This window comes from Micromonospora sp. NPDC051924, from assembly GCF_055586005.1.
Genome location: NZ_JBVJJA010000052.1, coordinates 1 through 41,670, shown reverse-complemented (window position 1 = coordinate 41,670; position 41,670 = coordinate 1). Strand labels below are relative to the sequence as shown.

General features: G+C 73.6%; 41 protein-coding genes. 18 read left to right on the top strand and 23 right to left on the bottom strand.

Features of this window, described 5'->3' with window-relative positions; translation table 11 throughout:
• Positions 1–325 precede the first annotated feature (325 nt).
• The 3 genes from ACZ6S5_RS29710 (at position 326) to ACZ6S5_RS29700 (ending at position 3,169) form a co-directional block, all read left to right on the top strand.
• Entirely contained in the window at positions 326–1,846 is a 1,521-nt protein-coding gene (locus ACZ6S5_RS29710; protein ID WP_466005534.1) for a vanadium-dependent haloperoxidase, read from the top strand.
• Between the two features lie 260 nt (positions 1,847–2,106).
• Positions 2,107–2,559: a hypothetical protein gene (locus ACZ6S5_RS29705; RefSeq protein ID WP_466005533.1), complete on the top strand. Its 453-nt coding sequence runs from the start codon at positions 2,107–2,109 to the stop codon at positions 2,557–2,559.
• Positions 2,560–2,914: 355 nt separating this feature from the next.
• Positions 2,915–3,169 carry a hypothetical protein gene (locus tag ACZ6S5_RS29700; protein ID WP_466005532.1) on the top strand — a complete coding sequence of 85 codons (255 nt, stop codon included), beginning with the start codon at positions 2,915–2,917 and terminating at the stop codon, positions 3,167–3,169.
• 30 nt (positions 3,170–3,199) lie between these two features.
• Here the strand turns inward: ACZ6S5_RS29700 and ACZ6S5_RS29695 are convergent, their stop codons facing one another.
• Positions 3,200–3,943: a hypothetical protein gene (locus tag ACZ6S5_RS29695; protein ID WP_466005531.1), complete on the bottom strand. Its 744-nt coding sequence runs from the start codon at positions 3,941–3,943 to the stop codon at positions 3,200–3,202.
• A gap of 126 nt (positions 3,944–4,069) precedes the next feature.
• Here ACZ6S5_RS29695 and ACZ6S5_RS29690 point away from each other — a divergent pair, with 126 nt between their 5' ends.
• Positions 4,070–4,774, top strand: coding sequence for a VOC family protein (locus ACZ6S5_RS29690; protein WP_466005530.1), 705 nt, complete (start codon positions 4,070–4,072; stop codon positions 4,772–4,774).
• A gap of 110 nt (positions 4,775–4,884) precedes the next feature.
• On the top strand, positions 4,885–5,880 hold the full coding sequence (locus ACZ6S5_RS29685; RefSeq protein ID WP_466005529.1) for a DUF3800 domain-containing protein: 996 nt from the start codon (positions 4,885–4,887) through the stop codon (positions 5,878–5,880).
• A gap of 91 nt (positions 5,881–5,971) precedes the next feature.
• Here ACZ6S5_RS29685 and ACZ6S5_RS29680 read toward each other — a convergent pair whose 3' ends face one another.
• From ACZ6S5_RS29680 to ACZ6S5_RS29660, 5 genes are all read right to left on the bottom strand, one after another.
• Positions 5,972–9,244: a hypothetical protein gene (locus tag ACZ6S5_RS29680; protein ID WP_466005528.1), complete on the bottom strand. Its 3,273-nt coding sequence runs from the start codon at positions 9,242–9,244 to the stop codon at positions 5,972–5,974.
• Positions 9,245–9,407: 163 nt separating this feature from the next.
• On the bottom strand, positions 9,408–10,592 hold the full coding sequence (locus ACZ6S5_RS29675; protein WP_466005527.1) for an ABC transporter permease: 1,185 nt from the start codon (positions 10,590–10,592) through the stop codon (positions 9,408–9,410).
• Positions 10,589–11,275 (bottom strand): ABC transporter ATP-binding protein, encoded by a 687-nt coding sequence (locus ACZ6S5_RS29670; protein WP_466005526.1) that lies wholly within the window; start codon positions 11,273–11,275, stop codon positions 10,589–10,591. Before ACZ6S5_RS29670 ends, ACZ6S5_RS29675 begins: the two co-directional genes overlap by 4 nt.
• A complete protein-coding gene (locus ACZ6S5_RS29665; protein WP_466005525.1) occupies positions 11,272–12,375 on the bottom strand; it encodes an efflux RND transporter periplasmic adaptor subunit in 1,104 nt (367 codons plus the stop codon). Before ACZ6S5_RS29665 ends, ACZ6S5_RS29670 begins: the two co-directional genes overlap by 4 nt.
• Positions 12,372–12,947, bottom strand: coding sequence for a hypothetical protein (locus ACZ6S5_RS29660; protein ID WP_466005524.1), 576 nt, complete (start codon positions 12,945–12,947; stop codon positions 12,372–12,374). Before ACZ6S5_RS29660 ends, ACZ6S5_RS29665 begins: the two co-directional genes overlap by 4 nt.
• Positions 12,948–13,075: 128 nt before the next feature.
• Between ACZ6S5_RS29660 and ACZ6S5_RS29655 the strand changes: the two genes are divergently transcribed.
• Positions 13,076–14,416, top strand: a complete 1,341-nt coding sequence (locus ACZ6S5_RS29655; protein WP_466005523.1) for a sensor histidine kinase — start codon at positions 13,076–13,078, stop codon at positions 14,414–14,416.
• Complete coding sequence (locus ACZ6S5_RS29650; RefSeq protein WP_466005522.1) at positions 14,413–15,078, top strand: response regulator transcription factor; 666 nt, start codon at positions 14,413–14,415, stop codon at positions 15,076–15,078. The genes ACZ6S5_RS29655 and ACZ6S5_RS29650 overlap by 4 nt, the downstream gene beginning before the upstream one ends.
• 24 nt (positions 15,079–15,102) lie before the next feature.
• On the opposite strand, the gene ACZ6S5_RS29645 is transcribed toward ACZ6S5_RS29650, so the two are convergent.
• On the bottom strand, positions 15,103–15,585 hold the full coding sequence (locus tag ACZ6S5_RS29645) for a hypothetical protein (RefSeq protein WP_466005521.1): 483 nt from the start codon (positions 15,583–15,585) through the stop codon (positions 15,103–15,105).
• Between the two features lie 427 nt (positions 15,586–16,012).
• Between ACZ6S5_RS29645 and ACZ6S5_RS29640 the strand changes: the two genes are divergently transcribed.
• The 3 genes from ACZ6S5_RS29640 to ACZ6S5_RS29630 all read left to right on the top strand — a co-directional run bounded on the left by ACZ6S5_RS29640 (position 16,013) and on the right by ACZ6S5_RS29630 (position 19,522).
• Positions 16,013–17,770, top strand: coding sequence for an FG-GAP repeat domain-containing protein (locus tag ACZ6S5_RS29640; protein ID WP_466005520.1), 1,758 nt, complete (start codon positions 16,013–16,015; stop codon positions 17,768–17,770).
• Positions 17,771–17,852: 82 nt separating this feature from the next.
• Positions 17,853–18,434: a DUF4760 domain-containing protein gene (locus tag ACZ6S5_RS29635; protein WP_466005519.1), complete on the top strand. Its 582-nt coding sequence runs from the start codon at positions 17,853–17,855 to the stop codon at positions 18,432–18,434.
• Positions 18,431–19,522, top strand: coding sequence for a hypothetical protein (locus ACZ6S5_RS29630; protein WP_466005518.1), 1,092 nt, complete (start codon positions 18,431–18,433; stop codon positions 19,520–19,522). The genes ACZ6S5_RS29635 and ACZ6S5_RS29630 overlap by 4 nt, the downstream gene beginning before the upstream one ends.
• A 26-nt stretch (positions 19,523–19,548) precedes the next feature.
• Here ACZ6S5_RS29630 and ACZ6S5_RS29625 read toward each other — a convergent pair whose 3' ends face one another.
• Positions 19,549–20,139, bottom strand: coding sequence for a dienelactone hydrolase family protein (locus tag ACZ6S5_RS29625; RefSeq protein ID WP_466005517.1), 591 nt, complete (start codon positions 20,137–20,139; stop codon positions 19,549–19,551).
• A gap of 63 nt (positions 20,140–20,202) precedes the next feature.
• Between ACZ6S5_RS29625 and ACZ6S5_RS29620 the strand changes: the two genes are divergently transcribed.
• Positions 20,203–20,817 (top strand): helix-turn-helix domain-containing protein, encoded by a 615-nt coding sequence (locus ACZ6S5_RS29620; protein ID WP_466005516.1) that lies wholly within the window; start codon positions 20,203–20,205, stop codon positions 20,815–20,817.
• A 212-nt stretch (positions 20,818–21,029) separates the two neighbouring features.
• On the opposite strand, the gene ACZ6S5_RS29615 is transcribed toward ACZ6S5_RS29620, so the two are convergent.
• The 3 genes from ACZ6S5_RS29615 to ACZ6S5_RS29605 all read right to left on the bottom strand — a co-directional run bounded on the left by ACZ6S5_RS29615 (position 21,030) and on the right by ACZ6S5_RS29605 (position 23,382).
• A complete protein-coding gene (locus ACZ6S5_RS29615) occupies positions 21,030–21,491 on the bottom strand; it encodes a DUF5709 domain-containing protein (RefSeq protein WP_466005515.1) in 462 nt (153 codons plus the stop codon).
• A gap of 107 nt (positions 21,492–21,598) precedes the next feature.
• Positions 21,599–22,111: a hypothetical protein gene (locus ACZ6S5_RS29610; RefSeq protein WP_466005514.1), complete on the bottom strand. Its 513-nt coding sequence runs from the start codon at positions 22,109–22,111 to the stop codon at positions 21,599–21,601.
• Between the two features lie 131 nt (positions 22,112–22,242).
• Complete coding sequence (locus ACZ6S5_RS29605; RefSeq protein WP_466005513.1) at positions 22,243–23,382, bottom strand: alanine racemase; 1,140 nt, start codon at positions 23,380–23,382, stop codon at positions 22,243–22,245.
• Positions 23,383–23,442: 60 nt separating this feature from the next.
• On the opposite strand from ACZ6S5_RS29605, the gene ACZ6S5_RS29600 reads away from it, so the two are divergent.
• Entirely contained in the window at positions 23,443–24,201 is a 759-nt protein-coding gene (locus ACZ6S5_RS29600; RefSeq protein ID WP_466005512.1) for a peptidylprolyl isomerase, read from the top strand.
• Positions 24,202–24,254: 53 nt separating this feature from the next.
• On the opposite strand, the gene ACZ6S5_RS29595 is transcribed toward ACZ6S5_RS29600, so the two are convergent.
• A complete protein-coding gene (locus ACZ6S5_RS29595) occupies positions 24,255–24,644 on the bottom strand; it encodes a nuclear transport factor 2 family protein (protein ID WP_466005511.1) in 390 nt (129 codons plus the stop codon).
• Between the two features lie 131 nt (positions 24,645–24,775).
• On the opposite strand from ACZ6S5_RS29595, the gene ACZ6S5_RS29590 reads away from it, so the two are divergent.
• Positions 24,776–25,603 carry an MmyB family transcriptional regulator gene (locus ACZ6S5_RS29590; protein ID WP_466005510.1) on the top strand — a complete coding sequence of 276 codons (828 nt, stop codon included), beginning with the start codon at positions 24,776–24,778 and terminating at the stop codon, positions 25,601–25,603.
• On the opposite strand, the gene ACZ6S5_RS29585 is transcribed toward ACZ6S5_RS29590, so the two are convergent.
• The 3 genes from ACZ6S5_RS29585 to ACZ6S5_RS29575 form a co-directional block, all read right to left on the bottom strand.
• Positions 25,600–26,619, bottom strand: coding sequence for a GGDEF domain-containing protein (locus tag ACZ6S5_RS29585; RefSeq protein ID WP_466005509.1), 1,020 nt, complete (start codon positions 26,617–26,619; stop codon positions 25,600–25,602). The genes ACZ6S5_RS29590 and ACZ6S5_RS29585 overlap by 4 nt on opposite strands.
• 343 nt (positions 26,620–26,962) lie before the next feature.
• Positions 26,963–27,622, bottom strand: coding sequence for a 4'-phosphopantetheinyl transferase family protein (locus ACZ6S5_RS29580; RefSeq protein WP_466005508.1), 660 nt, complete (start codon positions 27,620–27,622; stop codon positions 26,963–26,965).
• Positions 27,619–28,452, bottom strand: coding sequence for a metallophosphoesterase family protein (locus ACZ6S5_RS29575; protein WP_466005507.1), 834 nt, complete (start codon positions 28,450–28,452; stop codon positions 27,619–27,621). Before ACZ6S5_RS29575 ends, ACZ6S5_RS29580 begins: the two co-directional genes overlap by 4 nt.
• A gap of 239 nt (positions 28,453–28,691) precedes the next feature.
• Between ACZ6S5_RS29575 and ACZ6S5_RS29570 the strand changes: the two genes are divergently transcribed.
• Positions 28,692–29,459, top strand: coding sequence for a hypothetical protein (locus ACZ6S5_RS29570; RefSeq protein WP_466005506.1), 768 nt, complete (start codon positions 28,692–28,694; stop codon positions 29,457–29,459).
• A gap of 101 nt (positions 29,460–29,560) precedes the next feature.
• Here ACZ6S5_RS29570 and ACZ6S5_RS29565 read toward each other — a convergent pair whose 3' ends face one another.
• The gene (locus ACZ6S5_RS29565; RefSeq protein WP_466005505.1) at positions 29,561–29,731 is read right to left on the bottom strand and encodes a hypothetical protein; all 171 of its coding nucleotides are present in this window, start codon (positions 29,729–29,731) and stop codon (positions 29,561–29,563) included.
• 36 nt (positions 29,732–29,767) lie between these two features.
• Positions 29,768–30,736, bottom strand: coding sequence for a prolyl aminopeptidase (gene pip / locus ACZ6S5_RS29560; protein WP_466005504.1), 969 nt, complete (start codon positions 30,734–30,736; stop codon positions 29,768–29,770).
• 75 nt (positions 30,737–30,811) lie between these two features.
• Between pip and ACZ6S5_RS29555 the strand changes: the two genes are divergently transcribed.
• Entirely contained in the window at positions 30,812–31,072 is a 261-nt protein-coding gene (locus tag ACZ6S5_RS29555; RefSeq protein ID WP_466005503.1) for a hypothetical protein, read from the top strand.
• A 3-nt stretch (positions 31,073–31,075) separates the two neighbouring features.
• Here ACZ6S5_RS29555 and ACZ6S5_RS29550 read toward each other — a convergent pair whose 3' ends face one another.
• From ACZ6S5_RS29550 to ACZ6S5_RS29540, 3 genes are all read right to left on the bottom strand, one after another.
• The gene (locus tag ACZ6S5_RS29550) at positions 31,076–31,387 is read right to left on the bottom strand and encodes a hypothetical protein (protein WP_466005502.1); all 312 of its coding nucleotides are present in this window, start codon (positions 31,385–31,387) and stop codon (positions 31,076–31,078) included.
• Between the two features lie 142 nt (positions 31,388–31,529).
• A complete protein-coding gene (locus tag ACZ6S5_RS29545) occupies positions 31,530–32,783 on the bottom strand; it encodes an MFS transporter (protein ID WP_466005501.1) in 1,254 nt (417 codons plus the stop codon).
• Between the two features lie 167 nt (positions 32,784–32,950).
• Positions 32,951–33,820 carry an alpha/beta fold hydrolase gene (locus tag ACZ6S5_RS29540; RefSeq protein ID WP_466005500.1) on the bottom strand — a complete coding sequence of 290 codons (870 nt, stop codon included), beginning with the start codon at positions 33,818–33,820 and terminating at the stop codon, positions 32,951–32,953.
• 140 nt (positions 33,821–33,960) lie between these two features.
• Between ACZ6S5_RS29540 and ACZ6S5_RS29535 the strand changes: the two genes are divergently transcribed.
• The 3 genes from ACZ6S5_RS29535 (at position 33,961) to ACZ6S5_RS29525 (ending at position 38,020) form a co-directional block, all read left to right on the top strand.
• Positions 33,961–37,125, top strand: coding sequence for a BTAD domain-containing putative transcriptional regulator (locus ACZ6S5_RS29535; protein ID WP_466005499.1), 3,165 nt, complete (start codon positions 33,961–33,963; stop codon positions 37,123–37,125).
• A gap of 35 nt (positions 37,126–37,160) precedes the next feature.
• Positions 37,161–37,355, top strand: a complete 195-nt coding sequence (locus ACZ6S5_RS29530) for a hypothetical protein (protein WP_466005498.1) — start codon at positions 37,161–37,163, stop codon at positions 37,353–37,355.
• A gap of 80 nt (positions 37,356–37,435) precedes the next feature.
• The gene (locus tag ACZ6S5_RS29525; protein ID WP_466005497.1) at positions 37,436–38,020 is read left to right on the top strand and encodes a hypothetical protein; all 585 of its coding nucleotides are present in this window, start codon (positions 37,436–37,438) and stop codon (positions 38,018–38,020) included.
• A gap of 36 nt (positions 38,021–38,056) precedes the next feature.
• Here ACZ6S5_RS29525 and ACZ6S5_RS29520 read toward each other — a convergent pair whose 3' ends face one another.
• The 3 genes from ACZ6S5_RS29520 to ACZ6S5_RS29510 form a co-directional block, all read right to left on the bottom strand.
• Positions 38,057–39,574: a hypothetical protein gene (locus ACZ6S5_RS29520; protein ID WP_466005496.1), complete on the bottom strand. Its 1,518-nt coding sequence runs from the start codon at positions 39,572–39,574 to the stop codon at positions 38,057–38,059.
• 154 nt (positions 39,575–39,728) lie between these two features.
• Positions 39,729–40,691 (bottom strand): anti-sigma factor RsbA family regulatory protein, encoded by a 963-nt coding sequence (locus tag ACZ6S5_RS29515; RefSeq protein WP_466005495.1) that lies wholly within the window; start codon positions 40,689–40,691, stop codon positions 39,729–39,731.
• Complete coding sequence (locus ACZ6S5_RS29510) at positions 40,688–41,515, bottom strand: MEDS domain-containing protein (protein ID WP_466005494.1); 828 nt, start codon at positions 41,513–41,515, stop codon at positions 40,688–40,690. Before ACZ6S5_RS29510 ends, ACZ6S5_RS29515 begins: the two co-directional genes overlap by 4 nt.
• Positions 41,516–41,670 lie beyond the last annotated feature (155 nt).

Here is a 41,670-nt window from a genome sequence, read left to right as displayed (position 1 = left end):
TGGGTGTTTTTTTTCTTCCCCGGCGCCCACCCCCCCCCTCCCCCCCCCCCCCCCTCCCCCCCCCCCCCCCCCCCCCCCCCCCGGCTCCGCGGAGCAGTCAGACCAGACGGATGCCTCCGGGCGGATCGTCGGCCAGGCGATCGGCTCTTGCTGATGTGGACCTTGCCGGAGCGTCGGCCGGCCGACTCGTAGCTGGTCGGGTCAGGCCGTATTGGCGGCCGGGCAACTGGCGCAGGTGAAATGGGATTGGGTGTTCTGTTCTTCCGCTCGCGCCGCCCTACTCTAGCTAGGCTTCGTTCAGTTCCCGCAGGTGACAGGCGTGTTGATGCCCACCGACACCGACACCGACACCGGCGCGGCGCGGCCTGACGACCAAGACGATTCACATTGGCTGACCTCAATTCGAGCGGCCGATGGCCATGAACTACGGGTAGAGGTGTACGCCATGAGCCACCAACTGCCGTCTGCCAAGCTCATCTCCCGCCGCGTTGTCCTGGCGGGCATTGGAGCCGCCGCCGTCGCGGGACGAGCCCCTCGTGCCGTAGCGGCGACCCGCGATCGGCATCCTGAGGACTTCGATGCGTCCGTTCCGCTCGCCTGGTTCGACCTTGCGCTGGCGCTGACGCGGACGACACCTGGCTTCACGCCGCCGGTGTCGGCGCGCGCGTTGGGCTACGCGGGTGTGACGCTGTACGAGGCCGTCGTTCCGGGATCCCAGCAGTACCGATCGCTCGCCCGGCAGTGGCCTGGTCTACGCGGGCTGCCTCATGGCGAGCGGAGCGACAACTGGCCGGTCGTGGCCAATGCCGCGCTCGCCGGCATCCTGCGCTCGCTGTATGCAAACACGAGTGCGGCCAACCTGGCCGCGATCGACGCATTGGAGGCCGAGCTCAGCGAGCGTGTACGCCGCAACTCCTCCCATTCTGAGGTCGCCGCGTCGGCGCGGCGTGGTGCGCAGGTGGCGCGCGCGGTGTTCGACTGGTCTCGCGGGGACGGCGGCCACGAGGGCTATCTGCGCAACTTCCCGCCGGACTACGTGCCGCCCTCCGGCCCTGGGCTTTGGGTCCCCACCCCACCGGCGTTCCAGCCTGCGCTGCAGCCGGGATGGGGCGACAACCGTCCTCTGGTGTTGCGCGCCTGCCCCAGTTGCGCACCCGACGATCCCACCCGCTACTCCGAGCAGGGACAGTCTGCCTTCTTCAGAGAGGCGCGGGAGGTGTACGACGCGGTCAACAACCGCACGCCGGAGCAGGAGGCGATCGCGCTCTTCTGGTCCGACGACCCGGGCGTGACGGCCAGTCCCCCAGGTCACTCGATCTCGGTAGCGACGCAGGTGCTGCGCCTCGAGGACGCGTCGCTGATGCTCGCCGCCGAGACTTGTGCCAAGGTCGGCATGGCCGTGTGCGACGCATTCATCGCCTGCTGGAAGACGAAGTACATCTACCACCTGCTCCGCCCGGTCACGTACATCCAGCGGCTCATCGACCCGACCTGGTTGCCGCTGCTGAACACGCCGCCCTTCCCGGAGTACACGTCGGGCCACTCGGTACAGTCCGCCGCCGCGTTCGGTGTGCTCGCGGACCTGTTCGGTGACTCGTACTCGTTCGACGACCACACGCACGACAACCGGGGGCTCGCGCCGCGGCGTTTCGACTCGTTCAGTGCGGCCGCCGAGGAGGCGGCGTTATCCCGGTTGTACGGCGGCATTCATTTCCGCCCGGCAATCGAGCGAGGGCTTACCCAGGGACGATGCATCGCCGAAGCGGTCAACGGGCTGCCCGTGCGCCGCTTGAAGCGGCACGGACTTCAGCTGGGCACCCCGGGAACGGGGCGCGATCAAGCGTAACGGCCATGGGATCTCCGGCGACCAACCGAACCGCCCGATCCCGCAACCCACCCGGATAGTGCAGTTCTGTGGCATGACTCATCCTCACAGTCGAGTCTCCATGGAACCCGGGTGGTTCACCCAGGTGGGGGACCGCCACCTTGACTTCCGCGAAGGCCGGGACGCGCTCCACCGGCAGTGCCTATCGTCCGTGAGTGCGCGCAGAAAGCTCTACGAACTCCATCTGCACTTTCCCACCACAGCGATCGAAGAGGACCCACATGAACATCCGTAGGACATCGGCTCGTGCGTTCATCTCCATCCCGCTTGCGTTGCTGTCCGTCACTTTGGGCACAGGGGTGGCGCACGCAGCGAGCATGAATGGTGCTGCTGGTCAGATGCCGGCCAAGTACGATGGCAACACGATCACCGTCAATATGAAGGAAATGCCGGACGCTGCTTCAGCCGCACTGATCTTGCACAATTCAAGCATCAACACGATCTATGCAACGAACGACCTGGACGAGGAGCAGGACTTCTTTCCTGTGATCGATGCGATCCAGGGCGACGGGTTCAACCCCCTGTGGCAGCAAGTCCTCATCGAGTTCAATGCGGGATCCACTCCTCACCAGTTCCAATCCGACGAGGAGGTCCTGGACGCTGCGGAGGCAGGGGAAATCACTCTCCACGTGACGGACGAGGTGTATCGCTGTTCAGTTGTGGGCCGGAAGTAATAGCGTCGCGCAATGAACCTGCCCGCCTCGCAAGCGGCGGGCAGGTTCGTGCGGCTCCTTCAGCCTTGGACGCAGGTCCGGGCGGTGATTGTCCGGGATTGGCTCTAGCCTGTCCGCATGCCTGCCGAGACCTCGATGGACGTGGATCACCTCGCGATCCGGCCTCTGGTGCCCGACACCTGGCCCGCTTTCGCCGACCTGGTCGCGCGGCACAACGGCGTGTTCGGCGGGTGCTGGTGCACCTGGTTCCACACACTGTCCCGCGACAAGGAGCGAACCTACGAGGGCAACCGCGACCTCAAGTGTCGCTTGGTCGAGGAGGGGGCCGCCCGACTACCGTGTCACCTGCATCTTCGTGGACCGACGCTACCGCCGACGCGGGGTCGCGATGCTGGCCCTACGAGGAGCTCTCGACCTCATCGCCAAGGCTGGCGGCGGGGTGGTCGAGGGGTACCCGCACGACATGTCGAAGCAGCCGATGGGGAAGAAGATGTCGTCCTCCTTCCTCTACAACGGCACGCGCAGGATGTACGAGGACGCCGGCTTCACGTACGAGCGGTCCAAGGGTCAGAAGAACTGCGTGATGACTCGGACGATAGCGCCCGCCTGATCGCGTTGCCCGCCGCGACCTCAGGGGCGGTCACCGTGCACGGTCGGGGTCCGAAGCGAGGTACCGCAGGCCGCGGGTGAGGAAGGTCCGGGGGTTGGTGTCGAGATACCGGGCCCAGGATGGGTCCGCCTCGCCGCGCAGCCAGGCATACCGGGCCAGGGCGTATCCGTACATGGGTTCGGTGAGGTAGCCGAGTCGGCTGGTGTGGGTGTAGGTGAAGCGGCCGCGGGCCTGTCGGGTGTACTCAAAGGCGGCGTTGGCGGTGAAGATGCCGAGCCCGAAGAAGACGGTCAGCAGATCGGTGAGGGGTTCGTGGTCGGCCCGGTCGGCGTTGATCCGGCCGTCGCCGAGCAGCAGGACGTGGCCCAGTTCGTGGGCGAGGGTCGCGACCAGAGCCATCGGCTGGTGGGCCTGGGCGTCGCGGATACCGATGACGGACCCGCCCGAGTGGCTACGGTGATCGCCGGCAGCGCCCGACCACCGGGTCTGCAACGGTACGTGTCCGGCCAGGTCCGGGTCGTCGTCGTCCGCGACGTATTCCAGCTTCACCCGGGCCGGGTCGATGTCCATCTGCCGGCAGAGTTGACCGAGAACGGTGCGGACGTCGTCGCGACTGGCCCGGTAGACGCCCGGAAAGTAGTCGTCCGTGGGAAGGACCACCTCGCCGTGCAGCCGATCCTCGCCGAACTCGGTCACGAACCAGTCCAACGACCGCTCGATCCAGCGCTGCTCCTCGGGTCGCACCGGGCATTCGACACGTCGCCACCACGCCATGACCCACAGTTTGCGACCTACGTGCCACCCGTGGTGGAACTGCGGGCCGACGGGCGGCGCCGCCACTCGCACCGACTTCTCCAAAACCGCCTTGTTGTCTCGCTGACCCGTGCCTACTGTGCGGTGATGCTCTCGCGAACGCTGACGGTGACCTGCGATGCGCACGACCCGCCTCGCCTGGCGCAGTTCTGGGCCGGCGTGCTCGGCCGGGAGGTCGTCGAGGACGCCGGTGGTGCGCTCCTGCCTGGCGACGACACCCAGCCCAGCCTCCGGTTCGTCCCGAGCCGCGCGGAGAAGGTGGGGCCGAACCGCCTGCACCTTCACCTGACCAGCGCCAGCCACGCCGACCAGCAGCACATGGTGAAGACGGCGCTGGGGCTCGGCGCCAGCCACCTCGACGTCGGGCAGCGCCCCGAGAAGGGGCACGTCGTCCTGGCCGACCCCGAGGGCAACGAGTTCTGCGTGATCGAGCCGGGCAACGCCTTCCTCGCCGGGTGCGGCTTGCTCGGGGAGATCGCCTGCGACGGCACCCGGGAGGTCGGCCTCTTCTGGAGCGAGGCGCTGGGCTGGCCGCTGGTGTGGGACCAGGACCAGGAGACCGCGGTCCAGTCGCCGCACGGCGGTACGAAGGTCGCGTGGGGAGGCCCGCCCGTGGCCCCGAAACACGAGCGGAACCGGCAGCGCTTCGACCTCGCCCCGGCCGGCGGCGACCAGCAGGCGGAGGTCGACCGGTTGGTCTCCCTCGGGGCCACCCGGCTCGAGGTCGCTGAGGACGGCGCCGTCGTGCTGGCCGATCCCGATGGCAACGAGTTCTGCGTGAAGGGGAACTGACCACAGCGCGGCGCGGTCGACGCGGCAGCCTGCGCAAGGCCGTGGAGCCTAACTGGGTGGTCCGATCGGGATGGATCGGTGACCATAGGCGACATGGCGAGGGACCGGGCATGAGGTTGCCACTTCAGGGCGGGCTGCCGCCGGTGGATGCGGTGGCCGGCACAGTCGTGGAGATCGCCTGTGACGAATCAGGGTTCTCCGGCACCAATCTGCTCGATCCAGCCACCCCGGTGATCACACACGCGAGCGTCGACCTGCGCGAGAAGGAGGCGGCTGGGCTGATCGCGACGCTGCGGTCCGGTTTCCGCTTCTCGCCGAACGAGTTCAAGTCCCGACAGTTCCTCCGCCGCCCCGAAGCGGGTGAGGTGCTGGAGTGGTTCCTGGCGGCGTTGCGCGGCCGGGCACACGTCCACCTGGTCGACAAGCAGTACTTCCTCGTCACCCGCATCGTCGATCTGCTGCTGACCGAGCCGTCGTACGCGGCCGGTACCCGTCTGACCCAGGAACACCGATCGGCCGCCCTCGCCCTGTACCGGGCCGGGCGCTCGGCCGGTTCCGACTGGGCGGTCTTCGTCGCGGCCTTCGTCGAGATGCTCCGGATCAAGCGGCGAGTCCGGCCGGATCACCGGACCGTGGAACGGTTCTTCGAGGCACGGGATGCGCTGGTACGGCACGGGCTGGACGCGCAGGCCGAGGCGGTCCTCCACGGACTCAGCCGGACCCGGGTGGGCGCCATCCTGGCCAGGCTGAGCGACGACGACCGGTCGATTCCGCCACCGCTGGAGCCGATGCTGCCGGCGTTGGCCGAGACCGTCCTGTTCTGGAGCGGCGGGCGGCGGCGGGTGCTGGTGGTCCACGACGAGCAGAGCGCCCTCACCGCCGACCGGTTGCGGCGCCTCCAGCGGGTACTGACCGACAGCGCCGGACTGTCGCCGCTGGCCGGGCTGGTGATGGTCGACTCCCGGGACGATCCGCGGGTCCAGGTCGCCGACGTGCTCGCCGGGGTGGCCCGGCGGCTGCCGGGGATCGTCGACGACGGCCCACTCCAGCCGTTGCTCTCCCCGACCTCACTGCGCGATCCGATCGGTGACGCCCTACCGACCTGACGGTCAAGCGGGACACGGCCACCGCAGCCCGCCGGGCGGGCGGAGGGTGGATCGGGCGACAGCGAGGGCCAGACCCGCTCGGGCCAACTGGTCAGCTCATGGCGACGGCGTACGCCTCCTCGCGCACGTCGGCGTCCGGATGCCGGCGCAGGCCGACCAGCAGATCGCGCCACGGGGCCTTCCAACCGAAGCCGGCCCCATGCCGGACCAGCGCCACCGCGAACAGCCCGCCGGCGAGGTCGCCGCGACCGGCCAGCCGCGCGACGGTGTCGGTGAGGGTCGCCGGGTCGGGCCATTCGCGGAGGCTTCGCAGGCGGGCGCCGACGCGTTCGGCGGTGCGGGTCCCGAGGACGGGCCGGCCCGCGCACAGTCCGGCGATCTCGTCCAGATTGTCCAGCCGGCCGAGGTCGACCAGCAGCCCGGTGGCCGTGCCGGCGTAGGTGGGCCGGCCGGCGAGCCACCGCGCCGATTCGATCAGCGCGGTCCGGTCGGCACTGGCGGGCCGGCTCCCGGACCGGACGGCCGCGCCGCGTACGAGGAGTTCGATGCGGCGTCGAGCGGGGCGGTCCGATGCCGGGTCGCCCGGATGGTCGTCGTCCGCGTCGAGGTCCACGAGCCGGGCCAGCGCGGCGCCGAGCAGCGTGTCGCCGCCGGCCTTCAGCAGGTTGGGGACCTCGATGTGCGCGATCGTCTCGTCGAGGTCGGTGAGCCGGTCCACGACCAGGTCGGTGACCCCGACCAGCCACGGCGACCATTCCCCGAGCTGTCCGAACGCGGCGCGCCGGACCTCCCGGTCGGCGGCGCGGCACGCCTCGACGATGAGCGCGCCGTAGCGCCGGCGGTGCCGCTCCGGGATCGTGTACGGGTAGGCGCTCAGGACCGCGCGCCGCTCCTCCCGGCTGCCGTCGACCGCGGTCCGCAGGATGGTCCAGCTCGCCTCGGTCTGCAGCCGCTGCCGGGCGGCGGAGACGATCGCCGCGCGCACGTCACGGTGCGTGTCCGGGTTCGTGTACGCGTCGAGCAGCGTCGCCATCACCCGCGGCGGCCCGTAGCGGGCCAGCAGCCGGCCCGCCTCCTTCCGGCTCGTGATCTTCGCGGGACCGGTCACCACCTCGGCGAGCAGGTCGGCGAGCCGGGACGGGGGGACGTGCCGGGCAGCCCGGCCGGCCGCGTACAGCGCGACCCGGGCCCGTTCGCCGTCGGCGTACCGGAGCAGCACCGGCAACGCCTCGTCCGGCCGGTCGGTCCAGACCAGCGCGCCCAGCGCCGCCTCGGCGATCGGTACCTCCGGGGCGTCGAGATGACGCAGCACCAGTTCGCGGCCCGCGTCGCCGACGCCGGCGGCGGCCCGGATCGCCGCCACGCGCTGCCACACCCCCTGCCCGGTGTCGGCGACGACCAGCTCCTGCAGGTCCACGAAACGTTCCTGCTGGCGGGGCAGCCAGCGCTCGGCGTGCAACGCCCACGCGGGCACCCATCGCGTCCCCGGTTCCACGAACCGGCCGCGCGGGCGGCGCTTCAGCACCCGGTCGAGCAGGTCGGTGCGGGAGGTGCAGATCGTCGCCCACACCTCGTGGATCGTCACCGCCGACGCATCGACATCGAGCACCTCAACCACTCGCGCCGAGCGCGTACGCGGATCGTCGAGCCACAGCCCGATCGCCGTCCGGCCCACCGAGGGCAGCGTGTGCGGGCCGATCGCCCGACGCAGCAACTCCTGCAGCTGCGGCAGCCGCCAGGCGCGCTTGCCGAACGCGTGGGTGAGCGCGAAGAGCGGACCGTACCGGCCGCGCGTCATGCCGGCCTCGACCCAGCCGCGCAGCCGCTCGAAGACCATCGTCTCCTGCCCGTCGCGCAGCACCGGGTCGAAGCGGCGCAGCACCGGTACGGTCGCGCCCGCGCTGACCAGGTCGATCGTGAGCAGCGCCCACTCGCGCAGCTCCGGCACGGCGACGTGGTGTTGCAGGACGTCGACCGCGAGCGAGCTCAGCGCGGTCATGGTGGCGGCGGAGGAGTCGCGCGCGTCGACCGCGTCGGTGGTCAGCTGCGTGAGCCCGGCCGCCGTCCCCGCGGTGAGCAGCGGTGCCACCTTTCCCAACGCGGTGAGCGCGGCCGCGCGCACCGGATCCTGCTCGTTGCGCAGCCGGCCGAGCCGGACGATCACCTCGGCCACCGCCCGCGGGTCGCGGGAGCGGCGGGCGGCCTCCACCAACAGCGCGTAGCCGTGCGCCCGCTCGTCGGCGTCTCCGGAGCGCAACGCGAGATCCAGCGCCGCGGACGCGTCCGGCCAGGACAGGTACGCACTCCAGGTGCGCACCTCGGCCTCCCGCTCGCGGATCCTCGGCAGGCCCAGCACCCGGGTCGCCTCGCGGATCCGCACCGCGGCCGGCAGCACCTCCATGACCTCGGCCGCCGGAATCAGCACTGCGGTGTCGGCGTCGGCGAGGGCCCGGCCGTACAGTTCGCCGCGCCGGCTCGGCGCCACGGCGTCGAGCAGCGCCGCCAGCGCCCGGCTCTGATCACGGAACCGGCCGGCGAGCGGCACCAACTCGTCGGTGGGCAGCGCCGCGAGGCGGCGCAGCAGGGCCGGCGGCGGCACGGTCCGCGTCAGCCAGGCCGCGCGGCCCGGCGTGGTGAGCAGGCGGGCGACGCGACTCGCGTCGTGTGCCGCGAGCCTTCCGTACGAGACCAGCGGGCCGGGCAGCGACTCCTCGGGTGCGTACCGTTCGAGCAGGTCGAGCGCCTGAGCCGGGTCACTCCGCAGCACCGCACCGGCGGCACCGCCCCAGATCCTCCCGCGCAGCTCGGGCGGGGCCGCGGCCAGCCGCTCGCGGATCCGGTCCAGCAGCGGGCCGGGGTGCCACCGGACCAGCCGTTCAAGGTTGAGCACGTGCTCCAGGTCGGGCAGCAGCGCCCGTACCGTGTCGGCGCCGCAGGCGGGCAGCAGCGCGGCTGCCTCCTCGTCGCCGAACTGGGCCCGAACGCCGATGATCAACGCGTCAGCGACAGCGGGCGCATGCCGACGGCGCAGGGTCCGATAGACCCGCCGCCGCTCCATCGCCGGCCGGTCGACAAGGTCGCCAGCCAGGACGCCGACACGCAGCGCCGCGCTGAGCGCGGCACCCCTGATCGACGGCTGCGGGTCGCGCGTCGCGGCGGCGATGCCGTCCGCGTCCCGGGCCACCATCGCGGCGACCAGGGCGAGACGCCGCTCGTGGGGGCACCGCTCGCGCAGGTCGGCGCAGACCCGGGCACGGTCGGGCGCGGTACGCGCCCACTCCGCGAGGCGGTTCATCCGTCTGCCGTAAGGCAGCGGATCGAGCGAGGTCAGCAGGGCACGGGTGGCGGCGAGCACGGCGATCATTCTGCCCGTGACCGCCCCGGGATGAGATCAGTTATTCCTTCGCCAGGCAGCCCCGGGCGGCTTACGCACGAGGAGAACTTCGGGTCGCGGATCCGGACCGTCGCGTGTCTCTCGGGCACTGCGGCCCGGATCCGTGCTGCCCCGTCCGGCCGGCGTGCCGGCATCATGCCGTGCGCAGCGCCGTGGCCGGGGAGAGACGGGCGGCCCGCATAGCCGGGTAGACGCCCGCCAGCCCGCCGATGAGGATGGCAGCGGCCAGTCCCGCGCCGATCGCGGCAGCCGGCACGAGGGTCTGCCAGCCGCGGACGGTGGCCATCGCGTACGTGACCGCGGTGCCCAGCAACACCCCCGCCATGCCGCCCCCCACGCCCAGCAGCAACGACTCGACCAGGAACTGGGCCGCGACGTGCCGCCGGGTGGCGCCCAGCGCCCGACGCAGCCCGATCTCGCCGCGCCGCTCGAGGACCGAGATCACCAGCACGTTGGCGATGCCGATGCCGCCCACCAGCAACGCCACCGCGCCGAGACCCAGCAGCAGAACGGTGGCTCCGCCGGTGACCGCGAGCCGGGCGGTGAGCGCTTCCGAGGGCCGGCTCACGGCGACCTCCTCGGGGTGGGCCGGGTTGGCCGCCCGTCCCAGCAGGCCGGCCACCTCGTCGGTGCGCTCGGTCTGCGCCCGCACGAAGATCCGGGTCGGGTTGCCGTCGTACCCGAATTGGGCGGCCGCCACCGGCGCGCCGATCAGCGCCGACGCGTCCAGCTCGGGCGCCAGCTCGACCGGCGCCATGATGCCGACCACGGTGTACCAGCGGTGGCCGAGGTAGACCTGCGGGTGGCCGGTGACGTCGCGGATGCCCAGCGACGTGGCGGCGTAGTTGCCGAGCACCACCGCCGGATAGCGGGCCAGCGCCGCGTCCAGGAAGCGGCCGTCCACCAGGGTGCCGTCCAGCGTGGCGAGCAGCGCCGGGTCGGTGACCCGCACGGACAGCCCGCCGGTGCGCCCGGGCGGTATCCGGTCGTTGCGATAGATCCGCACGTCGAGGGTCGCGGTGGCCGCCGAGGTGAGCACCCCATCGGTACGCGCCACCGCCGTGCCCGCGGTCACCGGCAACTCGGCCTCGTCCCCGCGGATGGTCTTGCCGTTGGCCACGGTGAGCAGGTTGGTGCCGACCCGGTCGATGCGGGCGAGCACGTCGGCCTGGCTGGATCGGGTGACGCCGAGCACGGCCACCATGGCGGCGATCCCGATCGCCACCCCGAGGATGGACAGCGCCGCCCGTCCGGGCCGCGACCGCAGGCCCACGGTGCTCACCGGCAGCAGGTCGGCGACGCGCAGGCGGGACCTCACGACGCACCCCCGTTGTCTGCGACCACCAGGCCGTCCCGCAACTGGATGCGGCGCCGCATCGCCGCGGCGACCCGCTCGTCGTGCGTGATCACCACGATGGTGACGCCGTCATCGTTGAGCTCGCGCAGCAGTTCGACGATCCCGGCGCCGGTGACGGAGTCGAGGTTGCCGGTGGGCTCGTCGGCCAGCACCACGGCCGGGCGGCCGACCAGCGCGCGGGCGATCGCCACCCGTTGCCGCTCGCCGCCGGACAGATGCGCGGCCGGGAAGTCGGCGCGGTGGGCCAGGCCGACCCGCTCGCATGCGGTGCGGGCGGCGCGCCGGCGTTCGGCGGCCGGCACGCCGCGGTAGAGCAGGCCGTTCGCCACGTTCTCTGCCGCACTCAGCCGCTCCAGCAGGAAGAACTGCTGGAAGACGACCCCGAGGAGGTGTGCACGCACGCCGGAGAGCTGCCCGTCGCGCAGCTTCTCGACCGGGTGGCCGGCGATGCGTACCGAGCCGCTGGACGGGCGGTCCAGGCCGGCGGCGAGGTTGAGCAACGTGGTCTTGCCGGAACCGGACGGGCCCGCCACGGCCACCAGCTCCCCGCTGTGCACGGTGAGGGTGACCCCGCGCAGCGATTCGACGGGCGGCGTGCCCGGGTAGACCTTGCGCGTGTCGATCAGCTCCAGGACGGCGGTCATGTCGCCGGCACCTCCACGGTCTGGCCGGCGGTGAGGCCGCGGACGATCTCCACCTGGCCGGTGCTCTCGTCGAAGCTGCCCGGTTCCACCTGGACCGCCGCCCCGCCGGCCAGACGGACCTGGTAGCCGCCGCCTGGGCGGGCGAGCAGTGCGGCGATCGGGATCAGCAGGACATTGCGGCGGGCGCCGGTGACGATGTCGACGGTCACCGGCGCCTGGTCCAGGTTGGAGCCGCGGGGCAGGCGGACCGCGATGGTGAGCGGGATCGTCGCCGTGTCCGGGTTCGCCGGCTGCTGCGGGCCGTTGCTCTCGTTACCCGAGGGCGTCGTCGCGACCTGGCCGACGGCGGTGACCCGACCGGGGATCGGGTCGGCGTCCGGCAGGCTGACCTCGACCTGGTCGCCGGTGTGTACGGTAATGCGCTGCGCGGTGTCCAGTTGGGCGGTCACCGCCCGGCTCGTCGACGTTCCGGTGAGCACTGTCGTGCCGGGCCCGACGGTGCCGCCGACCCGGACCTGGAGCTGGGTGACGCGCAGCGGGGTGGGCAGGAAGACGACCTGGCCCTGGGTGAGTCGTCCGGAGCGCTGGTACGCCGGCCGCCCCCAGGACGCCTCCCAGCGCCGGATGGCCGTGGCCGTGGCGGCGCTGAAGTGCCGGTCCACGGTGATCCGGTGGTACGGGTCGAAGCCCATGGCGACCAGGTTGCGTTCGAGTTGGCGCACGTCGGGGCCGTCGCTCATCCCGTAGCGGAAGTCGCGGTAGGCAGGAACGCCGCCCAGCAGGAGGCGGACCGGCGCGTCGGCCACCCGGTAGAGGACGCCGCCGCGGCCGATCGTGTCGCCCGAGTCGGGCGCCGCGGTCAGCACGCCGGGCGCGCCCTGATGGTCGAGAGTGTAGGAGCCGGCGTACCCGAGGATGCCGCTGACCTGGACGCGCTCGGTGAGCGTGCCTTGGGTGACCTTCGCGGTTCCGACGGCCACCGAGGCGGCGGGGGTCTCGGGGCCGCTCGGCGCGGAGCGGGCGGCGTAGGCGACGCCGGCGGCGAGCGGGGCGGCCACCGCGACCGCGAGCACGGTGCCAGCCCCGCGGCGGCGGGTCACTTCTTGCCTCCGCTGTTGTCCTGGATGCGGACGCCCTCGCTCCAGATGTGCCGGCACGCCTGGGCCGCTGGGTTCATCTGCTGGGGCGGGACTCCGTTGGCCAGCGAAGTTCCGCTGAGGTCGAATACGCCAGCGGCATCCGGGTCGGGGAACTCGGGGATGCCGTGCTCGCGGATGCACTTGGCGTACTCGGCGAGCTTGCGCAGGTCGTCGGCCGAGAGCTTGTCCTTTGGGCGGAAGGCCGTCGGGGGGTACCGGTCCTCGATCGACTTGCACGCCTCGATGATTCCCGGATGGTTCCGTAGGTCCGACTTCCATTCGTACCCGCCCTGAGGTGGGAACGAGAGGTATCCATCCGAGGTGAGCTCCGCGTCCGGCATCCGGGTCATGCCGTGGCCGCGCATGCACTGGACCCACTCCTGGCCGAGGGCGAGGAGCTGCTGCCGGCTCACCGACGCGGACGCCGACGGGCCTGGCGCCCCAGAGGCAGAGCCGCCGCGGTCGCATCCGGCGACCCCGGCCCCGACCGCGAGCAGTGCGGCGAGGAACACTGTGGACGTTGTTCTGGTCATGGCTACACGGTGGCCGCCGCAGCGATGGAACTCATCGGACCGGAGTCGGTCCTTCGGCCGCCGCCGGTACCGCGGACGTAGCACCTGAGTCGGACGCTGCCGGGGCCTCCGCTCCCTACCATGGGAGGGTGCCCCGGTTCGTGCCGCGCCACTTTCTGACCGACGCCGCCCTGGCGCTGGTGCTGGTCGTGCTGACCGTGGGTCCCGGGCTGGTGATGGAATTCCTGGCCAGGACGAACCCGGATGCCGCGGCAGAGTACATGAAGAAGAACGTTCTCCCGGCGGACCAACTGTGGTGGATGTTCGCCGCGCTGATCGTTGTCGGCCTGCTGATCAGACAACACCATCCGCCGCTGGCCCTGGTTTTCGCCGGGGCCGGGACGTTCGGCCACCTGTTCATCGACGCCAAGTTCCAGCTGCTCGATCTGGCGCTCCCGCTGGTCCTGTACACCGTGGCCGCGATGGCCCGGAACCGGCGGCTCTCGCTCGCCGTGCTGGCGCTCGCCATGCTCCTGACCTACGCGACGATGGTGGGCGGCCAAATCTATGCCGAATGGCAGGAGTTCGCCAGCAAGCAGGGCGTGCAGGAGCAGGTCGAGCGAGGTTCGGGAACGAAGGTGGTCAGGCCGGTACCGCCACCGGCTTCGGTGTTCTCGGTCGACAGACTGGTCAATGTGGGCCAGGGAGTCATGGAGCTGTGGCTGCTGCTGGTCGCGGCGTTCGCGGTCGGTGACGCGATGCGCAGCCGGCGCGCGCACCTGGCCGCGGTCGAGCAGCGGACCGCCGATCTGGCCCGGGAGGAGCGGCAACGGGCGGTGCTGGCGGTCGCGGCGGAGCGCGCCCGGATCAGCCGCGAGCTGCACGACGTCGTGGCGCACGGGATCTCGGTGATGGTGGTGCAGGCGCAAGGCGCGTCCGCCGCGCTGGACCGGCACCCCGACCGTGCCGCCACCGCCCTGCAGCACGTGATCACCACCGGACGGGCCTCGCTGGCCGAGATGCGCCGGCTGCTCGCCGCCGGGCGCACCGATCCGGCCGAGGACGCGCCACTCACCCCGCTGCCGGGCCTCGGCGCGGTGCCCGCGCTGATCGACCAGTTGCGGTCCACCGGAATGCGGATCGAGCTGCACGTCGACGGGGTGCCCGCCGCGGTGCCCGCGGCGGTCGACCTGTCCGCGTACCGGATCGTGCAGGAGGCCCTGACGAACACGTTGAAGCACGCGGGCCCGGGCGCCGGCGCGGTGCTGCGGCTGGCCTTCGAGCCGGGACGGCTCCGGGTGGAGGTGACCGACGACGGCGCGGGCCTGGCGGACGGGGCGGACGGGCGCGGCAACGGGTTGCGTGGCATCGCCGAGCGCGTCGCCATGCTGGGGGGCGACCTGGAGGCCGGCCGGGCCGACAGCGGCGGGTTCCGGCTGTGCGCGACGCTGCCGCTGCAGGCGCGCGAGATCACGTCGGTACCGCGATGAGCGTACGGGTGGTGCTGGTCGACGATCAGACGCTGGTGCGCACCGGGTTCCGGCTGGTGCTGGAGGAGACCGGCGACATCGAGGTGGTCGGGGAGGCCGCCGACGGGTCGCAGGCCTTGCACGTGGTGGCCCGTAGCCGGCCCGACGTGGTCCTGATGGACGTGCGGATGCCGGGCCTGGACGGCATCGAGGCCACCCGCCGGATCCGCTTCGGCCCCCACGCGGCCCGCGTGATCATCCTGACCACCTTCGACCTGGACGAGTACGTGCTGGCCGGGCTTCGGGCCGGAGCCAGTGGCTTCCTGCTCAAGGACGCGCTCGCCGCCGACCTGGTCGCCGCCGTACGTGTGGTGGCCGCCGGCGAGGCGGTGGCCGCGCCCACTGTCACCCGCCGGCTCTTCGCGCACTACCTCGGCAAGGCCCCGCCGCGGCCGGAGACGAATGCGCGGCTGGCGGTGCTGACCGAGCGCGAGCGTGAGGTGCTGACCCTGGTCGCGCGAGGGCTGTCGAACGCGGAGATCGCGGCGGCCCTCTTCGTCTCCGAGAGCACGGTCAAGACACACCTCGGCCGGATCCTGGCGAAGCTGGGGCTGCGGGATCGGGTGCAGGCGGTCATTCTCGGCTACGAATGCGGCCTGGTGGAAATCGGCGACGACCGGTAGGGGTCAGGAGCCGTCGAGCGGTGCCTATGGTTGACCGCCGCTGGACAGGTGCGGTGCCAGGTAGCGGATCAAGGGGCCGCTCGGATCACCGTAGTCGAGGATGATGTCCGGATCGTCGTCCGCCGACGAGTTCGGCGCACCTGTCTCCTGGCGGTCGACCTCGCCGCCGCGTGCGGTGGGGACGGCGGGGGTGACCCGGATGGTCACGCGCTGCACGGCACGGTCCGTCTCCGTGTCGGATCCGCTCACGATGACGACGAGGGTCGAAGCGCCTTCCTGCTGTGCGCCCCCCGGGTCTGGTTCCGCCGGCAGGCAGCGGCAGGCGCGGCCACGGGCGTGCAACGCCTGCGCCAGGTGACCGACCAGGGCCAGGCGGGAGACGGGGCAGGTCACGGCCACCCGCAGGCCCTTGCCGACCGACGCCGCCACCACGGCGTCGGCGATGGTGGTGAGCGCTGCCCGTTCGCGTGCGATCACGGAGAGATCAGGCACGGCCGCGCCCCTCATTCAGGCTGGACTTCACCTCACTACAGGCGCGGCGAACCCGGGTGCCCGTTACATCGTGCCGCCTGAGCGGGCAGAACACCTAGGCGGTGACGAGCGGACTCCGCGCCCCCGCGGCGGCGCCGTTCACCATCCCGAGTAGCTGGTGTTCGGCTCGCAGGCGGTACGAACACGGCCAATATGCCTGGCAGTCCCGGCATCGGCGGCGGTCGTCGTCACGCTGTCGGTGCCGGACGACCAACGCCTGCCACTGCTCCTGATCCATGTCCATGCCCTCGGGATACCCACAAACACGACTTTCGTCACAGGAGCCCTTGGTCGGCCATGGCCTGGTCACAACGAGCGGAGTTGTCACGCGCGTGGAACACTCAGCTCATCGATCCGGCTCCACCCGGACATGGGGGACGTCATGGCGCTTCGTCGTGTCGCAGTGACCACGCTCGTACTGGCTCTCCTGGCCCCGGTCGGGCCGGTCGCCACCGCCGCACCACCGCCGCGTTCACTGTCGACGGTCGCCGTCAGCACCGCCTCCGAGCCGATCTTCGGGCCGGCCCAGGCCATCCCGGTGGGGTCGACCCCGGAGGCCACCGCGATCGGTGACGTGACCGGCGACGGTCGGGCCGACGTGCTGCTCGGCATGATGGTCGACGCCGAACCGTCCGACGTCTACGACCTGCTCGTCTTCGCGCAGCAGGCGGACGGCTCGCTCGCCCCGCCGGTGCGGTATCAGACGGGGCTCAGCCTCGGCGACCGGGCAGGTATGGGCGTCGCGGTGCTGGACGCCAACGGTGACGGGCGGCGGGACGTGGCGTTGTCCACCCGGGCGGGCGTGCAGCTGCTGACGCAGACGACGGAGGGCAGGCTGGCGATGGGTCGGCTCATCGCGGGCACCGTGGGCGCCGAGTTCATCGCCGCGGCCGACATGGATCGCGACGGTGATGCGGATCTGGTGGTCAACGGCGAGGCGGGCACGCAGCTGCTGCGCCAGGAACCTCTCGGCGTCTTCGGGGTGTCCCCCGTGGGGCCGGAGTGGGGATATGCCATCGCGGTCGGCGACGTGGACTCCGACGGCTGGCCGGACATTGCCGTCTGCGGCCAGCGCCGCGAGGTGCTCATCTACCACCATGCGACCACGGGATGGACCCGCACCGCCCACATCCCCGAGTTCGGCTACTGGGACGTACAGGAAGGAATCGAGATCGCCGACCTCAACGGAGACCGGCGCGCGGACGTGGCCGTCACGGTCAGCGGCAACGTCCCCGGGGCGCTGCTCAACGTGTTCCTGCAGACCTCGACCGGTGGCCTGGCCGCCCCCGTCGTCTACCAGACGCCGGACATCCCGGAGCCCGTCAAGGCGGCCGACCTGAATGCGGACGGGCGCCAGGATCTGGTCCTCGCGCACGGCGGCTGGCTGCAGGTCAGCGTGCTGCTGCAAACGTCCGGCGGCACGCTCGGCTCCCCGGTCTCCTACCCCGTCACGTGGAACAGCCACTACCTCAGCCAGGGCCTCGCGCTCGGGGACATCAACGGTGACAAGCGGATCGACGCGGTGCTCGCCGACCAGAGCAGCAACCTGGTCGTGCTGCGCAACATCTACCGGGCCGGTACCGCGCTGAGCGGCGCCACCAGTGCCACCACGGTGACCTACGGCGGCACCGTCACGGTGTCCGGACGGCTGACCCGCTCGGACACCGGCGCCGGCATCGCCGGGGTGCCGGTGCAGCTGTACGCCCGCCATAAGGGCACCACGAGCTGGGTGCTGCTGGGCGGCGCCACCAGCACCAGCACCGGGGCGGTGACGCTGACCCACCGGCCGAGCTGGAGCCTGGACTACCGGTGGAACTACCGGGGCTCGGCGACGTACCTGGGTAGCGCGAGCGCACCGCGCGCCGTCGGGGTGCGTACGGCGGTGGACGCGACCCTGTCGCGCGCCTCGGTCGCCCTCGGCGGGTCGGTGACCCTGTCCGGGGCGGTGATGCCGAGCCATCCCGGGCAGGTGGTGGATCTGCAGCGGCTGGTCAACGGCTCCTGGACCAACGTCGCCAGCCGGACGCTGACGTCGGTCAGCACGTACGCGTTCACGATCACGCCGTCGTCCCGGGGCACCTACTACTACCGGGTCCACAAGCCCGCCGACACCGATCACCTGGCCGGGTACAGCGGCACCCGTACCGTCACGGTCTCCTGACCCGCAGCGGCCGGCGGCCCCTCGGCGGGTTCCGGGTGGCCGCCGACCGCGAAACATTGACAGGTGATGATTTCTTTGAAGGATGAGCCGGTTCGAGACGTGGTCCGTCATTCTTTCTGGCGCCGGGATCATCATCGACCTCGTCGTCTTCGGCGCGCTCCTCATGCAACTCCGCATGCTCGCCGTGCAGATTCGCTCCGCGCAGGAGGCCACCGACAGGGATCATGACCGGCGGCGTCGGCAGGCGACGTTCGAATATCTCTCCGCCACCACCGATCCGAACGTGCCCGGCAACCTGGAGACCCTGGTCCATCAGACTGATGAGCAGTTGGCAGAAGCGCTGAGCCGACTCATCGGCGGCGACGACAACGAACTGTGGAAATTGACGACCCGGCACTTCGACAACTTTGAGCAGATCGCCGCCGGCGTTCGCCTGGGCGTCTTCGACCTTGACGTCCTGGTGAGTCTCACCGGCGATGCGGCCGCACTGATCCTGGATCGCTACCGACCCTGGGTCGATCACCTTCGGGCGTCCAGCCCACAGGTCTACGGTGAGTTGGAGTGGCTGGCGAAACAGCTACACGCCCGCTCGTCCGATCAGCCCTCCTTGCCTGGAAGCACCGCCCCCGGTCGCCGGCAAAGATCCACTAGCCTTGGTTCGTGACTGATCGATGGTCGGTGCTGACGGAGTCCGACGTGCTGGCCTGTGCCGGGACGCCCGCACAGGCCCTGCCGGCGGAGGACGTCACCTACGTGGTCGGCCCGTCGGCGACGCTGGTCATCCTGGAGGCCGGTGACCGGCCCGGCGGCAACGCGGTGCAGAGCGTCGACAGCGTGGAGCTGAAGGAGCCCTTCCCCGGCGCCGTCGACGAGCGGCTGGGTGCAGCCGAACCCCCACTGCTCGGGTTCGTCCGCGTGCCCGACGGCCATGTGCCGCTGGGACGGCTGCGGAACGCGGTGAGCCAGCACAAGCCGATCAGCATCGACGGCGGCACGTGGCCGTACGGCGGTGCCGGCGCGATCACGTGGTGCCGGCTGGAGTTGGCCGATCGCCTGCCGTTCGACGTCCTCGACCGCGTGCGGCCGACATCGCGGAAGCCGCTGCCCGGCCTCGACTGGCTCCGACTTCTGCCGCACGACCCGGTCGCCGCCGTACGCGACTTCGTGGCCGGTTGGTTCGCCGACGTTCCACCCGGCGACGACGGACTCGGCGACCAGGACCGTGTTCTCCCCGAACCGCTGCTCGCCTTCTACCGGGCCGCGGCCGGACGCCGGGAGGTGTTCGGGCTGCACAACGAGATCTGCCCGCCCGACGAAGTGGAGGACGAGGACGACGGGCGGCTGCTGTTCGGGTCGGAGAACCAGGGGGTCTTCGTGATGCTGCTGGATCCGACCGAGGCCGACCCGGTCGTCCAGTACGGCGGACTCGACGTGGCACGGGAGCGGGAGCCGCTGAGCGCGTTCCTGTTGCAGTTCCTCCTCTGCGAGGCGTCGTACTCCAGCCCGTTCACCGGCTTCGGGATCGTCACCGCGGAGCAGGCGCGGCGGCTGGTGGAACCGCTGCACCCGGTGCCGCTGCAACCCTTGAGCTGGCCGGGCGACCCCACCCGGCACCACGTCGCCGACGGCCTGGTGGTCACGACCGCCGCCCACGCGGACGGCTGGATCGAGGTGTACGCCGGCAGCCGGCAGCGGTCGGCGCTGCGCCCGCTGCGCGAGCCGGGCTTCGCCTGGGAGCGGTTCGCCGGCTGACGGCGCGCACGGGCCGCAGCCGCTGATCAGCCGACCCGGTCGAGGAAGTCCCGTGAGCGGCGTACGACCAGTGCCGTCGCGTCCGTGTCGTACGACGGCAGCGAGCTGTCGGTGAACAGGTGCTGGTCGCCCGGGTAGACGTACAGCTCGCCCCGCTCCGGCCCGACGATCTCGACCAGCTCGCGCGCGGCGTCGAGGTCGCCCTCCAGCGCGAAGAACGGATCCTTGTCCATGCCGTGGATCTGCACCGGCACCCCGTCGGGCCACGGCCCGAAGGCCCACTCGCCGGTGACCGGAATGCAGGCCTGGTAGAGCAGGGCGCCGCGAGCGCCGGCCCGGGTCTGCGCGAACCGCTGCGCCGTGGCGGCACCCGAGGAGAAGCCGGCGTACACCAGGCCCTCGGGCAGGCCGGCCACGGCCTGGTCGGCGCGTCGGGTCAGCACCTCGTCGCCGATCCGCCGGGTGAGCGCGAGGCCTTCCTCGACGGTGGCCGGTCGCTCGCCGTCGAACAGGTCGGGCGTGTGCACGGTGTGCCCGCCGGCGCGCAGTTCCTCGGCGAAGGCGCGGACTCCGTCGGTGAGCCCCTGTACGTGGTGGAACAGGACGACCTCGGTCATCTCTACACTCCTGTCATCGGACGACAGTGATCGAATGATCCAAGATTCTAGAACGGTCGAGAAATGTCGGTCAATGAGCGGATCCCGGACTACGACCTCGACGACCTGCTGGTGGTCACCGCGCCCGACCGGCTGCGGGCGCTGGCCGACCCGCTGCGCTCCACCCTCCTGGAGCTGCTGCTCGAACGGGCCGCCACGGTCGGCGAGATGGCGCAGGCGGTCGACCGGCCCAAGAGCAGCGTCGCCTACCACGTGAACCTGCTCGTCGCCGCCGGCCTGCTCAAGGTGGTGCGGACCCGGCGGGTGCGGGCCATCGAGGAGCGCTACTACGGCCGGGTCGCCCGCACGTACTACGTCGGCGTGCTCAACCGGCCGGAGGACAAGCAGGTCGTGGCCGCCATCAACGGGCTCGCGGAGGCGGCCGCCGAGTCCGCCGCGGCGCACGCGGCCGACGAGCTGCGGTGTGCGCTGGTGCACGCCCGCATCCCGATCGAGGAGGTGCGGAACTTCTGGGCGGAGGTCCAGGCGCTCGCCCGTCGCTTCACCCAGATCCCGCGGGCCGGCGACCAGGTGTACGGCTTCGCCGCCGGCCTCTATCCCACCGACGCCCCCACCCTCCCCGACGCCGGCCCCGACGACCCGTCCGGACCGCCGCCGCCGGAGATCCCCGCGTCGTGAGGTCCGTCGGCGGCCCGGCCCGTCCGGATCTCGCGCGCCGCCAGGGCGTCCACCCGCCCGGGGTACGCGGCCCGACGCGGCGTCAGCTCGCTGCCGCTCGGGCCGGCGACGGGGGCGGCAGGAAGAGGTGGCCGTGCCAGGCGCCGCGGGCGGTCCGGGCGGCGACGGTGCCCCACGCGGCCAGCAGGAGCAGGTAGAGGGCGACGGCGGCGCTACCGCAGCGGGCCCTCGCCCGGGCCGTCCGGGTCCTCGACCAGGTGGATCGCGGCTTCCTCCGCGCTGGCCCCGCCCCCGTCGATCCCGGCGTCCCAGGCGACCGACTCCGCCTCCTCGTCCTCGCCGAAGCCGCCGTCGGGGGCGACCAGGCGTCCCGTCCGCGCCTCCCGCTCGTACCCCCGGCGGGCCAGCTCGTCCTCGTCGTCGACCGGCTCGGCGTACGGATCGATGTCCGGTTCCTCCTGGGCGAGCAGTTGCGCGAGAGACTCGCCGGCCCGCTCCTCCGCCCGCGTGGTGCCGAACCGGTGCGCGGCGGTCCAGCGGTCCGCGGCGACGATGCCGGTGTCGAGGGGATCACCCACGAGGTCGTCGTCGAGGGTGTCCGAGGCGTCCAGTACGCCGTCGTCCTCGGCCACGTTCCACTCGTCCGCGACATCCGTCCGCTCGGTCTGGCTCATGGCGTTCCCTCCCTTGTCACGACCCTGTGCTCACCCCAGCCTAGGACCGTGCCGGTGCCGGCGAAACCGGGCCCGGGGGCTCGCCGCCGATCCGCGCGCCGGACGACTCAGCCACCCCGGCGTTGTCGTCGCTGCTCCGTGGGCGGCACCAGGCGCGCGGCGGCGCGGCGCAACCGCCGGCCCCCGCCGGCGAGCTTCTTCATCCGACGCCACGCCGTGCGCGCCGAGGAACCCGCACTCTCGCCGCCGTCGTCCTGTGCGGCCGGCCGCCGAGGCGGGGACGGCAGCCCCTCCACCCGCCGCGCGGTCCCGCCGACCTGGTCGGTGTCGACGGTGCGCATCACCGGCTCGATGATTTGGGGATTCCGTTCGATGGTGGTCAGGGCGCGGTCGAGGATGCCGCGCAGCCCGTCGAGCCGGACCTCGAGCATGGCCTCCGTCCGCACCCCCCGGATGTCGGCCGTCACAGTGCCCAGGCGGCCCTGCACGCCCACGTCCAGGTGCAGCAGGCTGCCCAGCCGGGCACGGAGGGACACGTGGGCGTCCAGGTCGTCGGCCTCGAGGTGGATCTCGTCGACCTGGACGTGGGGAATCTGCAGCACCACGTCCGGGTCGGCCATGGTCCTGCCGCTGTGGTGCGCCGTCGGGAGAGCCCTCCCTCGCCGGCCCGGCGGTCCGGGTCGCGTCGGGGGTCGGGACGACCCGCAGGTTGCCCGTTCGCCCGGTCGCGGTCGACCACGTGAGTCCCGCCTCAGGTGTTGGCGCCGCGTGCGGCGACGGCCCAGCGGTCGACCTCCCGGCCGCCGGACACGACGACGAACTCGTCGGCCAGGTTGACCGCGGCGCAGACGTGGTTGGGGGCCACCCGGACCACGTCCCCGTGCCGCGGGACCGGCTGGCCCTCGGCGAAGGTGACCGTGGCGTGGTGCTCGGACAGCGCGGTGATGCGGGCGTCGGGATGATCGGGCAGCCGCCCACCCCCGGTCGCCCAGGCCGGCTGGTCCGCGCCGAGGACCTTGCTGCCGGCATCGAGGATGACCCGTGACCCGGACCTGCTCACCACCGTCGCGGCGATGGTGAGGGCGACGTCCGGCCAGCCGCAGCCGCCGAGCTCGACCTGCTGCGCGTCGTTGAAGACGTAGACCCCGGGGCGCATCTCGGTCAGCCCCCGGGGGTCCGCCATGGCCGCGGTGGGCGTCGAGCCGCCGCTGCGTACCGTCGGATCGATCGCGACGGCGGTGAGCGCCGCGGCGGCCCGCTCCAGCGCGGCGGCCTCGTCGGCCGCCGCCTCGTCCCGCCGGCCCGGCGCGTAGCCGTGGCCGGGGAAGGTGAACACGCCGGCGACCCGCGCGCCGTGCCGGGCCGCCGCCAGCGCCACCTCGCCCGCCGACTCCGGCCGCACCCCGCTGCGGTGATGCCCGCTGTCGACCTCGACGAGCAGTTCGACACCGGTGCCCCGCACGGCGTCGGCGAGCAGGGCCGCGCCCTCCGGCGAGTCCACCCCGACCCGCAGCGACGCCCGCTCGGCGAGCGCGCGCAGCCGCCGGGCGCGGGCCGGCGACGCCCAGAGCGGGTACGCGATGAAGAGGTCCGTGAAACCGGCCTCGGCGAACACCTCGGCCTCGCCGATCGTGGCGACGGTCAGCCCCGCCGCGCCGGCTTCCCGCTGCCGGCGGGCGATCTGCAGGCACTTGTGGGTCTTGGCATGGGGCCGCAGCGCGATCCCGCGCGCCGCGGCGGTCGCCGCCATCGCCGTCAGGTTGCGGTCCAGCACGTCCACGTCCACGACGAGATACGGCGTACTCAGCTCAGCGGGCATGTCCGCGATCATGCCACCGCCGGTCCGGCGGTGGCCGGCGCCGGACCAGGACAGGTCGACGGTCGTCGACATCAGGTCGACGGGTCCATAGACTCCGGTCTTTCTGGTACCACGAGTCCAGGGAGGACCCACGTGTCGAGCGAAACCCGACCGCACGCCGCCCCGCCGCTGCTGACCCGCCTCGCCGGCGTGGCGGTGATCTCCGCCGCGCTGATCGCCACCGGCGGGGCCGCCGCGAACGCGGCCCCGGCCGCCCCGCAGCAGCCCACGAAGGGGCCGTGCGCGTACACGCCGACGCCGGACGAGCCCGCGGCCCGGCCGGTGCCGCTGCCGCCGGACCCCCGGCGGACGCCCGACCGCGGCACCGTCCGGGTCACGCTGCACACCAACCAGGGCCCGATCGGGCTGACCCTGGACCGGGAACAGGCGCCGTGCACCGTGCAGAGCTTCCTGCACCTGGCCCGGCACCGGTTCTACGACCGGACGCCCTGCCACCGGCTCACCGCGTACCCGACGCTGAAGGTGCTCCAGTGCGGTGACCCGTCCGGCACCGGCGAGGGCGGCCCGGGCTACCGGTACGCCGACGAGCTGCCCACCGACCTGCCGCCGGCGCCGACCGACCCGACCGGGGTTCGCCGGCTCTACGCCCGGGGCACGCTGGCCATGGCCAACGCCGGCCCGGACACCAACGGCAGCCAGTTCTTCCTGGTCCAGTCCGACTCGGCGTTGCGCCCCAACTACACCGTCTTCGGTACGGTCGACGCGGCCGGGCTGGCCACCCTGGACCGGATCGCGGCCGGCGGGATCGCCGCCACCCCGGAGGACCCGGCGCCCATCGACGGCGCGCCGGCCCTGCCGGTGGAGATCTGCCGGGCCACCCGCGGCCACTGAGACCGGCCTGCCCGGCGGGGCGGGACCACCGCCCCGCCGGGCACCGGTCCGGGTCAGTGGTGGGCGCGCGGGTCGAAGCCCTCGGGCGCCCGGTCCAGGAACGCGGTGATCTCGCTGATCCGGCCGTCCGCGTCGAACACCAGCACGTCGGTGCCGGTGGCGAAGGACTTCCCGTCACCCACCTCGATCTCCCACCGGACCCGACCCCGGTCGTGGTGGAGTTGCGGCTCGCCACGGTGCCGGAGCACCGCGTCGGTCATGTGCCCGGTGAACTGGTCGTGGAAGTCGATCAGGGCCTGCCGGCCGCTGAACACCCCGATCACGGCGTGGTACGTGACGTCGTCGGTGAACGTCTCGGTGGCCAGTTCCTGCTGCTCGTCGGGCTTGCCGGTGTTCCAGAACCGGAGGTAGCGCTCGACGGTGGCGTGGTTCGTGGACGTCATGGTGCTTCCTCTTCCTGTCGACGGTCTGCTGCGGCGGCTGCCACACCGGGAACGGTGCGCCCCGCCCCTGGGCGGTGTCGATTACCTCCGAGGTCATTGCCCTGCGTCCCCGGGCGGGCGAGGCTGGTGCCATGACCAGGACCGAACCGGTGGGCGTGTTGATCCGGCGCTGGCGGGAGCGGCGGGGCCGATCGCAGCTCGACGTGTCCGTGTCGGCCGAGCTGTCCGCCCGGCACCTGAGCTTCGTCGAGACCGGACGGGCCAACCCGAGCCGCGGCATGATCGAGCGGCTCTGCGAGGAGCTGGACGTGCCGCTGCGCGAGCGGAACGCCCTCTACCTGGCCGCCGGGTTCGCGCCGGTGCACCCCGAGCGGCCGTTCACGGATCTCGGCGCCGCCCGGGCCGCCGTCGAGGCCGTCCTCGCCGGCCACGAACCGAATCCGGCCCTGGCCGTCAACGTACGGTGGGAACTGCTGGCCGCGAACCGGGCCATGACGGCGTTCCTGCAGGGGGTGCCGGCGGAGCTGCGGACGCCGCGGGTGAACGTGCTGCGGGCGACGCTGCACCCGGACGGGCTGTCCCGGCGGATCGTCAACCTCGGACAGTGGCGGGCGCACGTGCTGCGCCGGGTCCGCCGGCAGCTGGCCCGTACCGCGGCCGAGGGCCTGGCGGAGCTGCTGGCGGAGCTGGAGAGCTACCCCGCGCCGGAGCCGGCCGGCGTCGCCGCGCCGGCCGAGGACCTGGTCGTCCCGCTGCGCCTGGCCACCGAGTACGGCGAGCTGGCGCTGCTGTACACGATGACGATGTTCGGCTCGCCCCGGGACGTGACACTCGACGAGATCTCCATCGAGACGTTCTTCCCGGCGGACGCCGCCACGGCGGAGCTGCTGCGGGCCATGTCGGCCATGGCCGCCGAGCCCGTGGCCCTGGCCGGGGCGGTGGAGAGCGGCGTGGGCTAACCGGGCACGTCGGAGTGGCCGGACAGCAGGGGGCGGCCCTCGGCGGCCCGGCGGCGCGCCTGCTTGGCCCGGTAGAGGTGCTGGTCGGCCACCCGGACCAGGGCGTCGAGGGTGTCCCCGTCGCCCGGGGCGGTGGCGGCGCCGATGCTGATGCCGGCGACCTGCCGGACCGCCGCGTCGAGCCGCGCGGCGACCGCCCGCGCGGTGCTCTGGTCCGCGTCCGCCAGGACGACGACGAACTCGTCGCCGCCGACCCGGGCGATCGTGTCCCCGGCCCGCAGCACCTCCCGCGTCGCGGCCACCACCCGGCGCAGCAGGTCGTCCCCGGCGGCGTGCCCGTACCGGTCGTTGACCAGCTTGAAGTCGTCGAGGTCCAGGCAGAGCAGGGAGGGCCCGGGACGGCAACCGTTGCGAAACAGGTGCCGGGCGAACTCCGCCAGCCCGCGTCGGTTCAACGCGCCGGTGAGCGGGTCCAGCGAGGCGAGGGCCCGCAACTGGGACCGCTGGCGGGCCAGCGCCCGGGTCTGCGTGGCGAAGACGGAGACGAGGACCAGCATGCCGGAGACGTAGACGAAGACGTACCCGGGCGGAGCCGGCCGGCCGGTGGCGACGGCGAGGTATGCCCCGACGGTGAGCACCTCCAGCCCCAGCATGAGGCGCAGTTCGGGGGTGTAGCCGGCGACGAAGACGGCCGTGGTCACGAAGCCCAGCGCGGCCGGCGACGTCACGCCGCCGTCCCAGTAGGCGCCGAACGCCGCGACGATCAGCGTGATCATCAGCAGGGTGAACGAGACGCGGTAACCGGACGCCTTCGTGGTCACCCGCGTGGCCGCCCAGGAACCGACGACCCCGGACAGCAGACCGCAGCCGTACGCCGCGAGCATCAGGCCACGGTTGGCCTGGTCGATCGTGAGCAGGCAGTAGACGACGGCGACCCCGTGCGAGACGGCGTGCAGCGCGGCGCTGAGCACCGTCCTGCGGCGGCGCTCGCGTACCCCGCTCACCACCGCACTCACCGCCACCCCGACGACCGCTCCGGTGGGACCCGATCAGTCGAATTGAATGGTGTGCATCAGGTCACAGTCAATACCCGGGCCAGGTCGGCCGCCCACTCGTCACCGAGTGTGGGCGCGGGCGTGACCCATGGTGCGTGACCTGCGGCGATTCGTCAGCTCTGCTGGTAGTTGACGGCGGCGAGGCCGCACGGGGCGTGCACGTGGAGGTAGTAGGCGCCCTCGCCGAAGTCGAGGTCGGCGCCGCCGACGAGGCCGACGTGGTCCATCGGCTGCCCGCAGTGCGCGCAGTCGGCGTGCTCGGCGTCCTGGATCCACTGGGGATGGCCGCGGCGGGCCCGGCGCCTCAGCGGGGCACGGTCACGGCCGTGACTATCAGGCCCCGGGCGACCAGCCAGCGGCCGTGCAGCTCGGTCAGCGGCCGGCCGCCGTCGGTCCGGGCGCCGTCGACCAAAATCCGGGCGGTGAAGCCGCCGGCGGCGGGGTCGATGGACAGCTCGGCGTCCTCGAAGCCGAGCCAGCGCCCGGTCAGCGGGTACCACGCCTTGTAGACCGACTCCTTGGCGCTGAACAGCAGCCGACCCCAGTGGACGGTCGGGTTGCCCCGGTCGAGGCGGCGCAGCAGCTCCGGCTCGCCGCCGACGGTCACCGTCCCGCCCACGCCCTCGGGCAGCACGTCGTGCGGTTCCGCGTCGATGCCGAGGCCGGCCAGGTCGGTGCCCCGGGCGACCGCCGCCGCCCGGTAGCCGGCGCAGTGCGTGATGCTGCCGACGACCCCCGCCGGCCACACCGGCTCCCGGCGCGGGCCGGAGCGGATCGGCCCCGGGGCGTGGTCGAGCTTGCCCAGCGCCTCCCGGGCACAGCGACGGGCGGTCACGAACTCCCGGCGGCGGGTTTCCACCGCCTTCGCGACCAGGTCCTGCTCGCCCGGGTACGGAGCCTCACCGGGAATGTCGGAGAACGCGTGGACGGTCACGACCGCCGGCGGCAGCAGGGTCTCGATCATTGCTTGCCCTCCAGGATCCGGCGCATCGGCCGCGGTTCCCCGCCCCGGCGGCGCCACTCGCGCGGGTAGCCCAGCGACACCTCCTCGAAGCGCACCCCGTCGTACTCGGTGGTGCGGGGGATGTGCAGGTGCCCGTACACGGCGGCGACCGCGCGGTGCCGGACGTGCCAGTCGGCGGTGCGCTCGGTGCCGCACCACTGGGCGAACTCCGGGTACCAGAGGATCTCGGTGGGCTGGCGGACCAGCGGCCAGTGACTGACCAGGACCGTCGGCAGGGCCGGGTCGACGGCCGCGAGCCGGCGCTCGGTCTCGGCCAGCCGGGCCCAGCACCAGGACTCCCGGTCCGGGTACGGGTCCGGGTGCAGCAGCACCTCGTCGGTGCAGACCACCCCGGCGTCGTACGCCCGGCGCAGCGACTCCTCCTTCGTGCTGGTGCCGGGGGTGCGGAAGGAGTAGTCGTAGAGCTGGAACAGCGGGGCCACCACCACCGGCCCGTCCTCGGACTGCCAGACCGGGTACTCGTCCTCCGGGGTCAGCACGCCGAGGTCACGGCACATCGCGACCAGCGCCGCATAGCGTTCCTGCCCGCGCAGGGTCACCGGGTCGGACGGGTGCGTCCACAACTCGTGGTTGCCGGGCGCCCAGATCACCTGCGCGAACCGGTCGCGGAGCAGCCGCAACGTCTCCTCGATTGCGCCGAACAACTCGGCCACGTCGCCGGCCACGATCAGCCAGTCGTCCAGCGACTCCGGGTGCAGGCGGTCGACCACCTTGCGGTTCTCCTCGTACGACACGTGGAGATCACTGACCGCGAACAGCGCACCCGTCACCCGGTCGATCCTGCCACCGGCGGTCGGTGCCTGGGTAGATCACGAGGGGCCGCCCGGGCGACGGAAACCCGACCGCTACGGGTCCGGGCAGGGGGTGAACCAGCGACTCTAGGGACGCTTGAAGGGCCGGTGGCGCGGGGGCCAGAATGGGCGGCATCGGTGTCGCGACCCCGGCGGCGGTGCAGGGCCGTACGGGCTGAAACGTCGACTCTTCACGAAAGGGACGACGGATGCACCCGATGCTGCGTCGACTCGACGACCTCGCCGCCCATCTCGCCACCCGCCCGGACACCCTCGCGCTGCTCGGCCTCGGGTCGGCCGGCGCCGAGCACGACCGCCTCGACGCCCACTCCGACCTGGACTTCTTCCTCGTCGTCGCAGACGGGGCGGTGGCCCGCTACGCCGACTCGGTCGACTGGCTGGCGGCGCCCTGCCCGGTGGCGTACAGCTTCCGCAACGAGCGGAACGGGCGGAAGGCGCTCTACGCCGACGGGATCTTCGTCGAGTACGCGGTCTTCACCGTGGACGAGTTGGCCCGGCTGCCGTTCACCGGTGCCCGGGTGGTGTGGCAGCGCCCCGACGCCCCGGCCGGGCTGGCCGAGTGCGGGCCGCCGCCCCGGCCCGCCACGCCGTACGACACCGTCGAGTTCCACCTCGGCGAGGCGCTGACCAACCTGTACGTGGGCCTGCACCGCGAGCTGCGCGGGGAGCGGCTCACCGCGTCCCGGTTCATCCAGTCGTACGCGGTGGACCGGGTGCTCGCGCTGCTGCGGCTGACCGCTTCGGAGGCGGCGGCGCACCGGCGGGACCCGTTCGACCCGAGCCGGCGGGTGGAGCGGGCGTACCCGCCGGAGATGCTGCCGCTGGCCCGGATGGTCCCCGGTTACGAGCACAACCGGGAGGCGGCCCGTGCGACGCTCGACTGGCTGGCGGCGCGGTTCCCGGTGGACCCGGTGATCGGCGACGCGATCCGGGCGCTGCTGGCTACCGACGCTCACTCCCGGTGAGCGGGCCCGACGGCAGGCCGCGACGGTCGGCGGAAGCAGCTGGGCGAGTTCCTCGCGACGCACCCCGGCAACCTACTCGCGCAGCCTCCGCCCGGCGGCCGCTACACCGGGCAGCCCGAGGGCAGGAAGCTGACCCAGACGAGACCGATCCCGAGGACGGCGAGAAGCGGTGCGAGGCCGGCCGCCACCGCGCTCAGCGCCGCCCGCCGGTCGTGCCGCTCCCGGCGGATGATGCCCACGAGCAGCCATCCGGCCAGCAGGAGCCCCGCCACAGCGCCGCGAACAAGCTGCCCACGTCGGCATCCCACTCAGCCGGCGAGCCGCGCGGCGAATCCGTCGGCGGCGCGCAGCAGCTCCCGGGCGATGCCCGGCTCCGCCGCCGAGTGCCCGGCGTCCGGCACGATCCGCAGCTCCGCCTCCGGCCAGCGCCGCGCCAGGTCGTACGCGGACGCCGGCGGGCAGCAGAGGTCGTAGCGGCCGTTGATGATGACGGCGGGCAGGTGGCGGATGCGGTCGACCTCGTCGAGGAGCTGCGTCTCGCTGCGGAGGAAGCCGCCGTGCCAGGCGTAGTGCGAGAGGATCCGGGCGATCGGCAGAGCGTGCGCGTCGGCGGTGAAGTGTTCGAGCAGGCCGGCGTCCGGCACCAGCGACGAGTTCACCGCCTCCCACCGGCCCCACGCCGCCGCGCAGGCCCGCGCCTCGGCCTCGTCCGGCCCGTGCAGCCGCCGATGGTACGCGGCCAGCACGTCGTCCCGTTCCGCCGCCGGGATCGGGGCGACGAACCGGTCCCACTCCTCGGGCTGGAGGTGGCGCAGGCCGCCCTGGTAGAACCAGTCCCGCTCGGCCCGCCGCATCAGCAGCACGCCGCGCAGGATCAGCCCGGTGACCCGGTCGGGGTGGGTCTGCGCGTACGCCAGGCCGAGGGTGACGCCCCACGACCCGCCGAACACCAGCCAGGAGTCGATCCCGAGCCGCTCGCGGATCACCTCCAGGTCGTCGACCAGGTGCCAGGTGGTGTTGCCGCGCAGGCCGCCCGGCGGGGTGCTCTGCCCCGCGCCCCGCTGGTCGAACAGCACCACCCGGTAGCGGTCCGGGTCGAAGAACCGCCGGGCCGCCGGCACGAGACCGCCACCCGGACCGCCGTGCAGGAAGACCGCCGGCACGCCGTCCGGCCGGCCCACCTCCTCCACGTACAGCTCGTGGCCGTCCCCGACGGCGACCCGGTGGGTGGCGTACGGCTCGACCGGCGGGTACAAAATCTGCTCGATGCTGCTCATGCCGAGCCATCCTGCCCGCTCGGCGCCGCCGACGCGGGGCAGCAGGTGATGCCGCTGCCGGGTTAGGTTCCCGGCGTGACCGGCGCGGGGCGGGAGGCGGATCGAGCGACGCCGAGCTGCCCGCGCTGCGGGCGGGGCGGCGTGCCGCTGCTGTACGGCCGGCCCGGCCCGGCGGCCCGGGAGGCCGCCCGGGCCGGACGGGTCGTGAACTTCGGTTGCCGGGTCCCCGCGACGCCGGCCCACTGGACCTGCCCCCGTGGCCACCGCTGGCCGGAGCCCGACCTGCGGCGTTGGGCGGCGGCGGTGGACGCGGCGCTGTCGACCGGGGACGCCTGAGAATCAGCAGGCGATGCTGCTGCCGAGGCCGTCCAGCAGGGCGTCGGCGACCCAGCCGGACACCCCGGTCGTGGTGTCCTTCAGGTAGGTCCAGCTGTAGGTGGTGTAGCCGTTGGCGGTGACCCGGTCGCCGCTGGTGAAGCAGTGGAAGTCGACGCTGTGGCTGAGCTGCCCGTAGCCCTGCGAGCCGCAGCTGGTGTGCGGACCGGTGCGGATGTTGACGTTGCTGCCGTTGAAGAGCTGGCCGTACTTGGTGTCGATGTTGGTGTGGTAGTGGTTGCAGGTCGCACTCGCCGGTCCCGCCGCACTGATCACCGCGACACCTGTGCAGCCGGCGGTCAGCGTGACGGCCGCTGCGATCGAAGAAACCTTCCGCACGTCGATCAACCCCCCGAAGTCGGAGACACACGCAAAGTGAGCAAAATATTGACATGCCTCGAGGTGCTTGGCAAGGCCCTCAGGCTGCCGGTTGCACGGCGCATGTGCGGCCAGGCGGTCCCACCTCGGCATTCGCCGGTGAGCGCCGGGCGGCGAGGGCGAACCAGAACACCGCCGGGACCAGGCAGGCGCCGGCGGTCACCACCCCGGCGCCGAGCGAGACCCGCTGCCCGACCCAGCCGGCCGGCGGTCCGCCCGCGATCTGGCCCGCCGCGTCCACCTGGGACCAGATCGAGAAGACGGTCGCCCGCGTACCCGACGAGGTGTTCGCCACCAGCCAGGCGTTGAGCACCGGCGCGGCGGCGTGCCGCAGCACCTCCGCCGCCAGGTACGCCGCGACGGCCAGCCCGATCGCCTCGGCCAACCCGAAGCAGATCACCGCGGCCGCCGCGGCCGCCTGCACGGCCACCAGCAGCAGCGCGACCCGGCGCGGGCGGGTGGCGTCCACCTGCCGGCCCAGCAGCCCGGTCAGTGGGATCGAGCCGAACGCCGCGACCATCGCGAACGCGCCCAGCCACACCGGCGGGGCCAGCGCCCCCGGCAGGGTCAGCTCGGTGACGAAGCGGGGCTGCGCCAGCCGGTCGAACCCCTCGCTGCCCAGACCGAGGAAGAGCGTCCCGGCCAGGAGGTACCCGAGGACCCGCCGGCGGCGGACCACGCCGACGCCCGCGGCCAGGTGGGCCCGCATCGAGCCGGGGGTGGCCCGCGCGCCGGCCGGCGGCGGCGACCAGCCGCGCTCCGGCATCGCCACCGCCAGCGCCACCGCGAGCGCCAGCGTGGTGGCGGCGCCGACCAGGATCGGCGCCGCCAGGTCCACCCCGGCCAGCGCGACCGCCACCGCGATGCCGAGCACGGTGCCCACCTGGGCGAGCTGCCCGGCCCGGACGAAGGCGCGGCCCACCCGGGTCACGCCGATCTCGTCGGCGGCCCAGGCCTCCACCGCGCCGTCGACGCAGACCGCCCCGACCGCCCACACCATGTTGGCGGCCAGCAGCGCGACGTAGGTGGGCACCAGGCCCCAGAGCAGCAGCCCGAGGCCCATCAGCAGGTGGCCGGCGACCACCGACAGGCGCCGGCCGTAGCGGTCGGCGATCACGCCGGTGGGCACCTGGGCGGTGAAGCACACGAGCTCCATCAGCGTGCCGACCAGGACCAGCTGCCACGGTCCCAGGCCGACCACCTGGCTCTGGTAGACCAGGTTGAGGGTGAAGGCGGCGTTGCCGGCGAAGGCGCCGACGCCGCTGAGGAGAAGAAAGAGACGGTACGCGGACACGCGTGGACTCCCGGGACGGTCAGAGCTGTCCCGGTGCCGGAGGTGCGACCCGTTCCTGGAAGGTCAGCGGCCCTGACGGGGACGTACGGCACCGGGGGAGGGAAGGCTGCGCGTCGCTGTCATGCGGTCAGCATGGTGACCGCCCCGGCACCCGTCAACGCGATTGCTCACCGGGCGAGCAGCGCCCGCAGCTCCTTCACCACCGCGGCCGGGGCCTCCTCCGCCATGAAGTGGCCGTACGACACGGGCACGTGCCGCAGGTCCGGCGCCCACGCCCGCCACCTCGCCGCGGCGTCGAAGCCCAGCGCGGATCCCCAGTCCTGCTGGAGCACGGTCACCGGCATGCGCAGCCGGTTCCCCGCCGCCCGGTCGGCCCGGTCGTGGTCGACGTCGACGCCGGCCGACGCCCGGTAGTCGGCGACGATCGAGGGGACGGCCTGCCGGCAGGCGCGCAGGTAGGCGGCCCGGACGTCGGTGGGGATCGCGTCCGGGTCGCTGGCCCAGACGTCCAGGAAGTGGCCGAAGAAGGCGTCCGGGGCGGCCCCGATCAGGCGCTCGGGCAGGCCGGGCGGCTGGGCCATCAGGTAGAGGTGGAACCCGACGGCGGCGGTGAGCCCGTGCATGACCTCCCACATGTCGAGGGTGGGCAGCACGTCGAGCGAGGCCAGGTGGGTGACCGAGTCCGGGTGGTCGAGGCCGGCGCGGATCGCCACCAGGGCCCCCCGGTCGTGCCCGGCCAGGGCGAACCGGTCATGCCCCAGCTCGCGGGCGAGGGCCACCACGTCGGCGGCCATGGTCCGCTTCGCGTACGTGGTGCCGTCGGTGTCGGCGGGCTTGTCGCTGGCCCCGTAGCCGCGCAGGTCGGGGCAGATCACGGTGTGGTCGGCGGCCAGGTCCGCGGCGACGTGCCGCCACATCAGGTGGGTCTGCGGGAAGCCGTGCAGCAGCACGATCGGGCTGCCGGTGCCGCCCACCGCGGCGTGCAGGGCGACGCCGTCGGCGACGGTGACGCGGAGCTGGTCGAATCCACTGATCATCGGTGCCACGGGAGTCCTTTCCGGGTGTGGTCGGGTCGGTGTCGACCCTGCCCGGTGCGGATGAGCAGCCGATGAGTGTCGGATGAGTGCCCCGACCGGAGCGCCGGACCGCCGGCCGGGCGCTGCCTAGAGTGGGCGAGGTGACCAGCCGGCCGAGCACAATCAGGGTGATCTTCGGCGTGCTCGGGCCGGTGGTGGCGGCCGACGACCGGGGCCCCGTACCGCTGCGGGGCGCCCGGCAGCGCGCGGTGCTGGCGCGTCTGCTGGTCGCCCGCGGCCGGGTGGTGCCGGTCGACCGGCTCATCGGCGATCTCTGGGCGGAGCCGCCCAAGGGCGCGGTCGCGGCCGTCCGGACGTTCGTGGCCGACCTGCGCCGCGCCCTGGAACCCGACCGGCCGCCCCGGCAACCGGCCCGCCTGCTGGTCACCGCTCCACCCGGGTACGCGCTGCACGCCGCCCCGGAGGCGGTCGACGCCGGCCGGTTCGAGGCGGCGGTCGGTGAGGCGGGCGAGCTGAGCTCGGCCGGCCGGGCCGGGTCCGCGCTCGCCGCCCTGGACGACGCGCTCGCCCTGTGGCGGGGCCCCGCGTACGCGGAGTTCGTCGACGAGCCCTGGGCGCGGGCGGAGATCGACCGCCTGGACGAGCTGCGGATGCTGGCCGTCGAGCGGCGGGCCGGGGCGCTGCTGGCCCTGGGGCGGGCCGCCGAGGTCGCCTCCGACCTGCGCGCCCACACCGCCGCCCACCCGTTCCGGGAGGAGGCCTGGCAGCTGCTCGCCGTCGCCCTCTACCGCTCCGGCCGGCAGGGCGACGCCCTGGCCGCGTTACGGCGGGCCCGGGCGGCCCTGGTGGAGGAGTTGGGGGTGGACCCCGGCCCCGGGCTGCGCCGGCTGGAGGCCGACATCCTCGCCCAGGCCCCGCGCCTCGAGCCGGCACCCGCCGAGCCGGCCGGCGTGGCCGCGCCGACCGGGAACGGGCGGCGTCCCTTCGTCGGGCGGGACGCCGAACTGGCCGCGCTGGCCGGGGTCGCCGAGGAGGTGGCCCGGCGCGGCCGGCCGGCCCTCGCCCTGGTCTCCGGGGACGCCGGCGCCGGTAAGACCGCGTTCGTCGAGGCGTTCAGCGACCGGCTCGTCGAGGCGGGCTGGACCGGCGCGTGGGGGCGGGTTCCCGAGTACGAGGGCGCTCCCGCCGCCTGGCCGTGGACGCAGATCAGCGCCGCCCTGCCCGGACCGCACGGCGTGCCGCCCACCGAGGCCGCCGAGGACCCGGCCGCGGCGCGGTACCGGCTGCACCGGGCCGCCGCGACCCTGCTGGCCACGGCGGCCCGGCGGTCGCCGGTGCTGGTGGTCGTCGACGACCTGCACCGGGCCGACGAGGACACGCTCGACCTGCTGACCGCCCTGTTCACCGGCCCGGAGCCGGTCACCGGGCCGGTGCTGGCGGTCGGCACGTACCGGGCCACCGGGATCACCCCGGAGCTGACCTCGGCCCTCGCCCGGCTCGCCGGCACCGAACCCCTGCGGGTCTACCTGAGCGGGCTGTCCGAGGCCGAGACCGCCGAACTGGTCCGGGCCGTCGTCGACGCGGACCCGGCCACCGTGCGGTCGCTGCACCGGCGCAGCGGCGGCAACCCGTTCTTCGTCCGGGAACTGGCCCGCCTGCTCGCCGTCGCGGGCGACGCCGCGCTGGACACCGTCCCGGCCGGCGTGCGGGACGTCATCCGGCACCGCCTGGCGCAACTGCCCGAAGCCACCCGGGCCGTGCTGCGGCAGGCCGCCGTGATCGGCCGGGACGTCGATGCCGACGTGCTGGCCGCCCTGGTCGGCGAGGACGCCATGCTCGATGCCGTGGACCGGGCCGCGCAGGCCGGCTTCCTCACCCCGGACGGCACCCGGTTCAGCCACATCCTGGTCCGTGACACCCTCTACGCCGACGTGTCGGCGCCGCGCCGGGCCCGCTGGCACGCCGCCGTCGCGGCGGCGCTCGAACGGCTCCGGCCGGACGACGTCACCGCCCTCGCCCACCACTTCGGGCAGGCCGCCGGCCGGCCCGCCACGACCGCGACGGCCCGCTACGCCCGCCAGGCCGCCGAACGGGCCGAGCGCCGGCACCGCCCGCACGAGGCGGCGAGGCTCTGGCAGCAGACCGCCACCGCCCTGGACCGGGCCGGCGGGGACGACGTACGCGGACGGCTGGCCGCGCTCGTCGGCTGGGGCCGGAACCTCGCCGTCACCGGCCACCTGGACCGGACCCGGCGGCTGCGGGCCGACGCCCTCGCCACGGCCGAGCGGCTCGCCGACCGCGCGCTGACCGCCGACGTGCTGGCCGCCTTCGACGTGCCGGCCGTGTGGACCCGCAACGACGACGAGGAGCTGTCCCGGCGGATCGTCGACGCGGCCGAACGGGCCCTCGTCGCGCTCCCGGCCGACCAGGCGGAACGCCGCAGTCGGCTGCTCAGCACCCTCGCCCTCGAACTGCGCGGCGACCCCACCGGCCGGGGCCGGCGGGCGGCGGCCGAGGCGGAGACGATCGCCCGACGCGTCGGCGAGCCGGCGCTGCTGGCCTTCGCCCTCAACGCGCGGTTCATGCACGCCTTCGGTCGGGCCGGTCTGGCCCTCGAACGGGCCGGAATCGGCGCGGAACTGGTCGACCTGGCCGCCCGGCACCACCTGGTGACCTTCGAGGTGCTGGGGCACCTCATCGTGCTCCAGGCGCACTGCGCCCGTGCGGACCTGGTCACCGCCGACGCGCACGCGGCCGCCGCCGACCGGCTCGCCGAGCGGTACGAGTTGCCTCTCGTCGGCGTCTTCACCGCCTGGTACGGCGCGCTGCGCCTCGCCGTCGAGGGACGCCGGGCGGAGGCCGAGGTCGCGTACCGGGCGGCAGCCGTGCGGCTGGACGGCGGCGAGATGCCCGGCATGGCGGCGGGACTGCTGCCGTTCGCGCTGCTCTGCCTGCGACTGTCCAGCGACGACGACCCCCGGCCGGCGTTGACCGAGGGCACCGACTGGGGCCCGTACGAGCCGTGGGTGCGCCCCCTGGGGGCGTTAGCCGGCGGCCGCCGGGACGAGGCGGCCGAGGCGCTGCGGTCGCTTCCGGGGTCACCGCACGACCTGCTGCGCGAGGCGCGGCTCTGCGTCGCCGCCCGCGCGGCGCTCGCCCTGGACGACCGCGCCACGATGGCCCGGCTGCACGGCGAGCTGCTGCCCGCCGCCGACGAGCTGGCCGGCGCCGGCAGCGGCGTGCTCACCGCCGGCCCGGTCGCCCGGTACCTCGGTGACCTGGCCGCCGTGTTGCGCCACGGCTGAAGACCTGGTGCGGCCCTGCGGAAGCAATTTTACCCGTGGGTGATTCGCGGCGGTATCCGTCGCCCTCGGTCCTGGCACTGTGCTGCGTCACCTGGGGCGTACCGGGATGGCTGCTGCTCGGTGGCGTCTTCCTCGCGGTGGGACTGGCGATGCCCGCCGTGGTGCGCTGGGCGGAGCGGGTCGGGCCGGCCCGCCGGACGGAGCCGGAGCTGGTCGCCGGGAGGGTGTGACGGCGGCAGTGCCCGTCCGGTCACCCGGAGACCCGCCGGAGCGGGATGATGACGGGGCGGACGGCGGAGCGGAGACCACGATGAGCACGGTGCGGGCGTTCTGGGTCGACGAGCAGGGCGACCGGGAACGGGGCGCCGCCGGGCACGGTCGGTACGAGGCCGAGGTGTCCGGCCGGCTGGCCGACTTCGCCGAGACGTGGGGCGACATCGCCCCGGTGACCTTCGCGGTGACCGCCTGGCGGCTGGCCGCCACCCTCGACTCGCCCTACGTGCGCTGGCACCGACGGGTCGTCTCCGCGACCTGCGCCCGCAGCCCCTGGGACGGCAGCCTCACCTGCGCGGTCACCCTGGTCTCCCGCTGGCCGGCCGAGCTGACCTGGAGCCGGCAGTGGCAGCGGGACCGGGGCTGGCGGGACTGGCCGGAGGTGTTCGGCCAGTTCGTCACGCCGGCCGAACGCGACCTGACCCGTACCCCGCACCTGCGGGCCACCCTCCAGGTGGAGGCGCCGCTCCCGCTGGACGACCTGCCGCCGGCGCCGGACGGACCCGGCGACGGGGTGCCCGCCGCCGCCCGCCGGGCCGTCATGGTGCTCGCCCGTGAGCTGGACGCGTTGCTCGCACCGTTGATCGGGCAGCTCGACGCCGGGGTGCCGGCCGGCTCCTGACCGGCGCTCGTCTAACGCCGGCCAGGAGTCGTGCCGTCAGGCGTTGGCCGGGACCCCGCCGTCCGGGCCGCCGGTCGGCTCGCCGGTGGTCTCCGCCTCGGAGGCGGTGCGCGGCGCCGGCGTCCGCACCGCGAACGCGTTGAAGCTCGGGCCGTCCAGCGCCGGCCGCTCGGGGACCGGCTGCAGAGCGGGCCGCTCCGCAGCGGCGGGGACGGCGTGCCGCTCCGCCCGCGCGGGGACGGCGTGCCGCTCCGCCGGCGCGGGGACGGCGGGCCGCTCCACGGGCGCGGCGACCACCGGCTCGTCCAGCGCCCGCGCCGCCACCGTCGGGTACTCGGCGGTCTCCCCGCCGCCGGCGGCCGCTGCCATGACCGCCGCGGCGGCGAGATCGGCAACCCGCTTCGCCTCGCGCTGCACCCGGGCCCGGGTCTCCTTGGCGTGCTGCTCGGCCAGGTCCGCCGCCCGCCGCGCGTCCTCCAGCCGCCTCGTCTCGGCGGTCAGGTCCCGGCGTACCTCGACGAGGCGTTCCTCCAGCGCGGCGCCGGCCTGCTCGATCGTCCCGATCTCCTGCCGGGCCCGCTCCAGCTCCTCGGCGACGGTGTCCAGCTCGGCCTGGAGCTGCGCGAGGGTCTCCTGCCGCTGCTGGATCTCCTGCTGCACTGTGGACAGTTGCTCCTGGTGGGCCGCGGTCTCCTCGTCGGCCCGCTCGCGGACCTCGGTGGCGTACTCCTGGGCCTCGGCGACCAGGGCGGCGATGTCCCGCTCGGCGGCGCTGGCCCGGTCGGCCAGCTCCTGCTCGGCGGCGGCCCGCCGCTCGTCCAGCTCGCGGGCCATGGTGGCCTGCCACTGGGCCAGCTCCTGCTGGGCCTTGCTCCGGTTCGCCTGCACCTCCTGCTGGATCTGGGTGCGGGCGGCCTTCACCAGCGCCTCCGACGCCGAGCGGGCCTGCTCGACCTGCTGGGTGCTCTGCTCGGCGATCCGCTTCGCCTCCTGCTGCGCCCGGTCGTGGGTGGCCTGCCCCTCCGCGCGCAGCTTCTCCGCCAGCTCCCGGATCGCGGTCAGCTCCGCCTGCGCGGCGGTGCGCCGCTCCTCGTCCGCCCGCTCCGCCTCGGCGCGGCGGGTGGACAGCTCCTCGTCCAGCTCCCGGCGCTCCCGGGCGGCCTCCTCCTCGGCCGTGGCCAGCACCTTCTCGGCCTGGGCCTGGACGTCGGCGGCGCGCTTGCCGGCGGCCTCGGTGATCTGCCCCGCCTGCCGCTCGGCCAGGTCGAGGATCTGGTCGACCATCGGACCGAGGTCGCGGAAGGACGCCCGGTCCACCGCCGACGGCCGCTGCCGCAGCTCGGCCGTCTCGGCCTGGACCCGCTGCAGCTGCGCGGTCAGCTCCCGCGCCTGCGCGTACGCCCGGTCCCGGTCGGCCGCCATCGCGGACAGGTCCCGGTCCAGCTGTTCGACGTACCGGTCGACCTGGCGCTTCTCGTAGCCACGCAACGCCGTCTCGAACCTCGGCCGTCCCCCGTCGTCGTGGGGTGCGAACGGTTCCTCGCCGTTGGACATTCGCCATCCTCCGTCGGTTCGCCAGCGCCAGGCCGGCGGATGACCGCCCCGCAGGGCATGATGAGGCGCAACGGTACCGCCGTCGGCGCGCGGGTCCCAGCCCCACCCCGGTCCTCGGCGGATCCGGACCGGCCCGGGAGGGCTGCACAGCGGGTCAGACCGGGAAGTAAGGGTTCCCAGCGGTGAGCCGGACGGTGAAGCCCTCGTCGTCCCGGTGCAGCACCACATGGTTGCAGGACTGGTGGCTGATCCACAGCCCGAGCCCGCCGGCCGCGCCGTCGCCCGCGGGCAACAGACCGGCGTACGGGTCCTTTGCGCCGTCGCCGCGGTCCTGCACGGTCACCACGATCCGGTCCGGTCCGCTCCACAGGCGTACCCGGGTCGGGGGCAGGCCGTGCCGCTGCGCGTTGGTGACCATCTCGCTGACCGCCACCATCAGGTCCTCGACGTCGTCGGCCGGGACCTGGCCCCGGTCGGCGGCCTGGACGGCGGCGCGGGCCTCGGCCGGGGTCGGGTCGGTCAGCTCGACCAGCGGGGCCGTCCGCTGCACCGGGTCGAGCAGCATCGATCGCGGCTCGGTCAGGAAGCGGACCGGCTCGGTGTAGACGCCGATGGGCAGGTGACCGCCGTCCCGCCGGGCCTCGCGCGGGTGCGTGCGCGCCACGTCCGCCAGCACCTCCGGCGAGGCGATCCGGGTGTCATACGCGCACATGCTCCAGAGTGGGAAGTCGTCGTACGCGTGGTTGATCGCCGACTCGTAGCGCGCCCACCAGTCCCAGGTCGCGCCGAGGGTCTGCGGGGGCAGCTCGCCGACGATCCGGATCTGCGCCGCGCCGTCGGCGACGTACCCGGCCAGCAGCTTCCGGTAGGCCCGGATCGCGGCGGTCGGTCGGGCGTAGACGTCGCCGCCGGGCAGGAAGGTCACGCCGGAGTCGGCGGGCAGGGCGCGGCGGACCAGTTCGGCGTTGCGCGCGCCGAAGCCCACCACCGCCGGTTCGCCCGCCTCGACCCCGCCGAGCAGGAACGGCACCACCACGGCGAGCAGGTGCTCGTCGGAGTCGAAGAAGATCGCCTCGTGGTAGTAGCCGACGTGGCCGGCCGCGGCACCCGTTCTCATCTCGCGACCTCCACCCGGACCTCGGCGAGGTCCAGCAGCTCGACCAGGCGGCCGGCGGTGGACTGGCCGGTGCGCAGCACGGCGGTGGCGTCGTGCCGCCGGGCGTGGTCGCGCAGGTGCAGCAGGCTGCGGTGGTCGACGAAGCGCAGCGCGGTCGCGTCGACCACCAGCCGGCCGTCCGCCGGTCGTGGATCGGCCCGGTCCAGCGCGTCGGCGAAGAGCCGGTGGTTGGACGGGTCCAGCTCGCCGCCGAGCGCTACGACCGCCTCGCCGACCGTAGCGTGCAGCCGGAACAGCACGGCCGCGTTGGTCTCCGGGTGCAGGCAGGCCAGCTCCGCGATCGCCGCGTCGCCCAGCTCGCGCCGGTCGTACGCGCAGACCGCCGACATCGGCCGGCGCCGCATGTAGCGGTCGATGAGGTGCTCGTAGCGGGCGAACGCGTCCCGCTGGGCGGGCGTGCGGACCAGCGTGGTCGCGTCGGCCACCACCCGCAGCCCGGTGTGGCCGGCGGCGAGGGCCTCCGTCGTGGCGGCGTCGTACGCCCGGACCTGGGCCTGCGGGTCGATGACCTCGTCGGAGCGGTACATCTGCTCGACGGAGAGGAGGCGCAGCGCACCCCGGCGCAGCGCGGCGTCGCGGCCGGGCAGCCGGTCCAGGCGGCCGGCCAACTCGTCCTGGCTGCCCGCGGCGATCAGGGCGACCCGCTCGCCGGCCGCGAGCCCGGCGGCCAGGAACGGCACCGCCCGGGATTCGAGCCCGGCGGGATCGTCGTACGCCAGGCAGACGTGACCATACGCCGTGGACGGCGCGATCCCATTGGTCACCTGGTCTGCCTCATGCGGCCAGTCTATGCCGGCCCGGCGGAACTGCCACGCCGGCCGCTGCCGGGGGGGGGGGGGGGGGGGGGGGGGGGGGGGGGGGGGGGGGGGGGGGGGGGGGGGGGGGGGGGGGGGGGGGGGGGGGGGGGGGGGGGGGGGGG

What these genes read in the sequence shown, in the direction of transcription:
- ACZ6S5_RS29710 (WP_466005534.1), top strand. Translation starts at nt 326, where the DNA reads ATGCCCACCGACACCGACACCGACACCGGCGCGGCGCGGCCTGACGAC.
- ACZ6S5_RS29705 (WP_466005533.1), top strand. Translation starts at nt 2,107, where the DNA reads ATGAACATCCGTAGGACATCGGCTCGTGCGTTCATCTCCATCCCGCTT.
- ACZ6S5_RS29695 (WP_466005531.1), bottom strand. Translation starts at nt 3,943, where the DNA reads ATGGCGTGGTGGCGACGTGTCGAATGCCCGGTGCGACCCGAGGAGCAG.
- ACZ6S5_RS29690 (WP_466005530.1), top strand. Translation starts at nt 4,070, where the DNA reads ATGCTCTCGCGAACGCTGACGGTGACCTGCGATGCGCACGACCCGCCT.
- ACZ6S5_RS29685 (WP_466005529.1), top strand. Translation starts at nt 4,885, where the DNA reads ATGAGGTTGCCACTTCAGGGCGGGCTGCCGCCGGTGGATGCGGTGGCC.
- ACZ6S5_RS29680 (WP_466005528.1), bottom strand. Translation starts at nt 9,244, where the DNA reads ATGATCGCCGTGCTCGCCGCCACCCGTGCCCTGCTGACCTCGCTCGAT.
- ACZ6S5_RS29670 (WP_466005526.1), bottom strand. Translation starts at nt 11,275, where the DNA reads ATGACCGCCGTCCTGGAGCTGATCGACACGCGCAAGGTCTACCCGGGC.
- ACZ6S5_RS29660 (WP_466005524.1), bottom strand. Translation starts at nt 12,947, where the DNA reads ATGACCAGAACAACGTCCACAGTGTTCCTCGCCGCACTGCTCGCGGTC.
- ACZ6S5_RS29650 (WP_466005522.1), top strand. Translation starts at nt 14,413, where the DNA reads ATGAGCGTACGGGTGGTGCTGGTCGACGATCAGACGCTGGTGCGCACC.
- ACZ6S5_RS29645 (WP_466005521.1), bottom strand. Translation starts at nt 15,585, where the DNA reads ATGAGGGGCGCGGCCGTGCCTGATCTCTCCGTGATCGCACGCGAACGG.
- ACZ6S5_RS29635 (WP_466005519.1), top strand. Translation starts at nt 17,853, where the DNA reads ATGAGCCGGTTCGAGACGTGGTCCGTCATTCTTTCTGGCGCCGGGATC.
- ACZ6S5_RS29625 (WP_466005517.1), bottom strand. Translation starts at nt 20,139, where the DNA reads ATGACCGAGGTCGTCCTGTTCCACCACGTACAGGGGCTCACCGACGGA.
- ACZ6S5_RS29620 (WP_466005516.1), top strand. Translation starts at nt 20,203, where the DNA reads ATGTCGGTCAATGAGCGGATCCCGGACTACGACCTCGACGACCTGCTG.
- ACZ6S5_RS29615 (WP_466005515.1), bottom strand. Translation starts at nt 21,491, where the DNA reads ATGAGCCAGACCGAGCGGACGGATGTCGCGGACGAGTGGAACGTGGCC.
- ACZ6S5_RS29610 (WP_466005514.1), bottom strand. Translation starts at nt 22,111, where the DNA reads ATGGCCGACCCGGACGTGGTGCTGCAGATTCCCCACGTCCAGGTCGAC.
- ACZ6S5_RS29605 (WP_466005513.1), bottom strand. Translation starts at nt 23,382, where the DNA reads ATGTCGACGACCGTCGACCTGTCCTGGTCCGGCGCCGGCCACCGCCGG.
- ACZ6S5_RS29595 (WP_466005511.1), bottom strand. Translation starts at nt 24,644, where the DNA reads ATGACGTCCACGAACCACGCCACCGTCGAGCGCTACCTCCGGTTCTGG.
- ACZ6S5_RS29590 (WP_466005510.1), top strand. Translation starts at nt 24,776, where the DNA reads ATGACCAGGACCGAACCGGTGGGCGTGTTGATCCGGCGCTGGCGGGAG.
- ACZ6S5_RS29580 (WP_466005508.1), bottom strand. Translation starts at nt 27,622, where the DNA reads ATGATCGAGACCCTGCTGCCGCCGGCGGTCGTGACCGTCCACGCGTTC.
- ACZ6S5_RS29570 (WP_466005506.1), top strand. Translation starts at nt 28,692, where the DNA reads ATGCTGCGTCGACTCGACGACCTCGCCGCCCATCTCGCCACCCGCCCG.
- pip (WP_466005504.1), bottom strand. Translation starts at nt 30,736, where the DNA reads ATGAGCAGCATCGAGCAGATTTTGTACCCGCCGGTCGAGCCGTACGCC.
- ACZ6S5_RS29540 (WP_466005500.1), bottom strand. Translation starts at nt 33,820, where the DNA reads ATGATCAGTGGATTCGACCAGCTCCGCGTCACCGTCGCCGACGGCGTC.
- ACZ6S5_RS29525 (WP_466005497.1), top strand. Translation starts at nt 37,436, where the DNA reads ATGAGCACGGTGCGGGCGTTCTGGGTCGACGAGCAGGGCGACCGGGAA.
- ACZ6S5_RS29520 (WP_466005496.1), bottom strand. Translation starts at nt 39,574, where the DNA reads ATGTCCAACGGCGAGGAACCGTTCGCACCCCACGACGACGGGGGACGG.
- ACZ6S5_RS29515 (WP_466005495.1), bottom strand. Translation starts at nt 40,691, where the DNA reads ATGAGAACGGGTGCCGCGGCCGGCCACGTCGGCTACTACCACGAGGCG.